This is a genomic window from Streptomyces sp. NPDC006368 (assembly GCF_040612535.1).
GTDB lineage: Bacteria > Actinomycetota > Actinomycetes > Streptomycetales > Streptomycetaceae > Streptomyces.
The window spans coordinates 1-41167 of the sequence record NZ_JBEXQK010000052.1 but is presented as its reverse complement, the minus strand read 5'-3'; the positions used below and the strand labels follow the sequence as shown (position 1 = coordinate 41167).

The 41167-nt window shown below is 71.7% G+C and carries 31 protein-coding genes and 2 tRNA genes; 27 read left to right on the top strand and 6 right to left on the bottom strand.

Annotated elements, in window-relative coordinates; genetic code table 11:
* The 7 genes from ABZZ38_RS27225 to ABZZ38_RS27195 all read left to right on the top strand — a co-directional run.
* Positions 1–3813: Rne/Rng family ribonuclease (locus tag ABZZ38_RS27225; protein ID WP_356744626.1), on the top strand; the 3813-nt coding region annotated here is incomplete at its 5' end.
* Positions 3814–4214: 401 nt separating this feature from the next.
* Entirely contained in the window at positions 4215–5336 is a 1122-nt protein-coding gene (locus ABZZ38_RS27220; protein WP_356744624.1) for a DegT/DnrJ/EryC1/StrS family aminotransferase, read from the top strand.
* Positions 5333–6349, top strand: coding sequence for a Gfo/Idh/MocA family oxidoreductase (locus ABZZ38_RS27215; protein ID WP_356744622.1), 1017 nt, complete (start codon positions 5333–5335; stop codon positions 6347–6349). The genes ABZZ38_RS27220 and ABZZ38_RS27215 overlap by 4 nt, the downstream gene beginning before the upstream one ends.
* A gap of 104 nt (positions 6350–6453) precedes the next feature.
* A complete protein-coding gene (locus ABZZ38_RS27210) occupies positions 6454–9042 on the top strand; it encodes a glycosyltransferase (protein ID WP_356744620.1) in 2589 nt (862 codons plus the stop codon).
* A 20-nt stretch (positions 9043–9062) separates the two neighbouring features.
* Positions 9063–10649 carry a glycosyltransferase family 4 protein gene (locus ABZZ38_RS27205; protein WP_356744618.1) on the top strand — a complete coding sequence of 529 codons (1587 nt, stop codon included), beginning with the start codon at positions 9063–9065 and terminating at the stop codon, positions 10647–10649.
* Positions 10646–12277 (top strand): glycosyltransferase, encoded by a 1632-nt coding sequence (locus tag ABZZ38_RS27200; protein WP_356744616.1) that lies wholly within the window; start codon positions 10646–10648, stop codon positions 12275–12277. The genes ABZZ38_RS27205 and ABZZ38_RS27200 overlap by 4 nt, the downstream gene beginning before the upstream one ends.
* Entirely contained in the window at positions 12274–13557 is a 1284-nt protein-coding gene (locus ABZZ38_RS27195) for a nucleotide sugar dehydrogenase (protein ID WP_356744614.1), read from the top strand. The genes ABZZ38_RS27200 and ABZZ38_RS27195 overlap by 4 nt, the downstream gene beginning before the upstream one ends.
* A 76-nt stretch (positions 13558–13633) precedes the next feature.
* On the opposite strand, the gene ABZZ38_RS27190 is transcribed toward ABZZ38_RS27195, so the two are convergent.
* The 4 genes from ABZZ38_RS27190 to ABZZ38_RS27175 form a co-directional block, all read right to left on the bottom strand.
* The gene (locus ABZZ38_RS27190) at positions 13634–14794 is read right to left on the bottom strand and encodes an acyltransferase (protein WP_356744612.1); all 1161 of its coding nucleotides are present in this window, start codon (positions 14792–14794) and stop codon (positions 13634–13636) included.
* A 114-nt stretch (positions 14795–14908) separates the two neighbouring features.
* On the bottom strand, positions 14909–15520 hold the full coding sequence (locus ABZZ38_RS27185) for an acyltransferase (protein ID WP_356744610.1): 612 nt from the start codon (positions 15518–15520) through the stop codon (positions 14909–14911).
* A gap of 68 nt (positions 15521–15588) precedes the next feature.
* Positions 15589–16845, bottom strand: a complete 1257-nt coding sequence (locus tag ABZZ38_RS27180; protein ID WP_356744608.1) for a hypothetical protein — start codon at positions 16843–16845, stop codon at positions 15589–15591.
* 146 nt (positions 16846–16991) lie between these two features.
* On the bottom strand, positions 16992–17759 hold the full coding sequence (locus ABZZ38_RS27175; RefSeq protein ID WP_356744606.1) for a polyprenol monophosphomannose synthase: 768 nt from the start codon (positions 17757–17759) through the stop codon (positions 16992–16994).
* Between the two features lie 324 nt (positions 17760–18083).
* Here ABZZ38_RS27175 and rplU point away from each other — a divergent pair, with 324 nt between their 5' ends.
* From rplU to ABZZ38_RS27115, 12 genes are all read left to right on the top strand, one after another.
* Positions 18084–18404 (top strand): 50S ribosomal protein L21, encoded by a 321-nt coding sequence (gene rplU / locus ABZZ38_RS27170; RefSeq protein ID WP_356744604.1) that lies wholly within the window; start codon positions 18084–18086, stop codon positions 18402–18404.
* 14 nt (positions 18405–18418) lie between these two features.
* On the top strand, positions 18419–18673 hold the full coding sequence (gene rpmA / locus ABZZ38_RS27165; RefSeq protein WP_356744602.1) for a 50S ribosomal protein L27: 255 nt from the start codon (positions 18419–18421) through the stop codon (positions 18671–18673).
* 101 nt (positions 18674–18774) lie between these two features.
* Positions 18775–20211, top strand: a complete 1437-nt coding sequence (gene obgE, locus ABZZ38_RS27160; protein ID WP_356744600.1) for a GTPase ObgE — start codon at positions 18775–18777, stop codon at positions 20209–20211.
* Between the two features lie 444 nt (positions 20212–20655).
* Positions 20656–22665, top strand: coding sequence for a glycosyltransferase family 4 protein (locus ABZZ38_RS27155; RefSeq protein ID WP_356744598.1), 2010 nt, complete (start codon positions 20656–20658; stop codon positions 22663–22665).
* Positions 22666–22875: 210 nt separating this feature from the next.
* Entirely contained in the window at positions 22876–24375 is a 1500-nt protein-coding gene (locus ABZZ38_RS27150) for a bifunctional cytidylyltransferase/SDR family oxidoreductase (RefSeq protein WP_356744596.1), read from the top strand.
* A gap of 176 nt (positions 24376–24551) precedes the next feature.
* Positions 24552–26699: a hypothetical protein gene (locus tag ABZZ38_RS27145; protein WP_356744594.1), complete on the top strand. Its 2148-nt coding sequence runs from the start codon at positions 24552–24554 to the stop codon at positions 26697–26699.
* Positions 26700–26897: 198 nt separating this feature from the next.
* Positions 26898–28187 carry a glycosyltransferase family 2 protein gene (locus tag ABZZ38_RS27140; protein WP_356744592.1) on the top strand — a complete coding sequence of 430 codons (1290 nt, stop codon included), beginning with the start codon at positions 26898–26900 and terminating at the stop codon, positions 28185–28187.
* A 349-nt stretch (positions 28188–28536) separates the two neighbouring features.
* The gene (gene proB, locus ABZZ38_RS27135; RefSeq protein WP_356744590.1) at positions 28537–29724 is read left to right on the top strand and encodes a glutamate 5-kinase; all 1188 of its coding nucleotides are present in this window, start codon (positions 28537–28539) and stop codon (positions 29722–29724) included.
* A 122-nt stretch (positions 29725–29846) separates the two neighbouring features.
* Positions 29847–30377, top strand: coding sequence for a hypothetical protein (locus ABZZ38_RS27130; RefSeq protein ID WP_356744588.1), 531 nt, complete (start codon positions 29847–29849; stop codon positions 30375–30377).
* Between the two features lie 127 nt (positions 30378–30504).
* Positions 30505–31806, top strand: coding sequence for a glutamate-5-semialdehyde dehydrogenase (locus tag ABZZ38_RS27125; protein WP_356744586.1), 1302 nt, complete (start codon positions 30505–30507; stop codon positions 31804–31806).
* A 200-nt stretch (positions 31807–32006) separates the two neighbouring features.
* Positions 32007–32582 (top strand): hypothetical protein, encoded by a 576-nt coding sequence (locus ABZZ38_RS27120; RefSeq protein WP_356744584.1) that lies wholly within the window; start codon positions 32007–32009, stop codon positions 32580–32582.
* Between the two features lie 89 nt (positions 32583–32671).
* The gene (locus ABZZ38_RS27115; protein WP_356744582.1) at positions 32672–33757 is read left to right on the top strand and encodes a hypothetical protein; all 1086 of its coding nucleotides are present in this window, start codon (positions 32672–32674) and stop codon (positions 33755–33757) included.
* Positions 33758–33806: 49 nt separating this feature from the next.
* On the opposite strand, the gene ABZZ38_RS27110 is transcribed toward ABZZ38_RS27115, so the two are convergent.
* Complete coding sequence (locus tag ABZZ38_RS27110) at positions 33807–34865, bottom strand: M48 family metallopeptidase (RefSeq protein WP_356744580.1); 1059 nt, start codon at positions 34863–34865, stop codon at positions 33807–33809.
* A gap of 263 nt (positions 34866–35128) precedes the next feature.
* Between ABZZ38_RS27110 and ABZZ38_RS27105 the strand changes: the two genes are divergently transcribed.
* The 7 genes from ABZZ38_RS27105 (at position 35129) to ABZZ38_RS27075 (ending at position 39742) form a co-directional block, all read left to right on the top strand.
* The gene (locus ABZZ38_RS27105; protein WP_356744578.1) at positions 35129–35290 is read left to right on the top strand and encodes a hypothetical protein; all 162 of its coding nucleotides are present in this window, start codon (positions 35129–35131) and stop codon (positions 35288–35290) included.
* Between the two features lie 52 nt (positions 35291–35342).
* Positions 35343–35963, top strand: a complete 621-nt coding sequence (nadD, locus tag ABZZ38_RS27100; protein WP_356744576.1) for a nicotinate-nucleotide adenylyltransferase — start codon at positions 35343–35345, stop codon at positions 35961–35963.
* 19 nt (positions 35964–35982) lie between these two features.
* Positions 35983–37704 carry an LCP family protein gene (locus ABZZ38_RS27095; RefSeq protein ID WP_356744574.1) on the top strand — a complete coding sequence of 574 codons (1722 nt, stop codon included), beginning with the start codon at positions 35983–35985 and terminating at the stop codon, positions 37702–37704.
* A gap of 68 nt (positions 37705–37772) precedes the next feature.
* Positions 37773–38210 carry a ribosome silencing factor gene (gene rsfS, locus ABZZ38_RS27090; protein ID WP_356744573.1) on the top strand — a complete coding sequence of 146 codons (438 nt, stop codon included), beginning with the start codon at positions 37773–37775 and terminating at the stop codon, positions 38208–38210.
* The gene (locus tag ABZZ38_RS27085) at positions 38207–38860 is read left to right on the top strand and encodes a histidine phosphatase family protein (RefSeq protein WP_356744628.1); all 654 of its coding nucleotides are present in this window, start codon (positions 38207–38209) and stop codon (positions 38858–38860) included. The genes rsfS and ABZZ38_RS27085 overlap by 4 nt, the downstream gene beginning before the upstream one ends.
* 73 nt (positions 38861–38933) lie before the next feature.
* Positions 38934–39006 (top strand) — tRNA-Ala (locus tag ABZZ38_RS27080).
* Positions 39007–39508: 502 nt separating this feature from the next.
* Positions 39509–39742, top strand: a complete 234-nt coding sequence (locus tag ABZZ38_RS27075) for a hypothetical protein (RefSeq protein WP_026277450.1) — start codon at positions 39509–39511, stop codon at positions 39740–39742.
* On the opposite strand, the gene ABZZ38_RS27070 is transcribed toward ABZZ38_RS27075, so the two are convergent.
* Complete coding sequence (locus ABZZ38_RS27070; protein WP_356744571.1) at positions 39711–40916, bottom strand: glycosyltransferase 87 family protein; 1206 nt, start codon at positions 40914–40916, stop codon at positions 39711–39713. The two genes, ABZZ38_RS27075 and ABZZ38_RS27070, sit on opposite strands and share 32 nt — an antisense overlap.
* A gap of 134 nt (positions 40917–41050) precedes the next feature.
* Between ABZZ38_RS27070 and ABZZ38_RS27065 the strand changes: the two genes are divergently transcribed.
* Positions 41051–41123: transfer RNA gene (locus tag ABZZ38_RS27065), tRNA-Ala, on the top strand.
* The last annotated feature ends 44 nt before the right edge of the window (positions 41124–41167 follow it).

Here is a 41167-nt window from a genome sequence, read left to right as displayed (position 1 = left end):
GCGGAAGCGGCCGAGCCCGCGCGCCCGCGCCGTCGTGCCACGCGCAAGGCGACCGCGCCCACCGGTGCGCCGCAGAGCGCCGCCGAGGAGACCCCGGTGACGGCGGAGGCCCCGGCGACGCCGGAAACCGCCGAGGAGCCGGTCGAGCCCGCGCGTCCGCGCCGTCGTGCCACCCGCAAGGCCACCGCACCCGCCGGGCCGCCGAAGGCCGTGGAGGCGCCGGTGGAGCCCCAGGACGAGGCGAGCCAGGACGAGGCGCCGGTCGCCGAGGCCGCGGTCGCCGACAGCCCGGTCGCCGAGGCCCCCGCCGAGGAGACCGCCCCTCCCGCCCGTACGCGCCGTCGCGCCACCCGTAAGGCCACCGCGCCCGCCGGACCCCCGAAGCCCGTCGAGGCGCCCGCCGAGGAGGCCCGGGTCGAGGCCGCCGCCGACGCGCCCGCCGCCGCCCCCGAGCCGGCCGTCGCCGTCGAGGAGCCGGCCACGGAGGCCGCGCCGCGTGGGCGCACCCGCCGCCGTGCCACCCGTCAGGCCACCGCGCCCGCCGGAGCCCCGCAGGTCCAGGACGGGGAAGCCGCCGCCGCGGAGGAGGGCGAGAGCCTGCCCGCCGCCGCCGTCGCGCAGATCGCCGCCGACGAGGAGCAGGTCGCCGCCGCCGAGAAGGCCGCGTCCCGTGGCCGTACGCGCAGCCGGGCCGCCGCCCCGGAGTTCACCACCCAGCCGGAGCAGAAGCCGAAGCCGGAGCGCCGCCGCGCCGCGCGGCCCGCCGTGGCCGTGTTCCAGGCCCCGGTCTTCCACGAGCCGATGTTCCAGACGCCGGAGACCGCCGCCGCTGCCGCAGCCGCCGAGGCCGCGCAGGAGGAGGACGAGGTCACCGAGGCCGTCGCGCCGGTCGAGGCCGCCGAGCCGGCCGAGACCGGCGGTGGCCGTCGCCGCCGTCGCCGCCGCGGCGAGACCGCCGAGCGCGTCGAGCGCCCCGAGCGTGTCGAGCGCGTCGAGGCTCCCGTCACCGTTGAGGCGGCGGAGCCCGAGGAGGCGGACGAGGTCATTGAGGCCGAGGCCGAGGGCGTCGAGGAGGGCGAGGAGTTCGAGGACCGGCCGTCCCGTCGCCGCCGCCGCGGTGGCCGTCGTCGCCGTCGTGGCGAGACCGCCGAGAGCGACGGCGCCGAGGACACCGCCGCCCACGACGAGGAAGAGCCCGACGAGCACGAGACGGACGACGAGCAGGACGACGACGGCGACGAGGGCGACGAGCACGACACCGCCACCCCGTCCGCCGCCGGCACCAGCAGCTCGCGCCGCCGTCGCCGCCGTCGCCGCCGCAGTGGTGACGCGTCCGCCGAGACCGAGCCGGCGGCGGCTGCCGAGGAGGACGGCGTCCGTACGGTCGTCAAGGTCCGCGAGCCGCGTCCCGCGCGCGAGAAGGCCGAGCCGTCCGACGAGGTGCAGTCCATCAAGGGCTCGACCCGCCTGGAGGCGAAGAAGCAGCGCCGCCGCGAGGGCCGCGAGCAGGGTCGCCGCCGCGTGCCGATCATCACCGAGGCCGAGTTCCTGGCCCGTCGCGAGGCCGTCGAGCGGGTGATGGTCGTCCGCCAGAGCGGCGAGCGCACCCAGATCGGCGTGCTCGAGGACAACGTGCTCGTCGAGCACTACGTCAACAAGGAGCAGGCCACCAGCTATGTCGGCAACGTCTACCTGGGCAAGGTCCAGAACGTCCTGCCGTCCATGGAGGCCGCCTTCGTCGACATCGGCAAGGGCCGCAACGCCGTCCTGTACGCCGGTGAGGTGAACTTCGAGGCGCTCGGCATGGGCAACGGGCCGCGCCGTATCGAGACCGCGCTCAAGTCCGGCCAGTCCGTCCTCGTCCAGGTGACGAAGGACCCGATCGGCCACAAGGGCGCCCGCCTCACCAGCCAGGTGTCGCTGCCCGGCCGCTACCTGGTGTACGTGCCCGAGGGCTCGATGACCGGCATCAGCCGCAAGCTGCCCGACACCGAGCGCGCCCGGCTGAAGACCATCCTCAAGAAGATCGTCCCCGAGGACGCGGGCGTCATCGTGCGCACCGCCGCCGAGGGCGCGAGCGAGGACGAGCTGCGCCGTGACGTCGAGCGGCTCCAGGAGCAGTGGGAGGAGATCCAGCGGAAGGCGAAGAGCGGCAACGCCCCGACCCTTCTCTACGGTGAGCCGGACATGACCGTCCGGGTCGTCCGCGACATCTTCAACGAGGACTTCTCCAAGGTCATCGTCAGCGGTGACGAGGCGTGGCAGACCATCCACGGGTACGTGTCGCACGTCGCGCCGGACCTGACGGACCGGCTGCAGCGCTGGACGTCCGAGGTGGACGTCTTCGCGTCGTACCGGATCGACGAGCAGCTGATGAAGGCGCTGGACCGCAAGGTCTGGCTGCCGAGCGGCGGTTCGCTGGTGATCGACAAGACCGAGGCCATGATCGTGGTCGACGTCAACACCGGCAAGTTCACCGGTCAGGGCGGCAACCTCGAGGAGACCGTCACCAGGAACAACCTGGAGGCGGCCGAGGAGATCGTGCGCCAGCTGCGCCTGCGCGACCTGGGCGGCATCGTCGTCATCGACTTCATCGACATGGTGCTGGAGTCCAACCGGGACCTGGTGCTGCGGCGCCTGCTGGAGTGCCTGGGCCGGGACCGTACGAAGCACCAGGTGGCCGAGGTCACCTCGCTGGGCCTGGTCCAGATGACCCGCAAGCGGGTGGGCCAGGGTCTGCTGGAGTCCTTCTCCGAGACCTGCGTCCACTGCAACGGCCGGGGCGTCATCGTCCACATGGAGCAGCCGGCGACCGCGGGTGGCGGCGGCAACGGCGGCAAGCGGGCCAAGAAGCGCGCCCGCGCGGCCGAGGCCGAGCACGCCGAGCACTTCGAGGCGGCGTCCGTCGATGCGGAGACCGAGGCCGAGCTGGAGACCGAGGTGGAGACCGAGGCCGAGGTGGCGGCGGAGATCGCCGCTCCGGTGGCGGTGGAGGAGCCCGCGTTCCGTCCGGACGAGGAGCTGTACTCCAGCGTCGCGGAGGCCGAGGCCGCCGCGTCCCGTGGGCGTGGCCGTCGCCGGGCGACCCGTAAGGCGACCGCCCCGGTGGGCGCGCCGCGCGCCGCCGAGGAGCCCGCGCCGCAGCCGGCCGTGGCCGAGGTGGCCCCGGAGGCCATCGAGGTGGAGGCGGTTCCCGCCCTCGCCCTCGCGGAGGAGGAGGCGGCCCCCAAGGGTCGTACCCGCCGTCGCGCCACCCGGAAGGCGACCGCCCCGGCGGGCCCGCCGAAGCCGGTCGAGACGCCCGTGTCCGAGGCCCCCGCCGCGCCCGCGGCCGAGGCCCCGGTACCGGTCGCCGAGCCCGAGGCCCCGGCGCCCGCCGCCCCCGAGCCTGTGCGGCCGGCCGCCGCCGAGGAGGCCCCCGTGGCCGCCCCGCCGCGCGCCCGTCGCCGGGTGGTCCGCAAGGTCACCGCTCCCGCGGGCTCCCCGTCGGGCGCCGAGGAAGCCGCGGTCGTCGTGGTGAAGGCCGCCCCGGCCGAGCCCGAGGCCCCCGCCCGGTCCGAGGCCCCGGCGGAGTCCGAGGCCCCGGCTCCGGAGGTGCCCGGGACGCCCGCGGAGTCCGAGGCCCCCGCCGAGGACGACGCCGCTCCGGCCAAGAAGGCGGCTCGCAAGACCGCCAAGAAGGCCACGGCCAAGAAGGCCGCCACCAAGAAGACGGCGGCTGCCAAGAAGACCGCGGCGAAGAAGACGACGGCCAAGAAGGCCGCCACCAAGAAGGCGGGTGCGGCCAAGAAGACCGCCGCGTCCGAGCAGTAGGGGCGGCGGCCGGCCGTGACCACCGTCACGGTGAGCCGATGGTCGTGAATCGGCCATCGGTGACGGCTGAACAGCTGGTGAGCATCGCCGGAACGTTCCGTGTTCCGCCCCGGGATTACCCGGGGCGGAGCCGGGATTTTGTTTCGGAATCGATGCCTCCCACCGTTAACGGGCCCGAAATTGACTAGGAAATTCCTGATAATGTGACGCCGGTTGCTGCCGTGGGCGGGCCCCGCCCGGAGACTACGGCCGGTGACCGACCCGGTTCCGGGACAACCGGTCCCAGCAATCCTCGGTAGGGCGTCGGCATCGCGCCGGAGGGGTACGCGCGGCCTCGAGAGACGTCCGCACACCCCAGACCTCTGCCACAAAGAGCTCTTGCGGTGTTCAAGGAGGACTCCATGCCGAGCATCAACGAGCAGCCCATCCCCGCTGCCCGCCCGGTCATCGGTGAAGAAGAGATCGAGGCCGCCGTACGCGTACTGCGCACCGGCCGCGTCGTGCAGGGACCCGAGGTGGCCGCCTTCGAGGAGGAATTCTCCGCGCTGGTCGACGGCCGCCACTGTGTTGCCGTCAACTCCGGCACCTCCGCGCTGCACCTTCTTCTGATGGCCATGAACATCGGCCCCGGCGACGAGGTGATCGTCCCGTCCTTCTCCTTCGCCGCCTCGGCGAACGCGGTCCGCCTGGTCGGCGCCGACGTCGTCTTCGCCGACATCGAGCCCGGCAGCTTCAACCTGGACCCGGCCGCCGTCGAGGCCGCGATCACCCCGCGCACCGCCGCGATCATGCCGGTCCACCTGTACGGCCACCCCGCCGCGATGGACAAGATCATGGCGATCGCCGAGAAGCACAAGCTGGCGGTCGTCGAGGACGCCTGCCAGGCGCACGCCGCGGCCCTGAACGGCACCCCGGTCGGCGCCTTCGGCACCGGCGGCACGTTCAGCTTCTACCCGACGAAGAACATGCACTCCCTCGAGGGCGGCATGGTCTCCACCGGGGACGCCGAGATCGCCCGCACCCTGCGCCTGCTGCGCAACCAGGGCATGGAGCAGCGGTACGCCAACGAGATCGTCGGCGCCAACATGCGCATGACGGACGTCTCCGCCGCCGTGGGCCGCGTCCAGCTGTCCAAGCTCCAGGGCTGGACCGAGCAGCGCATCGCCAACGCCGCGTACCTCTCCGAGCACATCTCCGCGCCGGGCGTCGTGACCCCGCCCGTCGCCGAGGGCGCGCGGCACATCTACCACCAGTACACGGTCCGTGTGCAGGCCGGTGACCGCGACGCCGTGATGGCGAAGCTGACCGAGGCGGGCATCGGCAACGCCGTGTACTACCCGACCCCGATCCACCGTCTGAAGCCCTACTGGGAGCCGGACCAGAAGGCCGGCCGCACCTGGGACCTTCCCGAGACGGAGAAGGCCGCCGCCGAGGTCGTCTCGCTGCCCGTGCACCCCTCGCTGACCCAGAACGACCTTGAGCGCATCGTCACCGCCGTGAACGCGCTGGGAGAGAACCTGTGACTGCTGCTGGACTGCGGGCCGGTCTGATCGGCCTCGGCTCGATGGGACGCCACCACGCCCGCGTACTGGCCGGGCTGGACGGCGTACAGCTCGTCGGTGTCGTCGACCCCATGGGTGACAAGAACGGCTGGGCGCAGGGCGCGCCCGTCCTGTCGACCGTCGAGGAGCTGATCTCCCTCGGCGTCGACTACGCCGTCGTCGCCTGCCCGACCGCGCTGCACGAGGAAGTCGGCCTGAAGCTGGCGGAGGCGGGCGTCCACGCGCTCATCGAGAAGCCGGTCGCGGACACCGTCGAGGGCGCCCGCCGCCTCGTCGAGGCGTTCGAGGCGCGCGACCTGGTGGCCGGTGTCGGCCACATCGAGCGCTGCAACCCCGCGCTGCGCTCGCTGCGTTCGCGGCTGGAGGCCGGCGAGCTGGGCGACGTCTACCAGGTCGTCACCCGCCGCCAGGGCCCCTTCCCGCACCGCATCGCGGACGTCGGCGTGGTCAAGGACCTCGCCACCCACGACATCGACCTGACGGGCTGGGTGACCGGCCAGGAGTACACGTCGATCGCCGCCCACACGGTGTCCAAGTCGGGCCGCCCCCACGAGGACATGGTCTCCGCCGTGGGCCAGCTGTCCGACGGCACGATGGTCAACCACCTGGTGAACTGGCTCAGCCCCCTGAAGGAGCGATTCACCTCCGTCACCGGTGAGAAGGGCTGCTTCATCGCCGACACCCTCACCGCCGACCTCACCTTCTACTCCAACGCGGCCGTGGCGACCGAGTGGGAGGCGCTGCGCGCCTTCCGCGGTGTCTCCGAGGGCGACATGATCCGCTACGCGATCCCGAAGCGGGAGCCGCTCCTCGTCGAGCACGAGCTCTTCCGCGACGCGGTCCTCGGCGAGTCGCGGGACATCTGCACCCTGCGTCAGGGGCTGCGTACGGTGGAGGTGGCCGCCGCCGTCCTCGAGTCGGCCAACAGCGGCACCACGGTGCGGTTCGACGGCGTCGGCACGCCGACCGCCTGACCCCTCCGCGGCGGTGGGTGAGCCGCCAGCCCCTGGTCCCCGGTCTCGTCCCGCGACGAGGCCGGGGACGCCGAACTCCCACTTCCATCCGGAGGAAGTACGCAATGGAATCCCCTGCCCGTCGACCGCGGCTCGCGGTAATCGTCGCCAATGGCATCACTGGTGACTCGCGGGTCCAGAAGACGGCTGTCGCAGCGGCCCGCGACGGCTGGGACGTCACCCTGATCGGCCGGAGCGACACCAAGCGGGTGCAGCGCTCCAAGATGGGCCCGATCGACGTGGTGAGAGTCCCGGTGGATGCGGACTACCTCCGGTCGGTGAACGCGCACAAGCCCCATCCGCTGCGGGCCGCCGTCACCCAGTTCCGTCTCCACGACCAGGCCGCGCTGAAGCGCTACCGGGCCGCCTACCGGGCCTGGGACCGCGCGAAGTCCGCGGAGACCGCCTGGTCCGGCACGCCCCGCCGTACCTCCCTGAAGGTGCTGCTGCGGGCCCGCCGTGCCGTGCACCGGCTCCGCGTGCGCGCGTTCCAGTGGGAGCAGCGCCGCCGCCCCAAGACCCCGCAGCCGGTCGGTGCCTGGCACCGGGACTGGCCCCAGGTGGTCGACCTCGACCTGGCCTTCGGCCCGGTCATCGAGGAGCTCCGGCCGGACGTCATCCACGCCAACGACGCCACCATGATGGTGACCGCCGCGCGCAGCGCCGCGCGGCTGCGGGCGCGCGGCCACCGCTGTGTCTGGCTCTACGACGCACACGAGTACATCAAGGGCGTGGAGTGGCCCAACCCGCGCCAGGCCGCCGCGCTGCCGGCCCTGGAGGCCGACTTCATCCGCCGCGCCGACGCCGTGGTCACGGTCTCCACGCAGATGGCCGAGCTGCTCAAGGCCGACCACAGGCTGGGCAAGCTGCCGCTGGTGGTGGGGAATTCGCCGGTCCGCGAGGTGATCGGGTCCGGCAAGTCCCGGGCGTCGGTCCGTGAGGCGTGCAACCTCGGTCCCGACGTGCCGCTGATGGTGTACTCCGGCTGGATCGGCCCCGAGCGCGGCGTCGACGCGGTCATCGACGGGCTGCCCGAGCTGCCCGGCTTCCACCTCGCCCTGGTGGTCGGCCGGACGACCCCGCTGCTGGAGGAGCTGCTCGCCAGGGCGGTCGCCCTCGGCGTACGCGACCGGATCCACCTGGTGCCGTACGTGGCGCAGCACGAGGTCGCCGACTACCTGTCGTCCGCGGACCTGGGCCTGACGCCCTTCCGGCGCGTGCCCAACTGCGAGGTCTCGCTGCCGACGAAGGTCTCCGAGTACCTCCAGGCGGGTCTGCCGCTGGTGACCAGCGACGTGAAGGTCATCAAGGCGTACGTGGAGGAGCACCGCCTCGGTGAGGTCTTCACCTGGGACGACCCGCGGACCTTCGCCGGTGCGGCGTCCCGCGCCATGGAGGACCGCGTCCAGCTGGCGGCGAACATCACGGAGGAGGTCCGCACCGACCTCTCCTGGGAGCGGCAGAGCGCCCGGCTGCTGGAGCTGTACCGCGAGCTGTCCGGGAAGACCCCGCCCGGGCCGCGCCCCGAGCTGTCGTGGACGGTCCAGGAGACCCCCGGTGACGTCCGCGTGCCCACCGCCTCCGGTGAGGGCGGGACGATGAGCTGGCGACGGCTCGGCAGCACCCGCGTCAAGCTGGGCCTCGGCCCGGCCAACTACGCCGGCCAGGGAGCCGCGTACGCCCAGGCCATCACGCGGCTCAACCCGGACGTGTCCGTGGAAGTCGTGATGAACAAGCGCCCGGAGTCGTTCGACTACCCGGCGGACGTGTACGTCGACGCGACCCGGCTGACCGAACTGGACGTACAGCTCGAGCAGGTGCAGCGCGTCGTGGGCCGCTACACCCACCTGCTGGTCGACGCGTTCATGCCGGTCTTCGGCCTGCTCAACGGCGACTCCGTCGCCGGCGACCTGCCGGCGCTGAAGAAGGCCGGGATCAAGGTGGGTCTGCTGGCGCACGGCAGCGACATCCGCGACCCGGAGAAGCACCTGGAGCGGCACGAGTTCTCGCTGTTCCGGGACGCCCCCAAGGGCATCGCGCCCAAGCTGCAGGCCAAGGCGCGGCGCAACCGGCGGATCGCGGAGGACAGCGGGCTGCCGCTGTTCGTGACGACCCCCGATCTGCTCGACGACCTGCCGACCGCCACCTGGACGCCGCTCGTCGTGGACGTCGCCGCCTGGGCCACCGACGCCCCGGTGATGGAGCGCAAGCGGCCCATCGTCATGCACGCGCCGTCCAAGCGCTGGACCAAGGGGACGGACCGCGTCATGCCGGTCCTCACCGAGCTCCACGACAAGGGCCTCATCGACTTCCGGCTGGCCGAAGGCATCCCCTGGGCCGAGATGCGCGACCTGGTCAAGGAGTGCGACCTCGTACTGGACCAGTTCACCACCGGTAGTTACGGCACCTTCGCGGTCGAGGCCATGGCCGCGGGCAAGCCCGTCGTCGGCTACATCAGCGAGCAGGTGAAGGCCGCCACGGACGGCGCCCTGCCGATCGTGAGCGCCACCCCGCACACCCTGCGCGAGGTGCTGGAGTCGCTGGTCGGGGAGCGGGAGAAGACGGCCAGGATCGGCCGGGACTCCGTGGACTTCGCGCACATGTACCACGATGGAGCCTGGACCGCGCAGGTCCTGAGCGGCTTCCTCAAGTGATCGGTCCGGAAAGGCTGACGATGGAAACGCAGAGCGCCGACGCTCCCCGGCCCACCAAGGGACGCGTCGTCATGCTCGTCGACAACAAGGTCGAGGGCGACTCCCGCGTGCAGAAGGCGGCCCAGTCCGCCGCCGCGGCCGGCTGGGACGTGGTCCTGCTCGGGCTGGTGCGTGCCGGCAAGGGCCGCAGCTGGAAGCTGGGCGAGGCCGAGGTGCGCCTGCTGCCGCTGAAGACCCCGCTGGCCAAGCGGCACGCCGAGCGGCACCGCTCACCGCTGCGCCGTCCGCTCGCCTACCCGCCCGGTCCGCTCGCCGCCTACCGGCGCCAGTGGGTGAAGGCGTGGCGCGCCGATGTCGCCACCCGGCGGGCGGCGCTGCGGGTCGCACCGCAGGCCGTCGGCTCTCCGCTGTTCCGCAGGACGGAGGCGGCCCGGCTGCTCGTCGCCGGTCCGGCCTCCAGGTTCATGCTCCGCTGGGTGTCGTTCCGGTCCCGCCAGACCAGCGCCGCCCAGAAGGCGGGCCGCCGGCTGAACGGTCCGCTGGACCGGGCGTTCACGGCCGTCTGGAGGGCCGCGAAGGGCAACCGCGCCTGGCGCAGGCTGGAACCGGGCCTGTGGGACTACGAGTTGACCTACGGCAAGGAGATCGACGCCCTCAAGCCCGATCTCATCCACGCCAACGACTTCCGCATGCTGGGCGTCGGCGCCCGCGCCGCGGTCCGGGCGAGGGCGGCCGGACGTGACGTCAAACTGGTGTGGGACGCCCACGAGTTCCTGCCGGGGGTGCGCCCCTGGGAGGACAACGCCCGCTGGATCCCCGGCAACACCGCCCACGAGAGCGAGTACGCCCCGTACGCCGACGCCGTCGTCACGGTCTCCGAGGGGCTGGCCGATCTGCTGCGTGAGCGCCACGGACTGCGCGAGCAGCCCACGGTGGTGCTCAACGCCCCCGACAAGCCGGTCGAGTCGGACGCCCTCGTGGGCGACGGCGAGCCGGCGCCGGACCTGCGGGAGCTGTGCGGCATCGGCCCGGACGTACCGCTGATCGTCTACAGCGGTTCCCCCGGCCCCCAGCGCGGCCTCGGTGACATGGTGGAGGCGCTGCCGAAGCTGGAGGGCGTGCACATCGCGTTCGTGGTCCCCAGCCCGGCCGCCGGGTACATCCAGGGTCTGCTCAGGCGTGCCGAGGAGCTGGGCGCGGGCGACCGGGTGCACGCCGTCCCGTACGTGCCGCACTGGCAGGTCGTCCGCTTCCTGGCCTCCGCCGACGTGGGCTGCATCCCGATCCACCACTGGCCGAACCACGAGATCGCGCTGATCACGAAGTTCTTCGAGTACTCGCACGCCCGGCTGCCGCTGGTCGTCAGCGACGTGAAGACCATGTCCGAGGTCACCCGCGCCACCGGGCAGGGCGAGGTCTTCACCGCCGAGGACACCGACGACTTCGTCCGCGCGGTGAAGGCCGTGCTGGCCGACCCGGAGAAGTACAAGGCCGCCTACGACAAGCCGGGTCTCCTCGACACGTGGACGTGGGAGGCGCAGGCCGAGGTGCTCGACGCGCTCTACACCCGGCTGGTCTCCTCCGACACCCCAGGGGCCGGAGCGTGACGACCACCCCTGACGTCAGTGTCGTCGTCGCCGTCTACAACACGATGCCCTACCTGACCGAGTGCCTGAACTCACTCGTCAACCAGAGCATCGGGCGGGAGCGGCTGGAGATCGTCGCGGTCGACGACGGCTCCACGGACGACAGCGGCCAGGAGCTCGACCGGTTCGCCGAGCTCTACCCGGGCACCGTCAAGGTGATCCACCAGGAGAACTCCGGCGGCCCGGCGGCACCGAGCAACCGGGCGCTCGACGTGGCCACCGGCCGCTTCGTGTACTTCATCGGCTCCGACGACTACCTCGGTGAGGAAGCGCTGGAGCGGATGGTGGCCGCCGCCGACGAGCACGGCTCGGACGTCGTGGTCGGCAAGATGGTCGGCACCAACGGGCGCTACGTCCACCAGGCGCTCTACAAGAAGAGCGACCCGGACGTCAGCCTGTACGACTCGGCGCTGCCCTTCACGCTGGCCAACACCAAGCTGTTCCGGCGCGAGCTGGTGGAGCAGCACAAGCTGCGCTTCCCCGAGGACATGCCGGTCGGCTCGGACCAGCCGTTCACGATCGAGGCGTGCGTCCGGGCCCGAAGGATCTCGGTCGTCGCCGACTACACCTGCTACTACGCGGTCAAGCGCGGCGACGCGTCGAACATCACGTACCGCGCCAACCACCTGGCCCGCCTCCACTGCGTGAGCGAGATCATGCGCCGCGCGGCCGAGCTGATCGAGGCCGGGCCGAAGCGTGACGCCGTCTTCCAGCGCCACTTCACCTGGGAGCTCGCCAAGCTGATCCAGGAGGACTTCCCGTCCCTGGACCGCGAGACGCGGCGCGAGGTGTGCGCCGGGATAGCCCGGCTGGCCGACGCGTACTTCACCGACGCGATCCGCGACAAACTGGATGTGAAGCGGCGCGTACGCATCGGGCTCGCCCAGCGCGGTGCCGTCGACGAGCTGGTGCGCGCCATCGCCGACGAGACGGAGCACGGCCCTCCGCCGTTCCTGCTGGAGAACGGCCGCGCCTTCGCCCGCTACCCCGGCTTCCGGGATGACCGCCTGGGCCTGCCCGACCGGCTCTTCGAGGTCATCGCCGAAGCAGTCCCCAGGCAGCTGGCCGCCGGTACGGAGCTCGTCTCGGCCGACTGGGACCAGGACGGCGAGCACCTGGCCGTCCGCCTCGCGGTACGGATCCCGGTCACCGGCGAGACCGGCTCGGCCGTGATCCGGCTGGCGGCCAAGGCGATGCCCAAGAGCGCCGACAAGCCCGGTGCCCGCCGGCTGCCGGCGGACACCGCCCTGGCGGAGCCCGTCGGTGAGCTGACCCGGGAGGAGACGGCGGACGGCACCGGTACGGTGCTGCGGGCCCGTGTCCCGGTCGAGCCGCAGCGGGCCACGCGCGGCGTCCGCGTCTACGTGGACGTGGCAGGCTCTATGTATGAGATCCCGGTACCGGTCGGTGGCCTGCCGCTGCCCCTGGCCCGGCGCTGGCGGGAGATGGTCCCGTACCGGGCCTCCGCCAACGCCAACCCCAAGGGACGGCTGGTGATCACCACGGCTCCGCTCTGGGAGCCTGCGCTCGGCGTGGGCAAGCGACTGCGCCAAACGATGTCCCGTGTGAAGAGGAAACTGACCCGATGAATATCTGTGTAGTCGCGCTCGGCAAGATCGGCCTCCCGCTCGCCGTGCAGTTCGCCGTCAAGGGCCACAAGGTCATCGGCGCCGACGTCAACGAGAAGGTCGTCGAGCTGGTCAACGCCGGCACCGAGCCCTTCCCGGGTGAGCACGACCTGGACCGGCTGCTCAAGCAGACCGTCGGCGCCGGGCTGCTGTCCGCGACCACCGACACCACCGCCGCCGTCGCCCAGTCCGACGCCGTCGTCGTCGTCGTCCCGCTCTTCGTGGACGCCGAGGGCACCCCGGACTTCGGCTGGATGGACGCCGCGACCAGGGCGATCGCCAAGGGCCTCAAGCCCGGCACCCTCGTCTCGTACGAGACGACCCTGCCGGTCGGCACGACCCGCACCCGCTGGGCGCCGATGCTGGAGGAGGGCTCCGGCCTGACCGCCGGCGAGGACTTCCACCTGGTGTTCTCCCCGGAGCGCGTCCTCACCGGCCGTGTCTTCGCCGACCTGCGCCGCTACCCCAAGCTGGTCGGCGGCATCGACGAGGCGTCCGCCGCCCGCGGTGTGGAGTTCTACGAGCAGGTGCTCGACTTCGACGAGCGCGAGGACCTGCCGCGCCCCAACGGCGTGTGGGACCTGGGCACCGCGGAGGCCTCCGAGCTGGCCAAGCTGGCCGAGACCACGTACCGCGACGTCAACATCGGCCTGGCGAACCAGTTCGCCCGCTTCGCCGACAAGAACGGCATCGACGTCAAGAAGGTCATCGAGGCCTGCAACTCCCAGCCGTACAGCCACATCCACCAGCCGGGCATCGCCGTCGGCGGCCACTGCATCCCGATCTACCCGCGGATGTACCTGTGGAACGACCCGGAGGCGACCGTCGTGCGCTCGGCGCGTGAGGCCAACGCCGCGATGCCGGAGTACGCCGTCGACCTGCTGGCCGCCGCCTACGGCGACCTGAAGGACGTCCACGTGCTCGTGCTGGGCGCCGCCTACCGCGGTGGCGTCAAGGAGACCGCGTTCTCCGGCGTCTTCGGCGTCGTCGAGGCGCTCAAGGCGCGCGGCGCGGTGCCGTTCGTCTCCGACCCGATGTACACGGCCGAGGAGCTGGCCGCGCACGGCCTGGCCCCGCACCGGGGCGAGAAGGTCACCGCCGCGATCCTCCAGGCCGACCACGCCGAGTACCGCGAGCTGGCCGCCTCCGACCTGCCGGACGTCACCGTCCTGGTCGACGGCCGCCGCACCACCGACCCGGCCCGCTGGCAGGGCGTCCGCCGCGTCGTCATCGGCGGCTGACCGGCCGCTCCCGGCACACACGAAGGGCCTCTCCCCGCGATGCGGGGGGAGGCCCTTGTCGTACGCGCCGATCCGGTCAGTGGGCGGTCTTCGCCGCCCGGGCGCGCGACTCCTTGTCCAGGGCGTTGCGCAGCCACCGCTGGGACGGCCGCTCCACGAAGCGCTGCACCAGCCAGGAGGCGACGATGAGCGCGCCGGTGGTGAGGAGCAGCGTGGGCCAGGCGCCCAGGTGCCCGTAGAGCCGGCGGATCATGGCCCAGCCCAGCTCTTCGTGGAGGAGGTACAGCGGGTAGACCAGGGCGCCCGCGGTGGAGAGCCACTTCCAGTTCACCCGGTCCAGCTTGTGCAGCGCCACGGCGAGCACCAGCAGGTAGAAGAGGGTCACCAGGGCCAGCGCGATGTACGGGTCGCGGTCCATGCCCTTGTCGTGCCGCAGGTGGTCGGCGTGCTCGACCAGGTCGCTCTGCATCACCAGCCAGCTCGCCCCCAGCAGGCCCCACAGCTTGAGGTCCGGGCCGAACCGGTACATCAGGTACATCGCGATGCCCGCCACGAACAGGGCCGTGTTGAGGGGCTGGGCGAAGATGCCCAGCAGCGGCACGTCCTGGTCCTGCTGCGCCAGCACGCAGGCCAGCAGCCACACCCAGCAGAAGACGGAGACGCGCTGGTAGTCCAGGCCCTTCCAGACCACGACCAGGAAGACCAGGTAGAAGGTGAGCTCGACCCACAGCGTCCAGTAGGCGCCGACCAGGTGCTGCGCCGACAGCGGCACCTGGAACATCGTCAGGTTGGTGAGGGAGTCACTGACGCTCGGTATCTTCCGCTGGCCGTCCGGGATGGCCCGCCACACCAGGAAGGCGAGGACCACCGAGAACCAGTACGCCGGGAAGAGCCGCAGGAACCGCGCCCGGACGAACTGCCCCGGCGTGCGGCCCCAGGCGGAGAGGCAGATGACGAAACCGCTGATGATGAAGAAGAGCTGCACACCGTACGAGCCGTACGACGTCACCGGGAAGAGGCCAGGGAACAACTCCTTGGGGTTCACACCCCAGTTGGCCTTCGTGGCCGCGTCGACACCGGTGAAGTGGAACGCCAGGACGGACAGGGCGGCCACCACCCGCAGGGCGTCCAGCGCGTAGAGCCGCGGCGGCGGGCCGGCGGCGCGGGCCTGCGGCGGCGGCGCGGCCGCGACGGTGGTCTCCGCCCGGCCGGGAGCCTGGACGTCGGTCTGGGACATGTCGCCTCGCTTGCGTCGGGCGCCGGTGAACCCGGTCATCGTATGCGTCCGAAAGGGGGAAGGGGGCCGGTGGCCCGGCCCCCTCGGATCGTGTGAATCGTCCACCGGGTGGCGTCAGCCGGCCTCGGTGGCCTCGACGAGCGTGCCGTCGGCGGTCTCGCGGTACAGCTCACCGGTGCGCGGGCACTCCCAGACCCCGTCCTCACCGGCGCGCTCCACCAACTTCACACCGGTCCGGCCGACCCAGCCGACGCGCCGCGCGGGTACGCCGACGACCAGCGCGAAGTCCGGCACGTCCTTGGTGACGACGGCGCCGGCCGCGACCATCGCCCAGCGGCCGATCCGCACCGGCGCGACACACACCGAGCGCGCGCCGAGCGAGGCGCCCTCGGCCACCGTGACGCCGACCGCCTCCCAGTCACCGCCGCGCTTCTGGTTGCCCTCGGGGTCGACCGAGCGGGGGTTGTGGTCGTTGGTGAGGACGACGGCCGGGCCCACGAACACCCCGTCGGCGAGCTCGGCGGGCTCGTACACGAGGGCGTAGTTCTGGATCTTGACGTTGTCGCCGATCCGGACGCCCGTACCGATGTACGCGCCGCGCCCGACCACGCAGCCCTCGCCGAGGCGCGCCTTCTCGCGGATCTGGGCGAGCTCCCAGACGCTGCTGCCGGCTCCGATCTCGGCGGTCTCGTCGACCTGCGCGGTGGGCTGGACCCTGTAGTTCACTCTGAATGCCTTTCGCCGTGCCTCTTCGCGAGGGTGAGCATACGTGGAGGCCCGGACCGGGCCGCGGGTCACGGGGAGAACCGCCAGACCAGCATCAGATAGGTCCCGTAGGCGGTGGAAAGGAGCGTGCCCGCCCCGAGCAGCGTGCACATGACCGCGGGCCGGGCCGCCGCGAGGGCGCGCGCCGCCGGGATGAGCAGCGGGAAGGCGGGGAGCAGGAAGCGCGCCTTGGAGTGGAAGTAGCCCGCGCCGCCCACCGCGATGAGCAGCAGGATCCCGGCGTAGATGAGCAGGGCGGGGTGCGTGCGCTGCTGGACGCAGACGACGAACATCACCACGGCGGCGATGACGGTCGCCGCGCCCACGGCGGTGTTCAGGTTGAGCGGCATCTTGAGGAAGATCTCGGCGATCCGGTGGAAGGTGAAGCCGCCCCCGTCGAAGGTGCTGCCCCACCGCTCCTGCAACTGGAAGTAGCCGCGCCAGTCGCCCGCCCGGTATCCGACCCAGCCGAACCAGGCGAACCAGCCCAGGGGCGCGACCACGACGGCGGCCAGCAGTGACGCGGTGCGATCCGGCGGGGCGGCGTCGGGTTCCCGACGGCGGCGGGCGACCAGGAGCGTCCACAGGGCGGTGAGCACGACCGCGGCCACGACGGCCGACCCGGAGGGACGGGTGAGGCCGGCGAGTGAGGCGAGCACCCCGGCGTACACCCACCGGCGGGTGACCGCCGCGAACAGCGCCCACGCGCACAGGGCGGTGAACACCGGCTCGGTGTACGCCATGGACTCGACCATGGCGTGCGGGGCGATGCCCCACAGGGCGGTGGCCACGACTCCGGCGCGACGGCCGGCGAGCCGCTCGACGACGGCGAAGATGCCCCACGCGGCGAGCAGCGAACCGGCTATGGAAATGCCCCAGGCCACCGTGGTGACGGGGAGGGGCAGCACCTCGGAGGCGCCGCGTATGAGCGCCGGGTACAGGGGGAAGAACGCGTACTTGCACAGCGGGCCCTGGACGGAGCAGCCCTCGGCCATGGGGGCCGCGTAACCGTACTGGGCGATGTGCACGTAATAGACGGTGTCGAACCGCGACGCCAGCAGCGTGCCGAGGCCTGTCCCGGCGTCGTCCGCCCGCGCAGCCACGGCGGCCACGCCCAGGAACCGGACGAGCGCGTAGACCGCCAGCGCGGGCCACGCGCGGGACAGGGCGCGGCCGACGCGGCCGACGAACCTCCCGGCGGGCGTTCCGGGGGAATGTGCCCGTCGGCGCCCATGACCGGCTCGCGGCCGGGCGGCCGGGGTCGTCGACGTCTGCAGTCCCGACATCTGGCGCTCTCTCTGCTGCGTGCTGCTGTGCTGCTGGGAGGTGGGAGGTGGGAGTACGTACGCGGTCGTCACCCTGCGCCCGCCATGGGTACGGGTACGGGCACGGGGCGTGCCGGACCGGCCGGACCCGGTACGAGCGTGCCGGATCAGCCGCGCCGTGGAAACAGGCGCCCGAGCCGGCCGGCCACACCCCAGGCGGTGACCCGCCACAGGGCCTCGATCACGATGGCGCGGCTCATCTTGCTGTCGCCGCGCTCCCGCTCGACGAAGGTGATCGGGACCTCCACCACGCGGAAGCCGGACTTCACCGTGCGCCAGGCGAGATCGACCTGGAAGCAGTAGCCCTGGGACGCGACCTGCTCCATGCCCAGCCCCTCCAGGGTGGTGCGCCGGAAGGCGCGGTAGCCGCCGGTGACGTCACGGATCGGCACGCCGAGCAGGAGGCGCGAGTACAGGCTGCCGCCCCGCGAGAGGATTTCGCGCGACTTCGGCCAGTTCACCACGCTGCCGCCGGGCACCCAGCGGGAACCGAGGACCAGGTCGGCACCGGGCAGCGCGTCGAGCAGCCGGGGGAGCTCCTCGGGGCGGTGGGAGCCGTCGGCGTCCATCTCGACCAGCACGTCGTAGCCGCGGTCCATGCCCCAGCGGAACCCGGCCAGGTAGGCGGCGCCGAGCCCTTCCTTGCCCTTGCGGTGCAGCACGTGGACGTGGTCGTCCGCGGCGGCGAGCTCGTCCGCGATCTTGCCGGTGCCGTCGGGGCTGTTGTCGTCGGCGACCAGGATGTGCGCGTCGGGCACCGAGGACCGCACGCGCGTCACGATCGGCGCGACGTTGTCGGCCTCGTTGTAGGTGGGAATGATCACGAGGACCGGGCCCGGGTTCTCCGGAGGCGTCCTCTGGCCGTCGCCGTTCACTGCTGCTTCACCTCTTGCTCGCACCAGCGCGTGGGGCGGCCGGACTGCTGGAGGGAGCATACGGCCTTGACCACGGGCGGCGGCGGGGTGGTGAGACGTCGCACACGGCCGGCGGCGTGGCCGCCCGGTTTGACCCTCCACCCCCGGCCCCGTAACCTTGACCGTCGGCGTGTTTCCATGCGCGCCAACTCCTGAGCACCTTCCTCCGGTGGGCCCCGGCCCGGGTCGGAGAGGCCGCTCATCCACCCGGAACAGTCACGGACCTCGCCGGTCCGTGCGAGCGGCTGGCATCAGGAGTTTCCGTTCACGAGCGAGGAGAGAACCGTGTACGCCATCGTGCGCAGCGGTGGTCGCCAGCACAAGGTTGCTGTCGGCGACATCGTTGAGGTTGACAAGATTTCCACTGCCAAGGTTGGCGACACGGTCGAGCTCTCGACCCTGCTCGTTGTCGACGGCGACTCCGTGACCAGCGACCCGTGGGTGCTGGCCGGCATCAAGGTCCAGGCCGAGGTCGTGGACCACCACAAGGGCGCCAAGATCGACATCCTGCGCTACAAGAACAAGACCGGCTACCGCCGCCGCCAGGGTCACCGTCAGCAGTACACGGCGATCAAGGTGACGGACATCCCCGCGGCTGCGAAGTAAGGGACTGAGGAGACATGGCACACAAGAAGGGCGCATCGTCCACCCGGAACGGTCGCGACTCCAACGCTCAGCGGCTCGGCGTGAAGCGCTTCGGCGGTCAGGTCGTCAACGCCGGTGAGATCCTGGTCCGCCAGCGTGGCACCCACTTCCACCCCGGTACGGGCGTGGGCCGTGGCGGCGACGACACGCTGTTCGCGCTGCAGGCCGGTGCGGTCGAGTTCGGTACGCACCGTGGCCGCAAGGTCGTGAACATCGTTCCGGCTGCCTAAGCCATTTTCGCGGAGGCGGACCTCACTTCCCGTACGGGAAGCGGGTCCGCCTTTCGCGTGTTACACCGAAGACATTTCCTACGTAACTGGAGGCACAGGACATGACCACCTTCGTGGACCGCGTCGAGCTGCATGTCGCCGCGGGTAACGGAGGCCACGGCTGTGCCTCCGTCCACCGCGAGAAGTTCAAGCCGCTCGGCGGCCCCGACGGGGGCAACGGCGGCCGCGGTGGCGATGTGATCCTGGTCGTCGACCAGTCGGTCACCACGCTGCTGGACTACCACCACTCGCCGCACCGCAAGGCGACGAACGGCAAGCCCGGCGAGGGCGGCAACCGGTCCGGCAAGGACGGCCAGGACCTGGTCCTGCCCGTGCCGAACGGCACGGTCGTCCTCGACAGGAACGGCGAGGTCCTCGCCGACCTGGTCGGACACGGCACGTCGTACGTCGCCGCCGAGGGCGGCCGGGGCGGGCTCGGCAACGCGGCGCTGGCCTCGGCCCGCCGCAAGGCGCCGGGCTTCGCGCTGCTGGGCGAGCCGGGCCGGTCGGGCGACATCGTCCTGGAGCTCAAGACCGTCGCCGACGTGGCCCTGGTCGGCTACCCGAGCGCCGGCAAGTCGTCCCTGATCTCCGTGCTGTCCGCGGCCAAGCCCAAGATCGCGGACTACCCCTTCACGACCCTCGTCCCGAACCTGGGCGTCGTCACCGCCGGCTCCACCGTCTACACGATCGCGGACGTCCCCGGCCTGATCCCGGGCGCCAGCCAGGGCCGCGGCCTCGGCCTGGAGTTCCTCCGCCACGTCGAGCGCTGCTCGGTGCTGGTGCACGTCCTGGACACGGCGACGCTGGAGTCCGACCGCGACCCGGTCTCCGACCTGGACGTCATCGAGGAGGAGCTGCGGCAGTACGGCGGCCTCGACGACCGCCCGCGCCTCGTCGTCCTCAACAAGATCGACATCCCGGACGGCAAGGACCTCGCGGAGATGATCCGCCCGGACCTGGAGGCGCGCGGCTACCGCGTCTTCGAGGTGTCGGCCGTCGCCCACCTGGGCCTGAAGGAGCTGTCCTTCGCGCTGGCCGAGATCGTGTCCAAGGCACGCGCGGCCAAGCCGAAGGAGGAGGCGACCCGGATCGTCATCCGCCCGAAGGCGGTCGACGACGCGGGCTTCACCGTCACGCGCGAGGAGGACGGGCTGTACCGGGTGCGCGGCGACAAGCCGGAGCGCTGGGTGCGCCAGACCGACTTCAACAACGACGAGGCCGTCGGCTACCTCGCCGACCGCCTCAACCGCCTCGGTGTCGAGGACGAGTTGATGAAGGCGGGCGCCCGCGCGGGCGACGGCGTCGCGATCGGCTCCGAGGACGACGCGGTCGTCTTCGACTGGGAGCCCACGATGATGGCGGGCGCCGAGATGCTCGGCCGCCGCGGCGAGGACCACCGGCTCGAGGCCCCGCGTCCCGCCGCCCAGCGCCGCAAGGACCGCGACGCGGAGCGTGACGAGGCGCAGCGCGAGTTCGAGGGCTTCGAGCCCTTCTAGTCCGGGAGGCCCGCCCCGTCCCGGGAGCCCTTCCGGTCCGGGGGTCCCTCTGGGCCGGGACCCCTTCCTCCGAGGACCCTCTCCAAGCACGGCACCTTCCGAGTCCGGGACCCCTTCCGAGCCCGGGGGTCTTCCGGTCCGGGGACCCCGCTCCTTCCGGTCCCGGAAGTCCTTCCCCGGCCAGCCCCTTCCCCGCGGCCACGCTCCCTCTCACACCACGTGGCCGGGTGCCTTCGGGCGCCCGGCCGCGTGGCGTCGGGCAGGCGTTCCACGGCTCCCGGCGCGGCGAGCCGGGCCTGGACCCCCGGGAAGGGTCCCCGTCCCGCCCCGGGGGTTGACAAGCGTGAAGCTCTACCCCATTCGCACACAACCAAATCCTCCGAACGGCCGTCTTGTTACCGGGGCCATGGCAGAACCGCCCCCGGAGACCTGAACGGAGCGTTGATGAAGATCTCCTTCCTCATCCACACCATCTACGGCATCGGCGGCACCATCCGCACCACGCTCAACCTCGCGGAGGAGCTCGCCGACCGGCACGAGGTGGAGATCGTGTCGGTCTTCCGGCACCGGGACATCCCGCTCTTCGACATCGACCCGCGCATCACCGTCGTACCGCTCGTCGACACCCGCCCCGCCTCGCCCACCAACGAGAAGGAGCACCCGCTCCAGCTCCAGCCCGCCGAGTTCTTCCCCCGGCACGAGGCGCGCCACAAGGAGTACAGCAAGCTCACCGACGAGCGGGTGGGCGCCCACTACGCGGCCTCCGACGCCGATGTCGTCATCGGCACCCGGCCCGGACTCACCGCGTACGTCGCCCGGTTCGCGCCCCCCGGCGCCGTGCTCATCGGCCAGGAGCACATGACGCACAACCACCACAAGGCCGCCCTCCGCAAGGAGATGTACGAGCACCTCGACGCGCTCGACGCCTACGTCACCGTCTCCGAGGGCGACGCCGCGGCGTACCGGGAGAAGATGCCGCTGCCCGCCACCCGCGTGCTCGCCATCCCCAACAGCGTGCCCGAGCCGCCGGTCGCCCCCTCCGACGTGAGCGGGACCACGATCGTCGCCGCCGGGCGGCTGGCCGCCGAGAAGCAGTACCACGTACTGATCGACGCCTTCGCCCGGGTCGTCGCGGCCCGCCCCGAGTGGGACCTGCGCATCTACGGCTGGGGCCCGGAGAAGGAGAAGCTCCGCGCCCGCATCGACACGCTCGGCCTGCACAACAGCGTCCGGCTCATGGGCCCGCACTCCCCGATCGAGCCCGAGTGGGCCAAGGGCGCCATCGCCGTGTCGACCTCACGCCACGAGTCGTTCGGCATGACGCTCGTCGAGGCGATGCGCTGCGGCCTGCCGGTCGTCTCCACCGACTGCGACTACGGCCCGCGCGAGATACTCAAGGACGGCGAGGACGGCATCCTCGTCCCGGTCGGCGACACCGACGCCGTCACCCGGGCCCTGCTGAAGCTGATCGACGACGAGGAACTGCGCCGGAAGATGGGCGCGGCGGCCCTCCGCAACGGCCGCCGCTTCGACCCGGCCCAGGTCGCCGAGCAGTACGAGAGGCTCTTCGGCGAGCTGCGCACCGCCGCCGCCCAGCGCGCCGAGGCCGGCGCCTACGCCCCCGTCGCGGACTGCGTGGCCGAGCCGGACGGCGCCGTGACGGTCACGCTCCTCGATCCGCGCCCGGGCGTCGAGCTGGCCTGCGTCCGCACCGATGTCCGCACCGACGAGCACCGCTACCCCTTCGGCCCGGACGGGCGCGCCACCATCCCGGCGGGCGACCCGTTCGGCGAGGGCGTGTGGGAGTGCTCGGTCCGGCTGCCCGGCTCCGGGCGCCGCGTACGCATCACCGCCCGGTCCGTGGACCAGCGCGGCGCCATGAGGGCGACGGCGCGCGCGCAGGACGGCGTATGCCACCTCGTCCCCTACGCCGGCAAGCCCACGAAGCACCTGCTGCTCCGCTCCTGGGTCCGCCCCGTCCACGCCGAGGCCGGCGAGGTCCGGGTCTCCGCCGGGAAGATCACCGTTTCCGGTGAACTCATGGGCGCGGCCCTGCGGGACGACCCCGTCCTGATCCTGCGCCGCCGCGGCAAGGGCTCCGTCGACCTCACCCACCCCGGCACCCGCCACGGGGAGCGGGGCTTCCGCTTCACCTTCCCCGCCGACGGCCCCGCCGCCCGCCAGAGCACCGCCAACGAATGGTGGGACCTGCTCGTGCGGTACGCCCCCGACGCCGAGCCCGCCCGCATCGCCCGCGTGCTCGACGACGTCGTCGACAAGAGCCCCGTCTTCGCGTACCCCGTCACGCGACTGCGCAAGAAGCGCCCGTACGCCCTGCTCCGCATCGTCGCGCGCAGGCTCCGCGGCCGGCCGCAGCAGTTCGTCCGGGTCCGCATCACCTATGCCAACACCAATGACCTGCTGGTGAACGTCGCCGATGTCCCCGTCTCGTAACCACTTCCGCACCGCGCCGTCACGGACCGCCGTGACGTGTGTGGTGTCGGTCACCGAACGCCTTTCCGCCCCGGGAATCAACTTGCCTGGCCACATGGTGAACATCCGGTGTCGGGCCGGTGTGGGGCGCCCTCTGTCCGTCTTGCGAGACGGTCACGGAGAGTGCGACCATCAGCCCCGTCCCCCCGTCGTCGCAAGGTAGGTCGTCCTGTGTCAGCGCCGCATGAAGCCAAGACCCGCACCACAGCAGTCGTGCTCGCCGGGGGTACCGGTCAGCGGGTGGGCCTCGCGATCCCCAAGCAGCTGCTGAAGATCGCGGGTAAGGCCGTCATCGAGCACACGCTGACGATCTTCGAGCAGGCCGAGTGCGTCGACGACGTGATCGTGCTGATGGCACCGGGTTTCGTGCCCGACGTGGAGAAGATCATCGCCAAGGCCGGGCTGACCAAGGTCACCCGGGTCCTGGAGGGCGGCGCCACCCGCAACGAAACCACCGAGCGGGCCATCCGCGCACTCGGTGAGGGTCTCGTGGAGGGTGAGGACCGCAACGTCCTCTTCCATGACGCGGTTCGTCCGCTTCTGTCACAGCGTGTGATCAAGGACTGTGTCGACGCCCTCGACCGCTACCAGGCCGTCGACGTCGCCATCCCGTCCGCGGACACCATCATCGTGACCCGCACGCACGGCGAGGACGGCGAGTTCATCACCGACGTCCCGGACCGCTCCCGGCTGCGCCGCGGCCAGACCCCGCAGGCGTTCAAGCTGTCCACGATCCGCAGGGCGTACGAGATCGCCGCCGGCGACCCCAACTTCCAGGCCACCGACGACTGCTCGGTCGTGCTGAGGTACCTGCCCGACGTACCGATCCACGTCGTGCCGGGCGACGAGTACAACATGAAGGTCACCCAGCCGGTCGACGTCTTCATCGCCGACAAGCTGTTCCAGCTGGCCTCCACCGCCGCCCCCCGCCAGGCCGACGAGGCCGCCTACCGCGAGCTGCTGTCCGGCAGGACCCTCGTCGTCTTCGGCGGCTCGTACGGCATCGGCGCCGACATCGCCCGGCTCGCCGAGCGCTACGGCGCCACGGTCTACGCCCTGGGCCGCTCCACCACCGGCACCCATGTGGAGAACCCCGAGCACGTCGAGGAGGCGCTCTCCAAGGCCTACGCCGAGAGCGGCCGCATCGACTACGTGATCAACACGGCGGGCGTGCTGCGCATCGGCAAGCTGGCCGAGACCGACATCGCGACCATTCAGGAAGCGCTGAACGTCAATTACCTGGCGCCCGTGCACATCGCCCGTGCGTCGTACAAGTACCTGGTGGAGACCAAGGGGCAGCTGCTCCTCTACACCTCCTCCAGCTACACCCGTGGCCGCGCCGAGTACAGCCTTTACTCCTCGACCAAGGCCGCCATGGTGAATCTCACCCAGGCCCTCGCCGACGAATGGGCCGGCGACGGAATCCGGGTGAATTGCGTCAACCCCGAGCGCACCGCGACCCCCATGCGCACGAAGGCGTTCGGCCAGGAGCCGGCCGGCTCGCTGCTGTCCTCCGAGGCCGTGGCCCGGACCTCGCTGGACGTGCTGCTGTCCGAGCTCACCGGCCACGTCATCGACGTACGGCAGCAGGACCCCACCGCCGGCGCGAGCGAGGCGTCGGGGTTCGAGCAGGCCCTGGCGTCCGTGCTGGACCGCCAGGGAGATGTGTAATACTCGCTGGATCGTTTTGATGTGCAGTTGTGCATTCCGGGCCTCTGTGTCGCTTCACCGCGCATACAGGGGCCCGCGCATTTGCACCCCCGGTTCCGAACCCCCGAGGGTTCATGAACCTTGATGTGAACCCCGATGTGAATAAACCGGCATCCCCTCTCTGGAGCAGGTTCTTCGTGATTTCGACCGCCATTCGCCTGGCACGCGTGGGCAGCGGGTCAGAGCTGGCCGCGGCAGTCCTGATGGGACTGGGCTACCCGTGCGTCATGCTCGCCGCGCTGATCCCGAACCTCTGGTTCTTCGCGGCCGCCGGTGCCGTGACCTATGTCGCCGACTGGTATCTGCACCAGAAGAACAGTTACCTGGTCAACCGGCTGAGCAAGGTCCGCGCCGGGCTGCCGATCCGCTTCCTGCTGCGCCAGCTGCTGCTGATCCTGCTCCTCGCCCGCGAGAACCTCGCCGAACAGCCGGTCTTCTACGCGGCGGTCGCCTGCTTCCTGCTCTTCTACGGCCTCCAGGCCCCCCAGGGCGCCCTCGCCACGCTGATCCGGCTGCGCCGCGCCATGCCGGTCGTCACCCGCAACGTCGACCTGCACGCCGTGCGCATCCCGGACGCCCCGCCGCGGGCGCTGCTGGACCGGTCCGCCGAGAAGATGCTGCACCTCGACATCCCGGCCATGGCCGGGGTGATCGTCGCCGCCGCCACCGGCAAAAACGTTGTGGCATACGCGGGCGTCGGCACCACCCTCGCGCTGGGACTGCTCTACACCGCGGTCCTCGTCCCGTACCTCCGCCGCAGGCGCCGCGTCCCCGCCGCCGGCGCGGTCCTCAAGGCCGTCGGCACCTGGCTGCGCGAGTACCAGCCGACCGTCGCGCTGTACTTCTCCGGCTCCGACGACTCCGCGTACCAGGTCAACATGTGGCTGGAGACGATGGAGCAGATCGACGGGCGGCCGATCATCATCATGCGCGAGCGCAACCTGGTGAAGAAGCTCCAGCCGACCTCCGTGCCGATCCTGTGCGTGCCCGGCGGGCAGCACCTGATGGCGATGGACTTCTCCTCGATCCGCGTCACGCTCTACGCCGCCAACGTCGGCAAGAACATCCACATGCTGCGCGTCCCGACCATGAAGCACGTCTTCATCGGGCACGGCGACAGCGACAAGCTCGCCAGCGTCAACCCCTTCTCCAAGGTGTACGACGAGGTGTGGACCGCCGGGCAGGCCGGACGCGACCGGTACGCGCTGGCCGACGTCGGCGTCCGTGACGAGGACATCGTCGAGGTCGGCCGCCCGCAGCTCGCGCCGATCAAGCGCGGGACGGGCACCCCGAAGAACCCCATCCCGACCATCCTCTACGCCCCCACCTGGGAAGGCTGGGACGGCAACCCCGGCAACACCTCGCTGCTGCTGGCCGGCGAGAACATCATGAGGCGGCTGCTGAACGCCCCCGGCCCGGTCCGCGTGATCTACAAGCCGCACCCCTTCACCGGGCTGGTCGACAAGAAGGCCAAGGCCGTCGACGAGCGGCTGCGGAAGATGGTCGCCGCCGCCAACGCCCAGCGCGCCGCCGATCCGCGCTGGGTGAAGGAGGCCGCCACGGCGCAGGCCGGACAGGCCGCGGCGCGCGCGGAGCTGGCCCGTGTCGAGAGCCGTATCGCCGCGCTCGCCGCCCCCGGCCGCAAGGGCGGGGACGAGGCCGAGGAGTCACGCGTCTCGCTGGCCGACCCGCAGCGCCTCGCCGAGATCAAGCAGCTGCGCGAGGAGTGGAACGACGCTTACTGGCGCTCCTTCGGCTGGTGGGAGCACCGGGTCGTCACCGGCGCCGAGCCGAAGCTGTACGACTGCTTCAACGAGTCCGACGGCATGGTCTCCGACATCTCGAGCGTCGTGTCGGACTTCATCGCGAGCGGTAAGCCGTACGCGGTGACGGACTCGGCCGAGCTGGGCGCGGACGAGTTCAAGCGGCAGAACACGGCGGTCCGGGCCGCGGTCATCCTCTCCAACAGCGCCGCCGAGCTCGATGAGCTGCTGGCCGCCGTGGCCGACCCGGCCGCCGACCGGCTGGCGGCGGACCGGCGCGTGCTCAAGCGGTACCTGCTGGGCCCGGACGAGCCGACGTCGATGGAGCAGTTCAACGCGGCGGTGCGCGCGCTCGCGGCCAAGGCGGAGGCCCGCAACAGCGGTGTGGCGCAGCGGCTGGCCGATCAGCGGATCGGCGGACTCGACCAGGAGGCCGAGGGCGCCGCGGGCGCGGCCCCGGCGGACACCGTGGCGGAGAAGGGCGCGGAGGAGACCGAGGAGGCCACAGCCGTCGCACCCTGACCCGGCGGCGACGCCCACGCGTCGGCAGCGGAGACGTACCCGCCACGGCAACGCGGACGTACACGCAACGGCCCGAAAGTCCCTCGTAAGAAGGGGACTTACGGGCCGTTGTGCGCGGCGTCACACCGGTGATACACAGCGGGGGCACCATGTGGGACGACCGTCGTCCGTTACCGCTTACCGCCGCAGTGGGTGCCGATGCCTCAGAACACTCCCGATGTCAGCGTGATCGTCGGGGCCTACGAAGCCATGCCGTACCTGGTCAAGTGCCTGGATTCGGTCGAGGCGCAGACGATCGGCGCCGATCGCATCGAGCTCATCGCCGTCGACGACGGGTCGACGGACGGCACGGGGGAGTACCTGGAGGAGTTCGCCGCCCGTACCGCTCTGCCCATGCGGGTCGTCCGGCAGGCCAACTCCGGTGGCCCCAGCGGCCCGCGCAACACCGGACTGAAGCTGGCCCGCGGCAGGTACGTCTTCTTCCTCGACGCCGACGACCACCTCGGCGAGGAGGCGCTCGAACGGCTCGTCGCCATGGCCGACAAGGCGGGCACCGACGTGGTGCTCGGCAAGACCGTGGGCGTCAACCGGAACGCCGCGAAGTCGATGTGGGGCCGGACCGTCGAGCGCGCCGACATCTACACGTCGAACGTCAAGTACACGCTGAGCGCGCAGAAACTGTTCCGGCGCGAGCTGCTCGTCCGCCACGGCATGCGGTTCGACGAGTCCCTGCGCACCGGCGAGGACGCCCTGTTCACGCTGGAGGCGTATCTGCGCGGCAACGGCGTCTCGGTGGTCGCCGACTACGTCTGCTACTACCTCGTCGGGCGCGAGGACGGCAAGCAGGTGACGAAGACCGGGAGTTACACCCTGCGCTTCGACTCGGCGAAGGCGCTGATGGAGCTGATCGCCCGGCATGTGCCCCAGGGGGAGAAGCGCGATCTGCTCATGCTCAGGCCGTTCATCGTGACGCTGCTGCCGCAGTTCGGGCCCGTCCTGCTCCGGCAGTCCGACGAGGTGCTGCGGCGCAAGATGGAGCTGGCCGCGCCGCTGATGGCCGCGTACTGGACGCCGGGGGTCGCGCGGCGGCTGAAGACCGAGGACCGGCTGCGCCTCACGTGCGTGGCGCTGAACAAGCCTGACGTGCTGCGGGAGGTCGTGACCTTCCTGAAGGCCGGGACGCCGCCGGAGCGCGTACGCCGCTGGAGCCGGCAGTACCTGGCCTACCCGCACTTCCGGGACCCGGAGGCAGGCATTCCGGACGCGGCGTACGAGGTCCTCGGGCCGGACGGGCGGAGCGCGGCGCGGGCCACCGCGGGGCGCCTGGTGCGGCGCGCACGGCGCGTGGCGGGGCGGGTCCTGCGCCGGTTGGGGCTGCGCCGGCCCGGCGAGCGACGGACGGAACCGGGACGGCCGGGCGTGGTGGGGGCGCGCACCGGGGAGACGAAGGGCGGGCAGGGCGCGCCGGAAGTGCGTGAGCCGGCCTGACGCGGGAGCGGGGCGGGCGGTCGGCTCGCGGGTGGGGACGCCGGGTTCCCGCCGCCGTATCGCACCGATCAGAATCAGCCCTTTCTGCCCGGCCGCCCGACCTAGGCCGAAACGCAACTGGCCCGCGCCCCACGGTCGATGAGAAGGGGGACGGTCCGCCCGGGGACGCGATCACGGCGCGTTCCCGCCCCCGGAAGCGGCCCGCGGACCCGGCCACCGACCACCCGCAGCGCTGTGCACCGCGCTGCCGATCAGGCTGTTCAACGCGCTGCCGACGGGCTGTCCACCGCGCTGTCCAACGAATGGAATGCGCGCGCGCCGGGACCCGCCCCTGGCATAGATTTCGCACGTGACAGTGGCAAGGCAGTACGTAACGGAAGCCCGCAGGATCGTCGTCAAGGTCGGCTCCTCCTCCCTGACCACCGCCTCCGGCGGCCTCGACGCCGACCGCGTCGACGCCCTCGTCGACGTACTCGCCACGGTCCGCGACGAGGGGGCGGCCCGAAGGGCCTCGGTCAAGGGTGGTGGCGGGAAACGGGCGGGCGGCGAGAAGGAGATCGTCCTCGTCTCCTCCGGCGCCATCGCCGCCGGGCTCGCGCCCCTCGGCCTCGCCCGCCGCCCCAAGGACCTGGCCCGCCAGCAGGCCGCCGCCAGCGTCGGCCAGGGCCTGCTCGTCGCCCACTACACCGCCTCCTTCGCCCGCTACGGCGTACGCGTCGGCCAAGTGCTGCTCACCGCCGACGACACCAGCCGCCGCGCCCACTACCGCAACGCCTACCGCACCCTCGACCAGCTGCTGGCCATGGGCGCCCTGCCGATCGTCAACGAGAACGACACGGTCGCCACGGACGAGATCCGGTTCGGCGACAACGACCGGCTCGCCGCGCTCGTCGCCCACCTCGTCCGCGCCGACCTGCTGGTGCTGCTCTCCGATGTGGACGGGCTCTACGACGGTGACCCCAGCAAGCCCGGCACCTCGCGGATCGAGGAGGTGCGCGGCCCGGCCGACCTGGCGGGCGTCGAGATCGGCTCGGCGGGCAAGGCCGGGGTCGGCACGGGGGGCATGGTCACCAAGGTGGAGGCCGCCCGGATCGCCGCGGCGGCCGGCATCCCCGTGGTCCTGACCTCCGCCGGCCGGGCCGCCGACGCCCTCGCCGGCCACGACACCGGCACCTACTTCCACCGCACCGGCCGCCGCTCCGCCGACCGGCTGCTCTGGCTGGCCCACGCCTCCACCCCGCAGGGCGCCCTGATCCTCGACGAGGGCGCCGTACGGGCCGTGGTGGACGGCAGGAAATCGCTGCTCCCGGCCGGCATCGCCGCCGTCGAGGGAGACTTCGGCGCCGGCGACCCGGTCGAGCTCCGCGACGCCTCCGGGCGGGCCGTGGCGCGCGGGCTGGTCAGCTTCGACGCCAAGGAGATCCCGCAGCTCCTGGGACGTTCCACCCGAGACCTCGCGAAGGAACTGGGTCCGGCATACGAGAGAGAAGTCGTACACAGGGACGATCTGGTCGTCCTCCAGCCCCAGAACGGCTGAAAGTCCCACCTTCCTCCGGAGACCTTCACCAAAACAGCCCCATGTTCCTCTCCGGACTGGTCAACTTTGTCCCGGGGGCACGTGGGGTGACAGCACGACAACGCATCAACAGGAGGCCGCCGGTGAGACGAGCGCGCCCAGGGGCATTGCCCCGTGGGACGACCGAACGCGCCCTGACGAGTGTCGAGGCCGGGCCCGACTTCGACGACGCCGGTCTGGGTGACGCCGGTCCGGGGGACGCCGGTCCGGGTGACGCCGGTCGCGGTGGGGAAGCGGCCCGGGAGACCGACCGGCACACCTCGGACCGTCCGGTGTCGAGACTGTGGCACATCACCCTCAGCGTCTCGGGCCAGGAGGCCCCGCTGAAGGAGGTCAGGAGGGCGCTCGAGCAGCTCGCCCACGACCACCCCTTCCTGCTGACCAGCCGCTACGCCAACGATCACGCCGAGATCCGGTACTGGGAAGAGGCCCGCGACCTGCACGACGCGGCCGCGGTGGCCCTGCGGCTGTGGGGTGAGCACCGGCAGAGCGCCCAGCTGCCGCCGTGGGAGATCGTCGGGCTGGAGGTCATCGACCGCGAGACCTACCACCTGCGGGTCGCGGAGGGATACGGCCCGCCGCCCGCCGCCCCCGTCGGCGTGCACCCGTACTGACCGCCCGTACGGGGCGGGCCCCGGGGCGGGCGGCCTGTACGCGGAGGGCCGTACACGTGGTGAGCGGAGCGTCTCGCACTGCGGGATATGTGATGGATGCGTGCCCGAAGCGCATTACCCTGCGGGCATGACCTCGCACTCCGCCTCCCCGTCCATCACGCCGTACGACGACATGTCGCCGGTCACCCAGGCCGCCTACCGGGCGCGCGCTGCCGCCGCCGACATCGCGCCCCTCCCGCGCGCGGCCAAGGACGACGCGCTGCTCGCCATCGCGGACGCGCTGGAGGTCCGCACGAGCGAGATCGTCGAGGCCAACGCCCAGGACGTCGCCCGCGCCCGCGAAGCCGGCACCAGCGAGTCGATCATCGACCGGTTGACCCTGACCCCGGAGCGGGTACGCGCCATGGCGACCGACGTCCGTGACGTCGCCGCGCTGCCCGACCCCGTCGGCGAGGTCGTGCGCGGCTCGACCCTCCCCAACGGCATCGACCTGCGCCAGGTCCGCGTCCCGCTCGGCGTCGTCGGCATCATCTACGAGGCCCGGCCGAACGTCACCGTGGACGCCGCCGCCCTGTGCCTCAAGTCCGGCAACGCCGTACTGCTGCGCGGGTCCTCCTCCGCGTACGCCTCCAACAGCGCCCTCGTGCGCGTCCTGCGCGACGCGGTCGGCGGAGCCGGGCTGCCGGCGGACGCCGTGCAGCTGGTGCCCGGCGAGTCCCGTGACTCCGTGCGGGAGCTCATGCGCGCCCGCGGCCTCGTCGACGTCCTGATCCCCCGCGGCGGCGCCTCCCTCATCCGTACCGTCGTCGAGGAGTCCACCGTCCCGGTCATCGAGACCGGCACCGGCAACTGCCACGTGTACGTCGACGCCCAGGCCGACCTCGACATGGCCGTCGACGTCCTGATCAACTCCAAGGCCCAGCGGCCCAGCGTCTGCAACGCCGCCGAGACCCTCCTCGTCCACCGGGACATCGCGGACACCTTCCTGCCGCGCGCCCTCGACGCCCTCGCCGCGGCGGGCGTCACCGTCCACGGCGACGAACGCGTACAGGAATACGCCGACACCTCCAAGGCCACCGTCGTACCGGCCACGCCGGAGGACTGGGAGACCGAGTACCTGTCGTACGACATCGCCGCCGCCGTCGTCGACTCCCTGGACGCCGCGGTGTCGCACATCCGGCTGTGGTCCTCCGGCCACACCGAGGCCATCGTCACCACCTCGCAGGCCGCCGCCCGCCGCTTCACCCAGCTGGTCGACTCCACCACCGTCGCGGTGAACGCCTCCACGCGCTTCACGGACGGCGGCCAGTTCGGCTTCGGCGCCGAGATCGGGATCTCCACGCAGAAGCTCCACGCCCGCGGCCCGATGGGCCTGCCGGAGCTGACGTCGACGAAGTACATCGTGACGGGCGACGGCCACACCCGATAGGCACCGCTGTTCGGGCGCGCCCCGGGCCGGGGGCCCGGTGGTTGCGGTCCGGTGGGGGGCTGTTGTGGTGGGCCCGGTAGGACGCCGCTTCCCGTGCGCCGCCGCGCCGGATCCGGTGGGTAGTGGCCGTCGGAGGTGCGGGGCAGGGATACTTCGCGGTCTCCCTGCCCAAAGCCACCTCCCCGGTCTACCCTGAAGGCGTGCCGGACGACGTGGGAGGCAAGCCGTTTCCGGACGGCTGGGAGCCCGACGACGACCGCGGGGGCGCGGACGAGGACTTCGCCTCCGTGGTGTTCGACGAGGACTTCGTACGGGCCGCCGAAATCCACGAACCGACCGCGGTGGAGCGACTCCGCGCCGCCGCCCAGGCACGGGCGGACGCCGAGGCGGCCGGATCCCGGTCCGGCGGCGCGGCGGGCGACGACGAGCCGTACGACGGGTACGGACCCGCGGCGTACGGCCGGAGCGGGTGGGACGACTGCGACGACCCGTACACCCGCGCCCATGGACCGTACGGTCCCCACGGCGGGGCCCTGCGCCCGTACCGGTCCAGCGCCCGCTGGCACCGCCCGGTGGCGTGGGTGCTGGCGCTGCTGATGGGCGTCGGCATGGTCGCCCTCGCCTTCACGGCCGTCTACCGCGGCGCCTCCGGAAGCCGCGACAACCAGGTGCCGGCGCCCGCCACGACCGGCATCGACAAACCCAGCGCCGGCGCCCCCTCGGCCTCAGCCCGGTACACCGCCCCACCCGCCTCGGCGGCGCCGCGCGCGCCCTGACACGGGACGGCCCGAACCCCTGACCGCCGGACAGAAGTCGGCGTCGAGCGGCGCGTTTACCCTCCGCCCCCCAGACCTACCCTGAAGGTATGGCAGGGAGTGGCGACCCGCCTGAGGGGACACCCGAGGGGCTCCCCGGCGGTGGTGAGGACGAGTACCGATCCGTCGTCTTCGACGAGTCGTTCGTCCGCGCTGCCCGCATCCAGGAGTACTCCGCGCAGGAACGCATGGGCGAGCACGCCCGGGCGGTACGCACCCGCCCGGCCTGGCAGCCCCGCACCGCCCCCGGACACGGCCCCCGGCATGGCGCGCTCGCCCTGGTACTGGTGATCGCCGTGGCGTTCGCCGCCGCGATCTACCTGGGCGCCCGCCCCTACCGGCCGCCGCTCGACCAGCGCGCCGAGCCGCTGCGGACGACGGTCATCACGCTGGCCCCGCAGGGTGCGGTCCCGGGCGGGAAGCCGGCCGACCTGTACGCGCGCAGTCCGGCCGCCCAGTTCCGCTCAGGAGCCGCCGGGGTCGCCCTCCCGCCCGCCAAGCGCACCGCGCACTTCTCCGAGAGCCAGGTGGTGGCGGCGCTGAGCACCGCCAAGGAGTACCTGGTGCGGTCCGCGCTGGACCCGAAGGTTCTCACCGGAGGCCAGGTCCGGCCGGTGCGGCTGCTGCTCGATCCCGACCAGCTGGAACAGTTCGACCGGAGCGCCCGGTCCCCGGCCGACGACGGCCGGCACGCCGCGACCGGCTGGCTGGTGCGTTTCGACCCGTCCGAGGTGGCCCTCGCGGACCCCGCCCCACGCGTACGCGGCACGCTGCGCGTCACGGAGGTGCTGCCCGACGCCCTGGAGGTGACGTCGGACCACACCTTCGTCTACGCGCTGCGCCCGGCCGGCGCCGACGGCGACACCGCTGACGCCTCGCTGTTCACCGTCCGCCGCGAGCTGCGCTTCCGCTTCGACCGCGAGGACCTGCGGATGCACCGCGCCGAGCTGGTGGCCAGCCATGTGCTGGCCGGTCCCCAGGCCTGCTCGACCGACCCGGCCCCAGAGATGCGACCCCTGCTGGCCGGCCGGCGGGCCACCGCCGAGAGCACCGCGGGCACCGACCCGTACGCCACCGGCCGCGTCACCACCCCCCTCTGCGGCACCCTGGCCCCCGGCGCCCAGCCCTCACCCTGACGACCGGCCTCACGCCGGCGACCGGCCCGGCCTCACCCTGACGGCCCCCTCAGGCGTCGCCCCCCGCTTTGTCGCCCGCCGTACCCGTACCGCCGGTGAACCGATCGCGCAGCTTCCCGCCCAGGTCGCCCGCGCCGCCGGCTATGTCGCCGACCAGCTTCATCAGCGGGTCCTTGCTGGTACGCACCGAGTCGGCGTAGTGCGTCGCGGACTCACGGAAGGAATCGGTGACCGAGGTGTCCTTGTCCTCCGAGCGCCGCGGGTAGTGCCCGTCCATGATCCGCTGGTAGTCCCGGCTCTCGGCCCACTTCTTCAGCTCGGCCGCCCGCACCGTGGTGAACGGGTGCGAGCGCGGCAGCACGTTCAGGATCTTCAGCACGGAGTCGCGGAGGTCACCCCCCGCCTCGTACTCCTCGGCCTGCTCCAGGAACGCGTCCACGTTCATCTCGTGCAGGTGGTTACCGCCGGCGATCTTCATCAGGCCGCGCATCGACGCCTCCACGTCCTGCCCCACCAGCAGCCCCGCCCGGTCCGCCGACAGCTCCGACTTGCGGAACCACTCCCGCAGCGCCGTCACGATCGCCATGATCGCCATGTTGCCGAGGGGGATCCAGGCGACCTTGACCGCGAGCCCGGTGAGGAACAGCAGCACCGTGCGGTACACGGAGTGCCCCGACAGGGCGTGACCGACCTCGTGGCCGACCACCGCCCGCATCTCCTCCTCGTCCAGGAGCTCCAGCAGGCCCGTGGTGACCACGATGAGAGGCTCGTCGAGACCGATGCACATGGCGTTCGGCTTCGGGTCCTGCGTGACGTACATCGGCGGGACCTTCTCCAGGTCCAGGATGTAGCAGGCGTCGCGGAGCATGTCGTTGAGGTGCGCGAACTGCGCGTCGCTCACCCGCACGGAGTCGGAGAGGAAGAGCAACCGCAGGCTGCGCTCCGGCAGCAGCCCGCTCAGTGCCTTGAAGACGGTGTCGAAACCGCTGAGCTTGCGCAGCGCGACGAGCGCGGAACGATCCGCGGGATGTTCGTAGGCGCGTGACGAGATGCCCGGAAAGCGCTTGCGTCGCCTGCTCGGCACGTTCTCGTGGCCACTGTCGGTCATGGATGATGCCCCCTGTTCGTACGAGACCCGCCTCGTCCCCCTGAGAACCCCAGAGAACCTCAGAGTAGGCGCTGGGACCACCGCGGGACGGGGGCCTGTGGATAACTCGAGCCGTCGCGGACTCGCCGGCCCGCCATGGTCACGGACGCCGGGAACGCCGTGGAAGATGACAACGCCTGAGTCGGCGTGAGCGTGCCCGCACCGCCCGCATACGATGTGCGCGAAGTCTCCGCCCGACTCCCGATGGATAGGTTCTGCCGAAGATGAGCATCCCCAGCGCCGCCACCAGCCTCGTCACGCTCGCCGAGGGCACCCAGCACGGCGGCAACCACGCCAGCCTCAGCCCGTACCTCACCGGTGGCGGCGCCCTCGTCGCGCTGCTCCTGCTGCTGTGGATCACCACCCGTTTCAACCGCGACCGCTGAGCCGGCGACCGCCGGGACCGGGCGCGCCGCCGTGCCAGTAGGCTCTGCACGCATGGGAGACCAGGAAGTGCCTACCAGTCCCGGCAAACGCCGACTCGGCGTGATGGGTGGGACATTCGACCCGATCCATCACGGACACCTGGTGGCCGCCAGCGAGGTGGCCGCCCTGTTCCACCTGGACGAGGTCGTGTTCGTGCCGACCGGGCAGCCGTGGCAGAAGAGCCACAAGACGGTCTCCCCGGCCGAGGACCGCTATCTGATGACGGTCATCGCCACGGCGTCCAACCCGCAGTTCTCGGTCAGCCGGATCGACATCGACCGTGACGGACCGACGTACACCATCGACACCCTGCGGGAACTGCGTGCCCTCAACGAGGACACGGACCTCTTCTTCATCACCGGCGCGGACGCGCTCTCGCAGATCATGCCGGGGTGGCGCAACGCGGAGGAGCTCTTCTCCCTCGCCCACTTCATCGGAGTGACCCGGCCGGGCCACGACCTGTCGGACGACGGGCTGCCCGAGGGCGTCGTGTCCCTGGTCGAGGTGCCGGCGCTCGCCATCTCGTCGTCGGACTGCCGGGCGAGGGTCGCGGCGGGCGATCCCGTCTGGTATCTCGTGCCGGACGGCGTGGTGCGCTATATCGACAAGCGCCAGTTGTACCGCGGCGAATGAGCCACGGAGAGGGGCACCGGTGAACGACCAGCCACACCCGTACGACCCGTACTACCCGCCGCAGCCGCAGATCGTCGGCTACGACGCGTACGGGCAGCCGGTGTACCAGCAGGCGCAGCAGGAGTACGACCCTTACGCACAGCAGCACCAGGACCAGCACCAGCAGCAGCCGGACCCGTCCCAGGCGTACGGATACGAGTCGTACGCCCAGCCGCAGCAGGCACCGCCCTATGAGGCGTACCCCCAGCAGGAACAGCCTCAGGGCGGCCCGCAGTACGGGTACGACGGCTACTACAACACCGCTCAGCAGTGGATCCCCCACCAGCAGCAGCCGTACTCCCAGCCGGAGCCCCGGCAGGAGCCCGCGCCCCGGCAGGAGCCCGAGCCGGAGCCGGAGCCCGCGCGGGAGGTGGCCCAGCCCGCCGTACCCGGGCAGCGCCGCCGGGCGCGTGACCCGGAGCCCGAGGGGGAGGCGGACCGCGAGTACCGCACCGAGCAGTTCTCCTTCGTCGAGGACCCGGACGAGGACTCCGAAGACGTCATCGACTGGCTCAAGTTCACCGAGAGCCGTACCGAGCGCCGCGAGGAGGCCCGCCGCCGCGGCCGGAACCGGGTCATCGCCCTGGTCACCGTGGTGGCCGTCGCCCTCATCGGCGGCGTCGGCTACCTCTGGGCCGCGGGCAAGCTCCCCGGTCTCGGAGACGAGCAGACCGCGCGGGGCGGCACCGCGAGCGGTGGCCCGCAGAAGCGCGACGTGATCGTCGTGCATCTGCACAACACCAGGAACGACGACACCTCCACCGCGCTCCTGGTCGACAACGTCACCACCGAACAGGGCACCACCGTCCTGCTCCCCAACGCCCTCTCCGTCGCCAACGACGACGGAACCACCACCACGCTCGCCAAGTCCGTCGACGACGACGGCTCCGCCGGCACCCGCGAGGCCATCGGCACGCTGCTCGGGACGAAGATCACCGGTACGTGGCGGCTCGACACCCCGTACCTGGAGAACCTCGTCGAGCTGGTCGGCGGCATCGACCTCACCACCGACACCGACGTGCCCGCCGAGAAGGAGGGCGAAGCGCCCCTCGTGCCGAAGGGCGAGAACCGGACACTGAACGGGCGGATGGCCGTCGCCTACGCCACCCACCGCGGCTCAGGCGAGGCGGAGGCCAAGCAACTGCAACGGTTCGGACAGGTCATGTACGGCGTCCTGCGCAAGATCTCCGACGATCCGAAGGCCGCGACCGTCACCGTGGAGACGCTGGCGCAGATCCTCGACCCGTCACTGCCCGAGAAGGACCTGGGCGCCTCGCTCGCCAAGCTCGCCGAGCACGCCAAGGTCGGCGACTACAAGACGGCCGTGCTCCCCGTCCAGCAGGACGGCACACTCAGCGAGGAGGCCGCGCAGAGTGTGGTCAAGGACATCCTCGGCGGCTCCGTCACCGCACCCGAGCAGGGCTCCGCCGTCCGCGTGGGGATCAAGAACGCGTCGGGCAAGGAAGGCGCCACCGAGGCGGCCCGGATCGTCCTGGTCAACGGCGGCTACGCCGTCATCGACGGCGGTACGGCCGGATCGGAGCCGTCCTCGCAGGTCATCTACGGTGACGAGACGCAGAAGGCGAGGGCCGAGGAGGTCGCCAAAACCCTGGGCCTGCCCGCCGACGCCGTCGAGAAGGGCACGGCCGCCGCGAACGCGGACGTGACGGTCCTCCTGGGCGGGGATTACAAGGTGCCGTAATGGTTTGCCGGGCTGTCGGCGGTACGTGAGACCCTTGGGGTGTTCCGACCGCCGACGAAAGCCAGCATGTGACCGCCACCGATCGTTCCATCGAGCTCGTGACCACCGCCGCTCAGGCGGCTGCCGACCGGCTCGCGCACGACATCATCGCCTACGACGTCAGTGACGTCCTGTCGATCACCGACGCCTTCCTGCTCGCCTCCGCGCCCAACGACCGCCAGGTCAAGTCGATCGTCGACGAGATCGAGGAGCGGCTCAACAAGGAACTGGGCGCCAAGCCGGTCCGCCGTGAGGGCGACCGCGACGCCCGCTGGATCCTGCTCGACTACGTCGACATCGTCGTCCACGTCCAGCACAGCGAGGAGCGGGTCTTCTACGCCCTGGAGCGGCTGTGGAAGGACTGCCCCGAGCTGCCGCTGCCGGAGGACGCGGTGAAGACGCGCGGCAAGGCTGAGGAGCACGCCCGGCTCACCGGCGCCGACGGTACGGACGGTGAGCTGAACTGAGCGGCACCAAGGGCGGCAGGGGCCGCCGTATCGTGCTCTGGCGCCACGGCCAGACCTCCTGGAACCTGGAGCGCCGCTTCCAGGGCTCCACGGACATCGAACTCACCGAGACCGGCGTCGCCCAGGCCCGCCGCGCCGCCCGGCTGCTCGCCGCGCTGAAGCCGGACGCGATCATCGCCTCCGACCTGAAGCGCGCGGCGGCCACGGCCGGTGAGCTGGCCGCGATCACCGGCCACCAGGTCAGCCATGACTCCGCGCTCCGCGAGACGTACGCGGGTACCTGGCAGGGGCTGACCCACGAGGAGATCGTCGGCCGTTACGGCGAGCAGTACGCCGCGTGGAAGCGCGGCGAACCGGTGCGGCGCGGAGGCGGCGAGCTCGAGACCGAGGTCGCCGACCGAGCCGCCCCCGTGGTGCTGGAGCACGCCGACAAGCTGCCCGACGACGGCACCCTCGTCGTGGTCAGCCACGGCGGCACGATCCGCACCACCATCGGCCGGCTGCTCGGCCTGGAGGCGCACCACTGGGAGGGGCTGGGTGGGCTCTCCAACTGCTGCTGGTCCGTCCTGGGCGAGGGCGCGCGCGGCTGGCGGCTGCTGGAACACAACGCGGGCACCCTCCCCGAACCGGTCCTCGGCGACGACGACTGACCCGGATTTCACTTTCCGGCAGGTCGCAGGCTAAAGTTCTTCTTGTTCGCAGCGCGGAGCGCGAAGAACACGAGGGGCTATAGCTCAGTTGGTAGAGCGCCTGCATGGCATGCAGGAGGTCAGGAGTTCAATTCTCCTTAGCTCCACAATCACCGGATCCCGTCCCCATCAGGGGGCGGGATTCGCGTTTTCCGGCGCCGGGCGCCGGAGGCTGCCCTCACTCCATACGCGCAGCTCAGCCGCGCCGCGGTACCGCCGGCGCCCACCGTGATCCAACCCGGGTGGCTGATCCGCGTCGCCACCTTTGGCACACTCTTCCTCAGCCGTCCGATCATGCCCGGGTCTCCCGCGTCGGCCGCCGCGCCGATCATGGGGGGCGCCGACGGTGCCGGTACGCCGACTCCGCTGCCCCCCTTGCGAGGCCATGGCAGAATCGGACGGCCGGAGGGGGACGACGGTCCGGACGGGAGGGAGTGCGCCATGGCCGCCGACACATCTGAGGAACCGGCCGCCCGGCTCGCCGCTGCGCAGGCGAGTGTCCGTCTCAGCTGCCCCTCGTGCGGCTCCCCCCATGTCGCGCAAATGCTCGGCGACAACGGCGGGGTGTCCTATGTGTGCACGTCCTGCGGCCACAGCTGGAGCTGAGTGATGGGTGCACACAGGCGGAAATGCGACTGGTGCGGCAGCGGTACGCCGATCGTCCGCGACATGGACCCGGTCAACCCCGAGTACCAGTACTGGTGCGAGGAGTGCGCGCGGGCGCTGATCATAAAAGGCGACCCCATCGAGACCTACCGGGAGCTCGAAGGGGAGCCGATCTACGGGCGCCTGCTCGACGAGCACTGCACGCTCAAGCGGTTCTACTCCTTCGCCACAGCGTGACCCCGAAGGCGGCCAACAGCCCCACCCCCACGAGGGTGTAGAGCCCGGAGAGCAGCATCTGCCCCGCGTTCTGGTGCAGTTCGAGCCGGACGGGCGCGGGCGCGTGCGGCACCCACCACAGGGCGAACGACGCGAAGACCAGCGCCGTCGCGGCGGTCCACACAGGACGCACCCTCGTCGCCAGCAGTATCAGCAGCGGCACGCACCACACCCAGTGGTGCGACCAGGAGATCGGGCTCACCAGCAGCGCCGTCGTCGCGCACGCCACCACCGCCACCGGACGGTCCCCGCGCAGCGCCGCCACCACCGCCACGGCCAGGCCTGCCACCCCCACCAGGGCCGCGGCCGCCAGCCACCACACCCCCGGATCGGTGGTGTGCAGCAGGCGGGCCACCACGCCGCTCAACGACTGGTTCGCCGTTTCCTCGGTCCGCCCCACCCGACCGGTCTCGAAGATCATCTCGGTCCAGAACCGGCGTGAGTCGTACGGGAGGATTACGGCGGACACCAGCGTCACCGTGAGGAACACCCCGGTCGCCGTCGCGGCCTGGCGCAGCCATGGATTCCAGGGCCGGCCCTGCGCACGCGCGCGTGCCACCCCCACGGCCAGCAGGAGGACCACGAACAGCCCCGGAGTCAGCTTCACGGCCGTGGCCAGGCCTATCCCTATGCCGGCCCACCGGTTGTTCTCCCGCCGGGTCAGGTCCCACAGGACCACCACCGCGATGAGCAGGTTGATCTGTCCGTACCGCAGCGTGGTCCACACCGGCTCGCACCAGACGAGCACCGCGGCCACCCACAGGGCCTCCCCGCGCCGGTCGCGTCCCACCAGGCGGAGCGAGAGGTGCACCAGTGCCAGCAGGAGAAGCAGGTTGCCGGCGGTGGCGAGCGTGCGCATCTCCGGCACGCCGAGCAGCGTCAGCGGGGTGAACAGGAGGGCGGCGAACGGCGGATACGTCGTCGGTAGGTTCGCCGATGTGGCGCGCATCGCATAGAGGTCGCCGCCGGCCAGCACGGTCTCGCCCTCCGCCCGGTAGACGGACAGGTCCAGCATCGTGACGTTGGCGGCGCGCTGCGCCATCCAGAAGGCCACGAAGGACAGCAGACAGGCCGCCGCGGCGGCGGGGATGGGCAGGTCCCGGAGGCGGGCCCGCATGTTCAGGGTCACGGTCACGAAGGGCGACGCTACCGGCCAGAGCCCTACCGACCGTAAACGATTTGGTGAACCACCAGGGGGACCGTGTAATGTTCTCTGTGTCGCCGCGAGGGAAACCCGCAAGGGAAACCACAGCGGAGGACACACCGCAAGGGGCTATAGCTCAGTTGGTAGAGCGCCTGCATGGCATGCAGGAGGTCAGGAGTTCAATTCTCCTTAGCTCCACAGGACCTGAAAGCGGGCGCACCGAATCGGCTTGGCCCCTTCCT

Bases quoted from the DNA above. Each gene is read 5' to 3' on its own strand.
- ABZZ38_RS27220 (WP_356744624.1), top strand. From the start codon at position 4,215: ATGCCGAGCATCAACGAGCAGCCCATCCCCGCTGCCCGCCCGGTCATC.
- ABZZ38_RS27210 (WP_356744620.1), top strand. From the start codon at position 6,454: ATGGAATCCCCTGCCCGTCGACCGCGGCTCGCGGTAATCGTCGCCAAT.
- ABZZ38_RS27205 (WP_356744618.1), top strand. From the start codon at position 9,063: ATGGAAACGCAGAGCGCCGACGCTCCCCGGCCCACCAAGGGACGCGTC.
- ABZZ38_RS27195 (WP_356744614.1), top strand. From the start codon at position 12,274: ATGAATATCTGTGTAGTCGCGCTCGGCAAGATCGGCCTCCCGCTCGCC.
- ABZZ38_RS27190 (WP_356744612.1), bottom strand. From the start codon at position 14,794: ATGTCCCAGACCGACGTCCAGGCTCCCGGCCGGGCGGAGACCACCGTC.
- ABZZ38_RS27180 (WP_356744608.1), bottom strand. From the start codon at position 16,845: ATGTCGGGACTGCAGACGTCGACGACCCCGGCCGCCCGGCCGCGAGCC.
- rpmA (WP_356744602.1), top strand. From the start codon at position 18,419: ATGGCACACAAGAAGGGCGCATCGTCCACCCGGAACGGTCGCGACTCC.
- obgE (WP_356744600.1), top strand. From the start codon at position 18,775: ATGACCACCTTCGTGGACCGCGTCGAGCTGCATGTCGCCGCGGGTAAC.
- ABZZ38_RS27155 (WP_356744598.1), top strand. From the start codon at position 20,656: ATGAAGATCTCCTTCCTCATCCACACCATCTACGGCATCGGCGGCACC.
- ABZZ38_RS27140 (WP_356744592.1), top strand. From the start codon at position 26,898: ATGCCTCAGAACACTCCCGATGTCAGCGTGATCGTCGGGGCCTACGAA.
- ABZZ38_RS27125 (WP_356744586.1), top strand. From the start codon at position 30,505: ATGACCTCGCACTCCGCCTCCCCGTCCATCACGCCGTACGACGACATG.
- ABZZ38_RS27115 (WP_356744582.1), top strand. From the start codon at position 32,672: ATGGCAGGGAGTGGCGACCCGCCTGAGGGGACACCCGAGGGGCTCCCC.
- ABZZ38_RS27110 (WP_356744580.1), bottom strand. From the start codon at position 34,865: ATGACCGACAGTGGCCACGAGAACGTGCCGAGCAGGCGACGCAAGCGC.
- ABZZ38_RS27105 (WP_356744578.1), top strand. From the start codon at position 35,129: ATGAGCATCCCCAGCGCCGCCACCAGCCTCGTCACGCTCGCCGAGGGC.
- nadD (WP_356744576.1), top strand. From the start codon at position 35,343: ATGGGAGACCAGGAAGTGCCTACCAGTCCCGGCAAACGCCGACTCGGC.
- ABZZ38_RS27075 (WP_026277450.1), top strand. From the start codon at position 39,509: ATGGGTGCACACAGGCGGAAATGCGACTGGTGCGGCAGCGGTACGCCG.